The 57,671-nt window shown below is 44.6% G+C and carries 56 protein-coding genes (2 of these 56 cut by a window edge); 19 read left to right on the top strand and 37 right to left on the bottom strand.

Going from position 1 to position 57,671, the window contains the following annotated elements; translation table 11 throughout:
- The 4 genes in view from SWH54_11960 to SWH54_11975 are tightly spaced (at most 57 nt apart) and all read left to right on the top strand, a layout consistent with a single transcriptional unit that may run on beyond the window.
- Window positions 1-305, top strand: the final stretch of a protein-coding gene (locus SWH54_11960) for an ABC transporter permease (GenBank protein MDY6791971.1). It extends 670 nt beyond the left edge of the window; the window shows 305 of its 975 coding nt (coding positions 671-975); its start codon lies off the left edge, out of view; the stop codon is at window positions 303-305.
- A complete protein-coding gene (locus SWH54_11965; protein ID MDY6791972.1) occupies window positions 302-1,219 on the top strand; it encodes an ABC transporter permease in 918 nt (305 codons plus the stop codon). The genes SWH54_11960 and SWH54_11965 overlap by 4 nt, the downstream gene beginning before the upstream one ends.
- 1 nt (window position 1,220) lies before the next feature.
- On the top strand, window positions 1,221-2,189 hold the full coding sequence (locus SWH54_11970; GenBank protein ID MDY6791973.1) for an ABC transporter ATP-binding protein: 969 nt from the start codon (window positions 1,221-1,223) through the stop codon (window positions 2,187-2,189).
- A gap of 57 nt (window positions 2,190-2,246) precedes the next feature.
- Window positions 2,247-3,266 (top strand): oligopeptide/dipeptide ABC transporter ATP-binding protein, encoded by a 1,020-nt coding sequence (locus SWH54_11975; GenBank protein MDY6791974.1) that lies wholly within the window; start codon window positions 2,247-2,249, stop codon window positions 3,264-3,266.
- Between the two features lie 594 nt (window positions 3,267-3,860).
- On the opposite strand, the gene SWH54_11980 is transcribed toward SWH54_11975, so the two are convergent.
- From SWH54_11980 to SWH54_12055, 16 genes are all read right to left on the bottom strand, one after another.
- Entirely contained in the window at window positions 3,861-5,180 is a 1,320-nt protein-coding gene (locus tag SWH54_11980) for a YihY/virulence factor BrkB family protein (GenBank protein MDY6791975.1), read from the bottom strand.
- 132 nt (window positions 5,181-5,312) lie between these two features.
- Window positions 5,313-5,951 (bottom strand): hypothetical protein, encoded by a 639-nt coding sequence (locus tag SWH54_11985; protein MDY6791976.1) that lies wholly within the window; start codon window positions 5,949-5,951, stop codon window positions 5,313-5,315.
- 102 nt (window positions 5,952-6,053) lie between these two features.
- Entirely contained in the window at window positions 6,054-6,887 is an 834-nt protein-coding gene (locus SWH54_11990; GenBank protein ID MDY6791977.1) for a rhodanese-like domain-containing protein, read from the bottom strand.
- Between the two features lie 55 nt (window positions 6,888-6,942).
- Entirely contained in the window at window positions 6,943-8,610 is a 1,668-nt protein-coding gene (locus SWH54_11995) for a SagB/ThcOx family dehydrogenase (GenBank protein MDY6791978.1), read from the bottom strand.
- Between the two features lie 229 nt (window positions 8,611-8,839).
- On the bottom strand, window positions 8,840-9,406 hold the full coding sequence (locus SWH54_12000) for a flavin reductase family protein (protein ID MDY6791979.1): 567 nt from the start codon (window positions 9,404-9,406) through the stop codon (window positions 8,840-8,842).
- On the bottom strand, window positions 9,399-9,554 hold the full coding sequence (locus SWH54_12005) for a hypothetical protein (protein MDY6791980.1): 156 nt from the start codon (window positions 9,552-9,554) through the stop codon (window positions 9,399-9,401). Before SWH54_12005 ends, SWH54_12000 begins: the two co-directional genes overlap by 8 nt.
- Window positions 9,555-9,560: 6 nt before the next feature.
- Entirely contained in the window at window positions 9,561-10,679 is a 1,119-nt protein-coding gene (locus SWH54_12010) for an alanine--glyoxylate aminotransferase family protein (protein MDY6791981.1), read from the bottom strand.
- 101 nt (window positions 10,680-10,780) lie between these two features.
- The gene (locus SWH54_12015) at window positions 10,781-11,266 is read right to left on the bottom strand and encodes a DUF3124 domain-containing protein (protein MDY6791982.1); all 486 of its coding nucleotides are present in this window, start codon (window positions 11,264-11,266) and stop codon (window positions 10,781-10,783) included.
- Window positions 11,267-11,299: 33 nt separating this feature from the next.
- Window positions 11,300-11,728: a DUF1353 domain-containing protein gene (locus SWH54_12020; GenBank protein MDY6791983.1), complete on the bottom strand. Its 429-nt coding sequence runs from the start codon at window positions 11,726-11,728 to the stop codon at window positions 11,300-11,302.
- Between the two features lie 338 nt (window positions 11,729-12,066).
- Window positions 12,067-12,300, bottom strand: coding sequence for a DsrE family protein (locus tag SWH54_12025; GenBank protein ID MDY6791984.1), 234 nt, complete (start codon window positions 12,298-12,300; stop codon window positions 12,067-12,069).
- A gap of 80 nt (window positions 12,301-12,380) precedes the next feature.
- A complete protein-coding gene (locus SWH54_12030; protein ID MDY6791985.1) occupies window positions 12,381-12,908 on the bottom strand; it encodes a flavodoxin family protein in 528 nt (175 codons plus the stop codon).
- A 311-nt stretch (window positions 12,909-13,219) separates the two neighbouring features.
- Window positions 13,220-14,659 (bottom strand): RtcB family protein, encoded by a 1,440-nt coding sequence (locus tag SWH54_12035; GenBank protein ID MDY6791986.1) that lies wholly within the window; start codon window positions 14,657-14,659, stop codon window positions 13,220-13,222.
- A 131-nt stretch (window positions 14,660-14,790) separates the two neighbouring features.
- Window positions 14,791-15,231, bottom strand: coding sequence for an archease (locus SWH54_12040; protein ID MDY6791987.1), 441 nt, complete (start codon window positions 15,229-15,231; stop codon window positions 14,791-14,793).
- A 173-nt stretch (window positions 15,232-15,404) separates the two neighbouring features.
- Window positions 15,405-17,336, bottom strand: a complete 1,932-nt coding sequence (locus SWH54_12045; GenBank protein ID MDY6791988.1) for a molybdopterin biosynthesis protein — start codon at window positions 17,334-17,336, stop codon at window positions 15,405-15,407.
- Window positions 17,337-17,417: 81 nt separating this feature from the next.
- Window positions 17,418-18,647 carry a molybdopterin molybdotransferase MoeA gene (locus tag SWH54_12050; GenBank protein MDY6791989.1) on the bottom strand — a complete coding sequence of 410 codons (1,230 nt, stop codon included), beginning with the start codon at window positions 18,645-18,647 and terminating at the stop codon, window positions 17,418-17,420.
- Between the two features lie 315 nt (window positions 18,648-18,962).
- Window positions 18,963-19,511 carry an isochorismatase family protein gene (locus SWH54_12055; GenBank protein ID MDY6791990.1) on the bottom strand — a complete coding sequence of 183 codons (549 nt, stop codon included), beginning with the start codon at window positions 19,509-19,511 and terminating at the stop codon, window positions 18,963-18,965.
- A gap of 209 nt (window positions 19,512-19,720) precedes the next feature.
- Here SWH54_12055 and SWH54_12060 point away from each other — a divergent pair, with 209 nt between their 5' ends.
- From SWH54_12060 to SWH54_12120, 13 genes are all read left to right on the top strand, one after another.
- Window positions 19,721-21,214 carry a DEAD/DEAH box helicase gene (locus SWH54_12060; GenBank protein ID MDY6791991.1) on the top strand — a complete coding sequence of 498 codons (1,494 nt, stop codon included), beginning with the start codon at window positions 19,721-19,723 and terminating at the stop codon, window positions 21,212-21,214.
- A gap of 11 nt (window positions 21,215-21,225) precedes the next feature.
- The gene (locus SWH54_12065; GenBank protein ID MDY6791992.1) at window positions 21,226-22,092 is read left to right on the top strand and encodes a class I SAM-dependent methyltransferase; all 867 of its coding nucleotides are present in this window, start codon (window positions 21,226-21,228) and stop codon (window positions 22,090-22,092) included.
- A 376-nt stretch (window positions 22,093-22,468) separates the two neighbouring features.
- Window positions 22,469-23,482 carry an AmmeMemoRadiSam system radical SAM enzyme gene (gene amrS / locus SWH54_12070; GenBank protein ID MDY6791993.1) on the top strand — a complete coding sequence of 338 codons (1,014 nt, stop codon included), beginning with the start codon at window positions 22,469-22,471 and terminating at the stop codon, window positions 23,480-23,482.
- Window positions 23,483-23,526: 44 nt separating this feature from the next.
- Window positions 23,527-24,432: a prenyltransferase gene (locus SWH54_12075; protein ID MDY6791994.1), complete on the top strand. Its 906-nt coding sequence runs from the start codon at window positions 23,527-23,529 to the stop codon at window positions 24,430-24,432.
- Window positions 24,433-24,504: 72 nt separating this feature from the next.
- Entirely contained in the window at window positions 24,505-25,107 is a 603-nt protein-coding gene (locus tag SWH54_12080; GenBank protein ID MDY6791995.1) for an isoprenylcysteine carboxylmethyltransferase family protein, read from the top strand.
- 15 nt (window positions 25,108-25,122) lie between these two features.
- Entirely contained in the window at window positions 25,123-25,806 is a 684-nt protein-coding gene (locus SWH54_12085) for an RIO1 family regulatory kinase/ATPase (GenBank protein MDY6791996.1), read from the top strand.
- Window positions 25,807-25,950: 144 nt separating this feature from the next.
- Window positions 25,951-26,892 (top strand): FlgO family outer membrane protein, encoded by a 942-nt coding sequence (locus SWH54_12090; protein ID MDY6791997.1) that lies wholly within the window; start codon window positions 25,951-25,953, stop codon window positions 26,890-26,892.
- Between the two features lie 389 nt (window positions 26,893-27,281).
- On the top strand, window positions 27,282-28,367 hold the full coding sequence (locus SWH54_12095; GenBank protein MDY6791998.1) for a branched-chain amino acid ABC transporter substrate-binding protein: 1,086 nt from the start codon (window positions 27,282-27,284) through the stop codon (window positions 28,365-28,367).
- A 136-nt stretch (window positions 28,368-28,503) separates the two neighbouring features.
- Window positions 28,504-29,406, top strand: coding sequence for a branched-chain amino acid ABC transporter permease LivH (locus SWH54_12100; protein MDY6791999.1), 903 nt, complete (start codon window positions 28,504-28,506; stop codon window positions 29,404-29,406).
- A gap of 2 nt (window positions 29,407-29,408) precedes the next feature.
- A complete protein-coding gene (locus SWH54_12105; protein MDY6792000.1) occupies window positions 29,409-30,629 on the top strand; it encodes a branched-chain amino acid ABC transporter permease in 1,221 nt (406 codons plus the stop codon).
- Window positions 30,630-30,635: 6 nt separating this feature from the next.
- A complete protein-coding gene (locus SWH54_12110; GenBank protein ID MDY6792001.1) occupies window positions 30,636-31,424 on the top strand; it encodes an ABC transporter ATP-binding protein in 789 nt (262 codons plus the stop codon).
- Window positions 31,417-32,124, top strand: coding sequence for an ABC transporter ATP-binding protein (locus SWH54_12115; protein MDY6792002.1), 708 nt, complete (start codon window positions 31,417-31,419; stop codon window positions 32,122-32,124). Before SWH54_12110 ends, SWH54_12115 begins: the two co-directional genes overlap by 8 nt.
- Before the next feature lie 572 nt (window positions 32,125-32,696).
- On the top strand, window positions 32,697-33,461 hold the full coding sequence (locus SWH54_12120) for a TIGR04219 family outer membrane beta-barrel protein (protein MDY6792003.1): 765 nt from the start codon (window positions 32,697-32,699) through the stop codon (window positions 33,459-33,461).
- Window positions 33,462-33,565: 104 nt separating this feature from the next.
- On the opposite strand, the gene SWH54_12125 is transcribed toward SWH54_12120, so the two are convergent.
- The 15 genes from SWH54_12125 to gspG form a co-directional block, all read right to left on the bottom strand.
- Window positions 33,566-34,354, bottom strand: a complete 789-nt coding sequence (locus SWH54_12125; protein ID MDY6792004.1) for an OmpA family protein — start codon at window positions 34,352-34,354, stop codon at window positions 33,566-33,568.
- A complete protein-coding gene (locus SWH54_12130) occupies window positions 34,347-35,123 on the bottom strand; it encodes a MotA/TolQ/ExbB proton channel family protein (GenBank protein MDY6792005.1) in 777 nt (258 codons plus the stop codon). The genes SWH54_12125 and SWH54_12130 overlap by 8 nt, the downstream gene beginning before the upstream one ends.
- Window positions 35,124-35,321: 198 nt before the next feature.
- Window positions 35,322-36,482, bottom strand: a complete 1,161-nt coding sequence (locus SWH54_12135) for a response regulator (protein MDY6792006.1) — start codon at window positions 36,480-36,482, stop codon at window positions 35,322-35,324.
- A 344-nt stretch (window positions 36,483-36,826) separates the two neighbouring features.
- Complete coding sequence (locus tag SWH54_12140; protein ID MDY6792007.1) at window positions 36,827-37,306, bottom strand: PilZ domain-containing protein; 480 nt, start codon at window positions 37,304-37,306, stop codon at window positions 36,827-36,829.
- A gap of 33 nt (window positions 37,307-37,339) precedes the next feature.
- Window positions 37,340-39,100, bottom strand: a complete 1,761-nt coding sequence (gene gspE / locus SWH54_12145; GenBank protein MDY6792008.1) for a type II secretion system ATPase GspE — start codon at window positions 39,098-39,100, stop codon at window positions 37,340-37,342.
- Entirely contained in the window at window positions 39,097-41,076 is a 1,980-nt protein-coding gene (gene gspD / locus SWH54_12150; GenBank protein ID MDY6792009.1) for a type II secretion system secretin GspD, read from the bottom strand. The genes gspE and gspD overlap by 4 nt, the downstream gene beginning before the upstream one ends.
- 128 nt (window positions 41,077-41,204) lie before the next feature.
- A complete protein-coding gene (gspC, locus tag SWH54_12155) occupies window positions 41,205-42,050 on the bottom strand; it encodes a type II secretion system protein GspC (GenBank protein MDY6792010.1) in 846 nt (281 codons plus the stop codon).
- Window positions 42,051-42,134: 84 nt separating this feature from the next.
- Window positions 42,135-43,013 (bottom strand): type II secretion system protein GspN, encoded by an 879-nt coding sequence (gene gspN, locus SWH54_12160; GenBank protein ID MDY6792011.1) that lies wholly within the window; start codon window positions 43,011-43,013, stop codon window positions 42,135-42,137.
- 260 nt (window positions 43,014-43,273) lie between these two features.
- Window positions 43,274-43,813: a type II secretion system protein GspM gene (gene gspM / locus SWH54_12165; GenBank protein MDY6792012.1), complete on the bottom strand. Its 540-nt coding sequence runs from the start codon at window positions 43,811-43,813 to the stop codon at window positions 43,274-43,276.
- Complete coding sequence (gene pilM, locus SWH54_12170) at window positions 43,810-45,261, bottom strand: pilus assembly protein PilM (protein ID MDY6792013.1); 1,452 nt, start codon at window positions 45,259-45,261, stop codon at window positions 43,810-43,812. Before pilM ends, gspM begins: the two co-directional genes overlap by 4 nt.
- Window positions 45,262-45,297: 36 nt before the next feature.
- A complete protein-coding gene (locus SWH54_12175; GenBank protein ID MDY6792014.1) occupies window positions 45,298-46,389 on the bottom strand; it encodes a type II secretion system protein GspK in 1,092 nt (363 codons plus the stop codon).
- The gene (locus SWH54_12180) at window positions 46,373-47,086 is read right to left on the bottom strand and encodes a type II secretion system protein GspJ (protein MDY6792015.1); all 714 of its coding nucleotides are present in this window, start codon (window positions 47,084-47,086) and stop codon (window positions 46,373-46,375) included. The genes SWH54_12175 and SWH54_12180 overlap by 17 nt, the downstream gene beginning before the upstream one ends.
- Window positions 47,049-47,462 carry a prepilin-type N-terminal cleavage/methylation domain-containing protein gene (locus SWH54_12185; protein MDY6792016.1) on the bottom strand — a complete coding sequence of 138 codons (414 nt, stop codon included), beginning with the start codon at window positions 47,460-47,462 and terminating at the stop codon, window positions 47,049-47,051. The genes SWH54_12180 and SWH54_12185 overlap by 38 nt, the downstream gene beginning before the upstream one ends.
- Complete coding sequence (locus SWH54_12190) at window positions 47,459-47,968, bottom strand: prepilin-type N-terminal cleavage/methylation domain-containing protein (protein ID MDY6792017.1); 510 nt, start codon at window positions 47,966-47,968, stop codon at window positions 47,459-47,461. Before SWH54_12190 ends, SWH54_12185 begins: the two co-directional genes overlap by 4 nt.
- A 156-nt stretch (window positions 47,969-48,124) precedes the next feature.
- Window positions 48,125-48,583 carry a type II secretion system major pseudopilin GspG gene (gene gspG, locus SWH54_12195; protein ID MDY6792018.1) on the bottom strand — a complete coding sequence of 153 codons (459 nt, stop codon included), beginning with the start codon at window positions 48,581-48,583 and terminating at the stop codon, window positions 48,125-48,127.
- A gap of 497 nt (window positions 48,584-49,080) precedes the next feature.
- Here gspG and SWH54_12200 point away from each other — a divergent pair, with 497 nt between their 5' ends.
- Both SWH54_12200 and SWH54_12205 read left to right on the top strand, forming a co-directional pair.
- The gene (locus tag SWH54_12200) at window positions 49,081-50,811 is read left to right on the top strand and encodes an AAA family ATPase (protein ID MDY6792019.1); all 1,731 of its coding nucleotides are present in this window, start codon (window positions 49,081-49,083) and stop codon (window positions 50,809-50,811) included.
- A gap of 124 nt (window positions 50,812-50,935) precedes the next feature.
- Complete coding sequence (locus tag SWH54_12205; protein ID MDY6792020.1) at window positions 50,936-51,607, top strand: hypothetical protein; 672 nt, start codon at window positions 50,936-50,938, stop codon at window positions 51,605-51,607.
- 117 nt (window positions 51,608-51,724) lie between these two features.
- On the opposite strand, the gene gspF is transcribed toward SWH54_12205, so the two are convergent.
- The 6 genes from gspF to SWH54_12235 form a co-directional block, all read right to left on the bottom strand.
- Window positions 51,725-52,951, bottom strand: coding sequence for a type II secretion system inner membrane protein GspF (gene gspF, locus SWH54_12210; GenBank protein MDY6792021.1), 1,227 nt, complete (start codon window positions 52,949-52,951; stop codon window positions 51,725-51,727).
- Window positions 52,952-53,139: 188 nt separating this feature from the next.
- Window positions 53,140-54,231 carry a TIGR04283 family arsenosugar biosynthesis glycosyltransferase gene (locus SWH54_12215; GenBank protein MDY6792022.1) on the bottom strand — a complete coding sequence of 364 codons (1,092 nt, stop codon included), beginning with the start codon at window positions 54,229-54,231 and terminating at the stop codon, window positions 53,140-53,142.
- 38 nt (window positions 54,232-54,269) lie between these two features.
- Window positions 54,270-56,039 carry a Na(+)/H(+) antiporter subunit D gene (locus SWH54_12220; protein ID MDY6792023.1) on the bottom strand — a complete coding sequence of 590 codons (1,770 nt, stop codon included), beginning with the start codon at window positions 56,037-56,039 and terminating at the stop codon, window positions 54,270-54,272.
- Entirely contained in the window at window positions 56,032-56,274 is a 243-nt protein-coding gene (locus SWH54_12225; protein MDY6792024.1) for a hypothetical protein, read from the bottom strand. The genes SWH54_12220 and SWH54_12225 overlap by 8 nt, the downstream gene beginning before the upstream one ends.
- Window positions 56,275-56,328: 54 nt before the next feature.
- Window positions 56,329-56,463, bottom strand: a complete 135-nt coding sequence (locus SWH54_12230; protein ID MDY6792025.1) for a hypothetical protein — start codon at window positions 56,461-56,463, stop codon at window positions 56,329-56,331.
- Between the two features lie 3 nt (window positions 56,464-56,466).
- Window positions 56,467-57,671: the 3' portion of a monovalent cation/H+ antiporter subunit D family protein gene (locus SWH54_12235; protein MDY6792026.1), read on the bottom strand. It continues 274 nt past the right edge of the window; 1,205 of the gene's 1,479 nt are visible here — the last part of the coding sequence; its start codon lies off the right edge, out of view; its stop codon occupies window positions 56,467-56,469.

Below are 57,671 nucleotides of genomic sequence, written 5' to 3' on the forward strand. Positions count from 1 at the left end.
GGGCCAAAGGATTGAACCGTTACCGGGTGTGGCTGCTACATGCTTTCAAGAATACCCTTCTTCCGGTGGTGACGGTTTTTGGTGTTGAAATCGGAATCCTGTTCGCTTTTACCCTGCTGACGGAAACGGTTTTTCAATGGCAGGGGATGGGATTTATGTTTCTTGAAGCGGTTGAGCGGGCGGACACCGCCCTCATCGTTGCATACCTGGTGATTATCGGTTTGATGTTCGTGGTAATCAATACAATTGTGGATGTGATATACGGATTTGTAAATCCAATGGTCAGAATAGCAGGAACAAAATGAAAACATGGCAAAGATTTAAAGACTCATATTTTTTCTACAGCTTTAAACGCGATCCGGTCGCGTTCACCAGTTTTTCCATATTTTTTTTCCTGGTCCTGATCAGTTTTATGGCTCCCATAATCGCACCGTACAGTCCGTATGACACCTCCACCATCGATATTATGGATATCGAAATTCCACCGCAGTGGATGGAAGAAGGGGATGAAAGATTTTTATTAGGTACCGATAACATGGGCCGGGATTTATTCAGTACCATGCTATATGGTCTGCGTACCTCAGTGATTATTGGAATCGGGGCCGTACTGTTTCAAGCTCTACTTGGTATCATGGTGGGATTGACCGCCGGTTATCTCGGTGGACGGGTAGATGCTTTTTTAATGAGAATTGCGGATATACAATTTGCAATACCTTATCTTATGGTCGCTATCATCACCAGTGCCATATTTCAAATCGCGTTCGGGGTTGGGCGTTTTGAAGAGCTGGCACTACCTCTGTTGGTTGTTATCATTGGCATTTCAGAATGGCCCAAATACGCCAGGACAGTAAGGGCTTCCGTTTTAGGAGAAAAGAATAAGGAGTATGTGGAGGCGTCTAGGGTGATCGGGCTTAACCGCAGACTGATAGTGTATCGGCACATTCTGCCCAATACTTTGACACCGGTGCTTGTTATTTCGACCATCCAAGTGGCACAGGCAGTTATGAGCGAGGCCGCACTTTCCTTTTTGGGATTGGGAATGCCGATTACCAAACCCTCTCTGGGTTCGTTGATCAATGCCGGCTTTGAATATGTGTTCAGTGGTTCCTGGTGGATTACACTTTTTCCGGGTATTCTTCTGGTGACGTTTACCTTGGTAATCATTCTTTTTGGGGATTGGCTGCGGGATGTGTTAAACCCCAAACTGTACAAGGGATAAAATGGGTCATTTATTGCAAGTCACAGATTTGGAAGTTAAATTTGCCTTGAGATTTGGTGATCTTACCGCCATTGACGGTATCAGCTTTACTCTGGACAAGAAAGAGAAGCTAGGTCTTGTGGGAGAAAGCGGCGCGGGCAAGTCGGTCACCGGCTTTTCAATTATCAATCTGATCAGCAAACCTGGGTATATATCCGGTGGTTCGGTGATGCTGGAAGGGCAGAAATTAAATGATCTGACAGATGAAGAGATGCGTAAAATACGGGGCGATAAAATCAGTATGATTTTTCAGGATCCCATGATGACATTAAATCCCGTATTGACCATCTGTACCCAGATGACGGAAACCGTCCATGCCCATCGCAATGTCACTAAAAATGAAGCCATTGATATTGCGTTGGATAAATTAAAAAAGGTATATATCCCTTCCCCGGAAAAACGATTGTTTCAATATCCCCATGAATGTTCCGGCGGAATGAGACAGCGAATCGTTGTGGCCATCGCACTGTTGACAAATCCGGCATTGATTATCGCTGATGAACCCACCACCGCGCTGGACGTAACCATTCAGGCAGGGATTACGGATCTTTTGTCCGAATTGTGTGAAACAGAGGATATGGGGTTGATACTTATTACCCACGATCTGGCGGTTGTTTCGCAGGTTACTGAAAAAATTGCGGTCATGTACGCAGGTAAGATCATTGAAACCGGTCTAACAGAGGATATTATCAAAAATCCCAGACATCCTTATACCAAGGGACTCATAGGCTCTTTGCCGGGAGGGCAGAAAACGGGAAAACGCCTGACGCAAATACGGGGCATGATGCCGACACTGACCGATATTCCAAAAGGATGTGCGTTCCATCCCAGGTGTGATCTTGCGGAACAGATCTGCCGTGAAACCACACCTTTGCTTAAGAGTGTGGATGGTGAAAAGCGTTTGGTTGCCTGCCATATGGCAGGTGTTTAATTTCACTTAATTTATGTTGTCTGTCCGAGAAAATTTTAAAGATAACGCCAAAAGAGTATGATGGAAAAAAATAACGGACTGCTTACAATCAAAAACCTGATCAAACATTTTGATATTTCCGGAGGCCTGCTTGAACAGCTTAGATTTTCCAAAGGAAAGATTTCGCGGAAGCGAACCGTGGTTAAGGCTGTCAATGATGTCAGTTTTTCAATTAAAGCGGGAGAAACCTTGAGTGTGGTTGGAGAAAGCGGATGCGGGAAGTCCACCCTTGCCCGAACAATACTGGGGTTATACCCGCCAAACAGCGGCGAAGTTTACTATCGCGGAGATCGAATCGACCATCTTTCTTCCAAGGAGATGCTACCCTATCGGGCAAAAATGCAGATGATATTTCAGGATCCCTATGCTTCACTGAATCCCAGAATGACGGTGCAGAGAACATTGGAAGAACCGGTCTTATTTCATAATAGATCGATTTCCAATAATGAAGTCCAAAAAAAAGTCGAGGATGTCATGGAGCAGGTCGGTGTGGACCCGCAATGGGTGGACAGGTACCCCCATGAATTTTCCGGCGGTCAGAGACAGAGGATCAGTATTGCCAGGGCATTGATGGTGGACCCTGAGTTTGTTGTCGCGGACGAACCGGTGTCTGCCCTGGATGTTTCCATCCAGGCACAGATTTTAAACCTGATGATGGATGCCCAGGAAAAACGGGGTTTGACTTACCTGTTTATCACCCACGACCTGTCCGTTGTAAAGCATATCAGCACAAGGGTTGCGGTGATGTATCTGGGGACCCTATGCGAACTGGCTACAGTGAGAGAACTGTTTGAATCAAAGCGGCACCCATATACAAAAGCGCTTTTAAGCGCGATACCGATACTGGGAGAGAAAAAACCAAAACATATCAAATTAAAAGGCGAAGTACCCACCCCCATAAACCTGCCCCCGGGCTGCATTTTTCATGGTCGGTGCGAATATGTAAATGAGCGCTGTAAAATAGAAATACCGAAAATCAGAAAACTCGATTCAGGAGCATTGGTCGCATGCCACGGCGTGGAAGAAGGAAGGTTGTAACTTATACATCAGGATCTTTGCAGATAAGTGCAGACTTCGAAACACCCCTTTTTGTCTAATACCTCAAGCTGTATGTCAGTTATCTCATCCCACCAAATCTGGAACACAATATGATAACGGTTAACTTTTCGACTCCATATGTAATTTCTGCTTATACTGTTTCTCAAAAATATATTCCGTTTTAAACGATTTCTAATACACTCAAACAGTTTCCTCATTTAAAACGGAACATATTTTTGAGAATTATTATAAATGAGGGATCGGGGAATTTTTCGATTTCTGCTCTGTCTGCCTGGGGAATAGCCCAATCTCCCGCGCAATGCTTAACAATTTTATCGAAAGATTTTTGTACGGCAGCTATCTCGCTGAAATTAGATTTGAACCAGCCCCAATAGACAGATTCCCACGGCGGCTATGATCGTCTCTGCCTGTATGGGTTTAACGCAAAGGATAGGGGGCGGCTACGAGGTACTGTATTCATATGTTTATGATTGCACGGGCGATTGGGCTATTCCCTAGGCGGATCGCTGACAATCAATAAAGGGCCAACTGTTCATATAGAAGTCTTAGGGGAAAAACTCCACGACTCTTCAATTAAATATCTTTTAACAGTCTGTTTGCAGGAGAATGATCAATTGCATCCGCAAGCTCTCTTAAAGCTTCCGACAGCGCTTTCAGTTCTTTGGTGTGCGCCACAGGGATATGGCTGACACCTCTTTGATCAAGAGCATCAATGATATATTTTATGGTCAACAGGTTAATATCAAGAGCGGGCTGGTAGGTGAACTCTTCATATTCCCCTGTTTTCATATCGGAAATTATCTTGCATGCAACGAGTTCATCAAGTATTCGATGCACCATACGAATGGGAATTTCCAGCGTTTGTGAAATCTGTGCGGCAGTTGAAGGATTGTCACCTCTGGCAAATTTATTTATTAACAAATGGGCGATCTGCAGAGAAAGCAGCTTTTTGAAATGCGGACTTATGTTAAGATAATCAGGTTCAAATTCGTACATTTCCACATTTTGGTGGGCAAAAGAGACCTCGGCGCCAATAAGAATAATGGCCCAGCTCGCTTGAAGCCATATCAACAGAAGCGGCAAAGCCACCAGACTGGCATAGACCGGGTTGTTTTTGGCAATGGCGACCTGTAAATAGATATATCCCACCTGGGCAAGCTGGTAGATAGTACCTGCCACCATACCAGCCAGCAATCCGGATCTGAATTTAACCTTCGTGTTTGGCATCAACACATAAATAAAAGTAAACAGTGTCCAAAGCAGGAAATAGGGTAATAATTTTAAACTGGAGAAGATAAACGGGCTGAATATCTTTATCAGGTCAATTTTTTCAGTGATCGCAGCGATCTGGGTGGTGAGGAAAACAGGGAGGCTGCTGGACATCAACACCAGAATCGGGGTGATAAGCATAAATGCAAGATAATTGCTAATTTTTCTTTTTAAAGCGCGGGACTTTCTTATTCCCCAGATATCATTAAATGATCGTTCAATATGCCCCAGCACCTTGAGAACAGACCAAAACAAAACCACCACACCAAAACCGGCAATCATGCCGCCTTTGGTGTTTTCAATCAGCCTTCCCGCATAGTCAATAATCTGTATCAGCACCTGTTCCTGTCCGGGAAATTTATTAAAGAGCTGTTTTTCCAACAGGGTTTCTAATCCGAAGCCTTTGGCTATCCCTAGGGCCAGTGCAGCCACAGGGCCTATGGAAAGAAGAGAGTAAAAGGTCAAAGCGGAGGCTCTCAGCAGACATTTATCTTGATGAAATTTCCGTATGGTCAGCAGGAAAGTCCGCAGCAGCCTGATAATCAAGGCTTTTATAAAAGGAAGGTCTTTGAGTCGAATCCTCCAGATATCGGTTTTAATAAAACTGAAAATTTTAAAAACCATGTTTTAAATTGCTAAAATTTGAGAGGAGAGAAGCCCAGTTTATGTTTAATCCGCATTGTCACGGCCTTATATTTTTCTATATTCTTTTAACTTTTCTGTCAAATTTTTTAAATCGTTTAAGGGTGGCTCAGATCAACGTTCCAAAGCTTTAATGATGTCAGGTGAATTAAATAATTCTTCCAGCTTTTTCTTAAACGCTTGCGGCACTTTTTTTCTGGTCCCCTTAAGTATATTAAAGCCTCCGGAGCCAAGGTTTTCGTCACCTGAACTTGTCATTTCTGCAAGCAGTTTACCCTTTGTATCAAATACGGTAAGGATCATTAAGTATTCCAGACGAACGTTGTTATAAGTATCGCTTTTCCATTGCTTTATCTGGAAATGAATCAGTTTTTTTGCTCCGGTATCCGTCAGTTTATTTCTTACCTGGGCGATGGGTTCTGTGGGATTTACCACCAAAGGAATGGGGTTAAATCCTTTTCTCCCCAGTGCGCCGGTAATAACATCACCCATTTCATCGGCCAATGGACGTCTGCTGTCCGTAACCATGTATAATGGATTTCCAAAAGCGCCTCTGATGACACCAACCACCTGAGGTTTGGTCTTCCCGGAGATAACATAGCTGCGCTGGTCCTGAGATGCCACCGCCACCGAGCCTTTGCCTGCTGGATATAATTCCGGTTTTACCCTGGCAAGGTTGTAAGTATATTTAACACAACCAGTTGCTACAAACATGGCGGCCAGTACAAATGCAAATTTTATCCTGTTTTTCATTTTTCTCCCTTTAGCTGTTGGTTTTTTTAAAGAACGGCGTCTGATTTTCTTAATGAACAAAGTCTCCCCTTTTTTCGCAGGGCAGAAAATCGTACAATCAGTTCAGTCGATCCTTCGGCAGTGTTCGACCGCACGGCTCAGCATACGCATATGGCCTTTTTCCGCCTGGGCAATATCCAGAAAAGTGCTTCTTGCCGGCGGGGCTGTCGTCCGTTCTGCCATAACCCGGTAAAGGTCAAAGGCGGCCAACTCGATCGATAGCGCGATTTCAATGATGTTGAGGCACAGATCTCCGGACATGTTGGAAAAACGGTTCGCCAGTTCATCAAAGGTTTGGCCGCCTTCGAGGATATCCCCTTTCAGGCCGGCATATAGAGTTTCAAATGGCGCTGTTTTTCCATCGGCCTCGGCCAGGTGGCTGTATACCATGCGGGCATGAATTTCTTCGGCCTTTGAAAGCGTGACAAGCGTGGGCCTCAGGGCCTCCGGGGCAACACCTTCCAGAAAAGAGGTATAAAACCGGAAGGCACCCTTTTCAAGGCCGATGGCCGTTAATAGAAGAGTCGGAAGATCCGCCGCAGCATCAAACACTTCCACCCGGGGAAAATCGGTCAGGGTTTTCCCGTTCCATGCCAGCATACCGCCTTTCAGGTGGGCCACCGTTTTACGGGTCACTTCCCCCTCAATGGCCAGAGCGGCAGCATAAGCGGACCGGGCGCCACTACGGCAGTAAAAAATCAAGTCCTGATCTTCAGGAAGTTCATAGAGGCGTCCTTCCAGTTGTGGCAGAGGCATCAGCCGGGCTCCGGGAATGTGGGCTACTTCATATTCGTCCGGCTGACGAACATCTATCAGCCGATAGCTCGATTCGGTGTGCCTGTCGATAAAGCGCTTGAGCATCTCAGGAGTCAAATTTTCAAAATCGACGGATTCCATAGGTCCACCTTGGTATATTTCGCTTTAATTGCGCTAAGCTTTACAGCATCAGTTTTTACTTTGATGGTATCGATTCACCGCTACCCGCCTTCAGGGAATCCTTTCGGTCCAGGTGAAAATAGGGCGGATGAGTTTCCAGGCGCTGATCCAATACCGGCACCCCTACGGTGAAATGATAAAGGCTCTGGTACTCATCAGTCCGCAATCCGAACAGACGATGTACCTCGTCGTCGAAAAAGCAGCCGATACCGGTGCCGCGAACGCCGTGACTCTCAGCTTCCAGATAAAGGACCTGTCCGATCATACCACATTCCCAAAAAAGCTGTCGATACCGGTAAGCCGCCTTGGCAATCGTCGCTTTAAAACGGGATACCATCCCTAAAGAAAAGGCGCTCAGCCCGGCAATTTCCTGATGGCAACTTATAGTAATGGCCTCTGCCCGAAAGTCTCCCTGTTGCAACAGATACAGTGGTAACACCTTATGTATCGGTGTCCATAGAAAATCAGGTCGGCAAAGACTCCGAAGAGGCTCCAAATCACCGCTGGTTCGTTCCAGAAAATACATTCCGGGTTCAAGACCGATGACCTGATGAATAAAAATAAACAGGTTGACAGCCGGAGCATAAAAATCCAGATCAAAAGGAGCAGTTCCGCTGCGAGGCAGGGTCCTGTCCAACATGCTGAAAAATTGATCCTTACGAAGCCGTGCTTCCGGTCGAAAGGCCGTCGCACTCCTGCGTTTTCGAATGATACTTTCCGCTGGCAAAGCTGATTCGGATTGATCCAGGAACGCCCTGTCACGCACAGGTCGAGGCACATCCCTGGTGGCTGGTTTTTCTAGCATAGTGGCTGTTTCATATATGATTTCCCAGCGAACCGTCGAACGGCTGAGACGATTGGGCCTGCCGGAAAATGACTGAAGGGTGAAATCGTTCACCAAATCCTCCGGCAGGCTTCGGGATTGGATAGCGGTACCGGCCGGATGGACCCAGCACAAAAGGTCGGGATGTTCCTTTTCATTGGACGGCCAGTCCACTCGGTCCAGACCCATTATGGTTTCTACCTCAACGTCGGAAAGGTCCGCCAGGCAGGTGATCTTCCAACCGAGCAGGTTGGCGGCAAATCTAGCTGCGGCCAGGGCATGCCCGACATCCAGGTTGCAGTAACGGTAGGCCCTTTCACCGTATTTCCATGCCTCCCGCCAAAAAATGCTGGTCAGGCCAAAGCCGAATCCTGGTGGCCCCAGATAGGTCTGTATCTTTTCTGTGAGCGTCGCCGGCAATGTCGCCCGGCATTCCAGGGCATGACGCAGCACATTGTAGTGATACACACCCGCCGGAATTCCGATCATATCCGGCAGGATCAAATGGGCTTCGGTGGGATGGAGGTTGCCGCTGGACGGATTCATACGAAGGGACCAGCGTTCACTCCCAATCGATTTCCAGGCCGACAACCCCAGACAGAGCTCTAGAAATCGGCCGACAGTCGACTTATCGATTGTGCTGGATTTAAGGCTATCAGGCCTGTACAATCCACCATAACTGTTGTCTGAATTGCGGTCTATCAGAGGCAGCGGGATCAGCACCAGATCGGAATAGCTGCGAAAAGGGTCGGGCTGGTTCTGCCAGTCCATAGCACCAGCCGAGCGAGCATACCGGTTTAAATGATGTTTGGTCTCCGTATGGTAGCGGATGGCCGCCTGCATTGCCCTGTTTTTTCCCATAAACGGGCTTCCTTCTCTGTTTTCTTTCTAAAGTAAACGACCGGCACGACTATTTACTGTGTTTAGGGTCAGGACAGATTTTCAAAACACAGTTGATAGAGCAATAATTATCGCTGAGTGTTTCTCCATTCTTCCGTCTCCAGTGTTGCCGTATCGCCCACCTGCCCGTATAAAGTGCTGAGGAGGGCAGATCAGGTGGAATGAGGTTTATGCAAAATTTCTGTTAACATCACTTTTTCTTTAATTTTTTACCTATACTCCATGCTTTCCCCATTTTTTCGCCCACAGACCAATATTGATTGTCAGGCATGGTTAGGGTGAAAGGATTTATTTTTTTTATATCCAGCTTATTGTCGGTCATATATTTTTCTTCGGTAAAAACTTCTTTCGGCTCACCGATGTAAAGCGTATTGAACGGTAGTTTCACCGTATCATATACCGAGCATGACATACAAACCGGGCATTCTTCAATTAATGGGACCTTATCTAACTCTCCATAAAACACATTAAAAAGTTTGGATTTATCGGTTTTGCTGCCTGAAACCAATCCGCAATAATCCGTTTTCAGCATAAGGGATACATTCGGAATGTTAATGCTGAATCCTTTGTTTTGGTCAATGCCTTTATTGGTGTGATGAGGCCCCAGTGCCACCGCAAATAAAGGTGGTTTGAAATTCACTCTTGAGGCCCAACCCACCGCCATAAAATTTGCTTTGTCCTTGATAACAGATCCCACCAGTACCATTGGCATTGGGTATAAAAATGCGGCACCATTATCGATGCTGATTTTATTCATAGCTGCTACCTCCTTGTTGTTGAATTTGCTGCAAATGGTCTTTTACAGTCTTTCGAACAGGAATAGATGTCATGCCCAGGCTTCTTTCTCCGCAACCGTCTTTGAATATGGATATGGATGCTGCCCAGGGCTGTTGGTTATGCTCCATTCTTTCTCAGTGAGTCTGCCCCAGTTGTGCCCCGAGTGCGGTCAGCAGGCGCTCGACGTTTTCGGGGCGGGCGGTGTGTCCCATGAGTCCGATTCGCCAAATCTGTCCGGTCAACGGACCGAGACCGGCGCCGATTTCGATCTGATGATCTTTCAGCAACCCCATGCGGATGTCGGCTTCGTCCACACCGTCCGGTATCTTGACCGCGTTCAGCATGGGCAGGCGGATTTTCTCCTTTACCAGGAACGAAATTCCGAGTTCGGTGAGTCCGGCCTTGAGCTGTTGGTGCGCGGCTTGATGCCGGGCAAATACGCTGTCCAGCCCTTCTTCCAGCACACATTGGAGCGCCGCATACAGGGCATACAGCATATTGATAGGAGCCGTGTGGTGGTAGGCGCGTTTTGCACCCTGCCAGTAGTTTACGATCATGCTGAGATCCAGATACCAGTTCGGTACTTTTGTTTTCCGGTTCATCAGCTTGTCCACCGCTTTCTGTGACAAACTGACCGGTGATAACCCCGGCGGACAGGACAGGCATTTCTGCGTGCCGCTGTAAACCGCGTCAATACCCCACTCGTCAACCTTAACAGGTATACCGCCTAAACTGGTCACCGTGTCAACAAGGATGATCGCATTGGTGTCCTTCACCAGGGCACCAATCTGATCAACGGGATTGCAAACACCGGTCGATGTTTCCGCATGCACAACTGCAACGATGTCATATTTTGCGCCATTCAGCTTGGTTTTGACCGCATCCACATCAACAGATGTGCCCCATTCGAACTCGAGCGTATCGACCTCCGCACCCAGCCGGGTGGCCACATCCTGCATGCGCATACCGAACACGCCGTTGATCAAGACCAATAGCTTGTCCCCGGGTTCAATCAGGTTCACAAAACAGGTTTCCATTCCGGCAGAACCGGTACCGGACATGGGAATGGTAATATCGTTTTCCGTTTGAAATACCTGCTTTAGCATCACCTTGATCTCGTCCATAACTTTTATAAAGGCAGGGTCCAGGTGCCCTATGGTGGCTGTGGCCAACGCTTCATAAACCTGCGGTGGTACGCAGGATGGTCCAGGTCCCATTAACAGGGTGTCTTTAATTTTGTTCAGCTTATTCATGTCTTTTTTCCCTTCGAGTTTGCATGTTTTTTATAAAGACATTATATACCGGTATGGATCAAGTATTGCCTGTCCTTAATGTCGGTGTTGGATCACTACTATTACTTAGTGTTAATAATTACCCGGCCACGAGAGGTAAAAGAAACGCCTTGCTGGGACTGTGTCCCGATCATTATTGATTCAACAATAGGCGGATTAACCAATTTGTCGGATTTCCATTCAACTATAAAATTGGCACCGGACCCGCCCGTTTTGTCTCTTTCCGGTATGATATGGTGCATTGAGTCCAGGGGGTCTAGAACCAATGGCTGATCCAAGCATTTTTTTACCAGCTTTCCCTGCGTTTCGTAGTAGTCGACCAAGGTAATTTTGATTTTATGCTTTGGATCAATGTTTCTCACGCTTATAGTCACCGTCAATAAGAAAGGCCTTTCACGGACGCCACTGTAAATATGTGAATAAGCAGGCACATAAATAGTTTGTCCGTCTGATAAACCGCTTTTCCCTTCCGCATGCAAAGACAGAGGCGAAAAAAAACAAATGGATAACAGAAGAATCAAATAAGCCAAAGAGTAATTCTTTTTCATGGTGACACTCCTATTTTATGCGATTATATTTTCTTATATCCTTGCAGGTCGAACTGTGCTTTCATTCTGTGATCCGGTTGAAACCCCTATCTGCTGCTTTACAGGCATCACCTCGCCGTCCCACTTGCGAACGATCTTCTTTCCGCGCCAGACCAAACATCCGAATAAACGAACGGCAAACCAGTAGAGGTAACGTAACATAAACTCGGATTCCGCCATAAGTCGGAGAAAACAGCCGTCCGCCTCCGCCCTGGTGATCGGTGTTTTGCTATAAAGGAATTGATACAGGGCATCGTGAACCATGGACGCGAAGTAGGTTTTTGGCTTTCCTGTCGGCCCATACACGGCACCGTCGGGCGTCCCCAGGAGAATGTCGAGGAAACATATCTTGGGGCTGCAGCCGTTCCATGCATAACCACGGGTGACGGTCAGCATTCCGTCGACCTCGATGATGAGCCGCACCTTCCCGTTTTCATCGTGAAAGACAAGGTCTTCGCCGACCATGAGGCCGGATTCCCAGGTGAAGTTGCGGTCGAGGCGATATCGCCACCGAACGGTATCTTTGCATAGCATTGGCCAGTCCCCCGCACATTGGCACCATCTCAGGCAGGATGGGGGAAAGAAAAATTTCCCCTTACCCGATTATATAACGGTATGAAGCCAAATACAAAAAAACAAGGTTTTTAAAAATTAAAAACCTTGGCTTCGGCAGCCAGATCTATCAAATGGGGTCCACCATCCAAGATCATGTTTGCAAAAAATTTAGACTCGTCAACCTGACGATTCTTGGCACAGGGGATTCAGACGCCAATCGGAACTTCATTCTCTACCAGGTAGGGCAAATAATCATCCGGGCAATCATCTGTTTTGGTTTTTTGGGTAAAATCTCTTTCATTATTGGCCCACAGTACACCTCCATCTATCATAAAGACATTGACAGTGTGTTCTTTTGAATGGGCGATCTTGGCAAATTGAAAACACCTGGTGGCAGCCTCATTGTCATCTCGGCTTAAAACAAATAAAAAATTAGCCATATGGTTTACCTCCTTTCTTTTTTATTAAATTTAAAACCATATAATGGTTGAACCCAATGTGCAACATACTGAATTTCCATTTATGAATCCACACGAGACAAAATGTCTCTGACAAATTGCCTTGCGTTTTCTTCATCCTCTGCGTTTGGATGTCTATCACATTCAGCCATCTTTTCTGTCCATTCATCGTCAGGGATATTTTGAGCCTTTTGAACCATATCATGAATTTCAGGTGTCAGGCGACCCTGACAATCAAAGCAGCCCAAATAAGCAATCCCTTTCTTTTTGCATATATCGTTAAATTGCTGAATGCCCGATTCAAATCCCTCTTTACTATAGGCGGAAGACGCATGGGTGATAAAGCCGGCAATCTTATAGTCAGGATTATCAGGAAGTGATTCGAGCAAATCTTTTACCGGTGCAGCGAGACCACGGACATGGATCGGCGCACCTATAAACAAAAGGTTGTAATCATTGAGACGCGCTGCGTCAATTTTGTTAACTGCCGTTAAATTTGTTTCATTTGATTGAGCCGATTCTGCTTGAATGGCCTCTGCAATTTGACGGGTATTAGCGGTTTGGCTGAAATAGGTCACTAAAATTTTCATTCTGATTCATCCTTATCTGATGATTAACTGAAGTGAATCACGGTTCTAATGTAACCCATTTGTGAGGAAACGAAATACTGAAACGAACGCCCCAGTTGAGCGGAAGTGGCTGGCACAGAAATTGATTACAAGTTGGCAATTTCTGTACTGATCAATTTCCGACTCCAACGTCTTGTTCGCGTGGCGCGCAGCGGAAGCGGGGACAAGACGTTGGAAAGAGTTACTCTGCCCATCTCGCGCCCTTATTGAAAATTCTTCGTGCCATTAGCTGGATAGGAATAAGAATAGTTTAGTTTAAATACAGGAGGCCGTCAACCTTTTACCACTGCGATGGGTCTTAACTTGGCCACCTTTTTGGAAATCCCTGCGCCGTGAACCACTTCAACCACCTGAGAAATATCCTTGTAGGCATCCGGCATTTCTTCTGCCAGTGTTGATCGACCGGTCCACCTGACAAGGATTCCCTTATCTTCCAGCTCACGCTGGATGGCCCTTCCTTTGCTTGCCTTTTTCGCCGCCGTTCTACTCAACACTCTCCCGGCACCGTGGCAGGTCGAGCCGAATGTATTATCCATGGCTTTTTGTGTGCCGGCAAGCACATAGGACGATGTCCCCATATCACCGGGAATCAGTATGGGCTGACCCACCTCGCGATAATCATCGCAAACGGCAGGATGTCCGGGTGGAAAAGATCGGGTGGCGCCTTTTCGGTGTACGCAGACAAAGCGGTTTTCTCCATCTATGACATGCTCTTCTTTTTTGGCGATGTTGTGGCACACGTCATAAACCAGATTCATGTCCAGATCCCGTGGGCTGATGCCGAAAACTTTTAAAAACACATCGCGGGAGCGATGCAGCAGAATCTGCCGGTTGGCCCAGGCATAGTTGGCTCCGCAAGCCATGGCATCGTAGTAACGCCTTCCCGGTTCAGATTGGATCATGGCGCAGGAAAGCTGCCGATCAGGAAGTTGAAAGCCCAATTTATTTGCTTGTTTGGTCATAGAGGCAAGAAAATCATCACAAATCTGGTATCCCAGGCCGCGGGAACCGGTGTGAAGCATCAATGTGACCTGTTTTTCAAAGAGTCCGAATACGTTCGCTGTGTTTGGATCATAAATCGTTTCGACCACACCCACTTCAATAAAATGGTTTCCCGACCCCAGTGTTCCCAGCTGCTTTCGCCCCCTTTCTATAGCCCTGTCGCTGATGACATCCGGATCCGCATTGGGCATACACCCGTTATCTTCCGTGTGTTCAACGTCTATATCGTTGCCGAAACCCTGGTTTACCGCCCACCGGCTGCCCTGTTTGAGTACCTTTTTTTCTTCTTTGGTGGAAAGCTTGATGGAGCCGGTGGATCCGACACCTGAAGGGATGTTTTGATAAAGGGCATTGACCAGACCTTTCAGCCTTGGTCTCACTTCTTTTTCCACAAGAGCGGTGGTGGCCAGGCGGACGCCGCAGTTGATGTCGTATCCGACTCCTCCGGGTGATATGATACCGGTTTCCCAGTCAAAGGCAGCCACACCGCCGATGGGAAAACCATACCCCCAGTGCATGTCCGGCATGGCCATGGATGCCTTTAAAATGCCGGGTAGCATGGCAACGTTTGCCACCTGCTTTAAGGGCTCGTTTTGTTTTTCGCCCCTGAGCATCTGCTCACTGGCATAAATAATACCGGGCACTCGCATTTCACCGGTTTGGGGAACTTCCCAGCGGTATTGATCGATTTTTCTTAATTCGATGGTCATTATTAACCGATAGAAAGGATTCAAGGATTCAGAGATTCAATGGGTCGAGTGATTCAACTCGAGCTTTTATAGTCATAAATTCTTGCCAAATTAAATGAAATGTACTGCTTTCCTGCAGTGACTTTTTTTTCTTATGCATCAAATATTATTTTTGACTCCCATCCGGTTTCCGCCCGGCTGACCTGAATTTGATGGTACGTCACCGCTTTTATTTCATTTCTTATGCAGTGGACGGCTGGTTCAAAGGAGTCAAATTTGATGTTTGCTGTCAGTTCATATTTAGCAATAGATAGAATATCGATGGCCGCAACCAGTTTTTGTTTTCCGTTCCAGATATACAGCAATTCCCTGAGCCAGTTAACCATAAGATCAGGGTGGTCACTTCCTTTAACCGTTAAGATGCATTTTTCTTCAATTTTCAGGTCGTTGATATCAGTAATCAGGTCAAACATCGCCAAAGCGGCGTTGGTAAACAGATCCTTTAAATCTGATCCAAAAACATGGATGCCGAAATCGGCAGTATGATCGATCAGCCGGTATTTCATTGAGCTATAAGTGCATGGTAAAGCCATATCGGCAATTTGTTGTTGATTTCACTCAACGAGTTGATTTTACGTTGAGACATCCTGTTGCGAGTTACGGGTTGCGTGTTGTGAGTTGGAAGAATCGGAAATAATCCTGTTTTATTACCCGTAACGCGGAACTCGCAACCCGCAACTATTTTATAAGTTGTCTTTCAATGCAATTATAAACCAACTACTATACCCGTCTTTTCCGTGCTGTATCCACCCAGTGCTTCAACACGTTTTTTAAAATCCGCGTTATTTATGGTTTCAAGGAGAATTTGGATATTTTCCGATTCAAAATGGTTTTCAGGAATAACCAGGTCATACTGCTCGGTAACGACCGGTATAAAGTCGAGTTTCAGTGCTTTTGCTGCAGCGTAGATTCCCAATCCAACATCAACCGTGCCGCTTAATACCGCCACTGCCACCGACATATGAGTAAACTCTTCGTCCTGGTATCCTGTTATGGCTGAAGGATCAATGCCAAGCTGCTTAAGTTTGTAATCAAGCAGTATCCGGGTACCTGAGCCGGACTGCCTGTTTATGAAGCTGATATCATCACGGCCCAGATCTTCGATTCCTTTTATCCCTTTTGGATTTTTCGGTTGAATAATCAGACCCTGATCCCTTATCACCAGGTTGACCAGTTTAACTTTTGTTTCCGGAAGATACCTTTTTATATATGATATATTGTAGGATCCGTCTTCCGTATCGAGAAGATGTGATCCTGCCAGGTGGCACACCCCTCTTTTAATGGCCATCAAACCGCCCATACTGCCGACGTGGCTGGAAGAAAGAGTCAGATTGCCGTGCCGTGCCTTCAGCTGGTCTGCCAGAACATCAAGGGTATTGTCATGGCTTCCCACCACCACAATGGTATTATTAACCGAAGAGAGCGGGCGCAAAAGCTCGGCATAGACAGGCTCGTTATCTTTTAACCCTTCAATATGATTGGGTATTCTGATAATGCCGTCAGCTTCGGTTATGGAAGTGATGCATCCGGCGCCTCTGGGTAGAGGGGTTGCGGCAATTCTTCCACTAACTTCACCCAGCTTCACCCGCAAGAACTCTTCCACTCCAAGTTTTGATGCGATTTTTCTGGTCGGTTCCACCTGAACGGTCGTTCTTTCCATATCCGGCTGGCCCAGCATGGCATAAATAAAAGGCCTGACAAACTGTTCAAAGGCAATAATGGCGGATACAGGATATCCCGGTATTCCAAATACGGGTTTATTACCAATGTCCCCGATAATAACCGGTTTTCCCGGCATCATTGTCACGCCATGCACCAATACTTCGCCCAGGTCGACAATGACTCCTTTGGCATAATCCTCAGATCCGGCTGACGATCCCCCGACTATCAGTATCATTTGAAAATCATCTTCGGTCGCATTTAAAACAGCATCTTTTATTTTTTGATCATCATCCATTACCCTGTCATGACGGATGAACTTACCTCCGCACGATTCGATCAGACCGCCAAGAACATAGGAGTTTGATTCAAGCACTTCACCCGGTTTCAGCAGATCAAGATCAAAACCATGCCAGTCAACCAGCTCCGAACCGGTGGGTATGATAAGTACGTTCGGCTTTTTTCTCACCATAACGGAAAAGATGCCTCCGGACAGAAGAGCACCCACGCAGTAAGGTGTAATCACATGATTCTGGGGGAATAATAGTTCGGTTGCCACAATATCTTCTCCCATTTTGCGAACATTCTGCCAGGGAAATGCAGGGGCTTCAATCACCACACGGGTTTCGTCCTGAATCATTATATATTCGATCATAATCACCGCATTGGTATTTTCCGGCATAACATGTCCGGTATTGACATAAAACGCATCTTTACCGATTTTAAGTTCTTTCGGCCTTGTTTCGTGAGCGCCAAAAGTTTTTTCCGCTTTTACCGCGATACCGTCCATTGCAGCGGCGTGAAAATTGGGAGAAGAAAGCCGGGCAGAGACAGGCTCGGCAATTACGCGGCCCACCGCTTCCGGGACGGAAACCATTTCCGTGCCGGTCAGGCCGAAGACAGGAAATCGATTAAAAAGAATTTCCCGAGCTTCTTTAAGCGGTTTCATTTTCAGATATACGTTCCGTTTTTTGGCCATAGTCATTTCCTTGTTTTTGATGGGTTTTTGCAGGGTCTATACGATAATTTGGCTATAATTTTTGATACTTGGGCACTATTTTTATAAAGGGATAACCTCCACCTTACTGCCTTTATCCAGGCCTTCCGTATTCTTTCCCACCTTAATCAATCCGTTTGCCTTTACCATGGTGTGGATCAAACCGGACTTGCCGAGTATCGGTTCCGCCCACCAAACACCATCTTTGTCAAGCATACGCACGCGGATATAATCGACTCGTCCCTGGGCGGATGCTATATTTCTGCTTAGGTTAGCGGTGATGTTCGGCTTTCTATCCTTAAACGATGTGCTGCCAGCGATATGTCTGATAAAAGGCCGCACCACTGTTTGAAAAACAACCATGGCGGAGGTGACATGCCCGGGAAGTCCCCAGAAAGCCTTACTTTGGGTCCTCGCCAGGATTGTGGGTTTCCCGGGACTTATGGATATTCCATGTACAAGTATGCTGGAATCAGGCAGATTGGACAGCACTTCTATGGTATAATCGCGCATACCCACTGAACTGCCCCCTGAAATCAGCACCATGTCTGATTTTGATAAAGCCTCTGTGCATGTGTGGTAAAGAGCGTTATAATCATCGCGAACAATTCCGAAAGTAATCGGGATACCTCCTGCTTCCTGAACCTGTCCGGACAGTGTATAAGTATTGATATCACGAATCTGTCCAGGTCCCGGAACGCTATCAATCGGCACCACTTCGTCTCCGGTGGATATGATGCCGATGATCGGTTTTTTATAAACCAAGGTGGAATCTTTTCCCAGGGCCGCTAAAAGACCGATTTCTTGAGGTCTTAATTCTTCACCATGTGTAAGAACAGCCTGTTGGCGCTCAATATCCTCTCCTGCTTCAACCACATGTTGTCCGGGAGCCACACTTTTATAAATTTCGATGGTCGTATCATCTAAAGCTTCTGCGTGTTCAATCATGACCACACTGTCGCAACCATCCGGCAGCATGCCTCCGGTGGATATTCTGGCAGCTTCGCCGGTACGGATTGAAAAATCAGGGGATTCGCCCATGGAAACAGACCCTTTTACGGTAAGATATGCGGGATTCCCTTCCGTTGCTCCGAATGTGGACGAAGCCTTGACCGCGTATCCGTCCATGGTGGAACGGGAAAAAGCCGGCAGGTCAATATCCGAAATGATATTATCGGCAAGTATCCTTCCGGTCATATCAGACAAATAAACAGGTTCGGTTTCTACTGCCGGAAAGTCGGTAATGTAGTTAAATACTTTATCTAAATCTGTTACTTTAAAGAATTCTTTCATAATTTTTCTTTTTCACCACGGATTGTCACGAAAATTCACTGATGAAAATGATAAATTTAAAAAGCTTTTGCTTTTTAAACTGCAGATCCGCAAAGCGTGTAAAAATTTGTTTGCTTTCCTCTGAGCTCTCCTAAAGGAAAAAATTTTATCCCTGTAATCCCTTTGTCTATGGCTTGACGAGGCGTTACATGCAGAGTGAAGCCTGAAGCAGGCGGAAAGAAAGCTTATATACCATACATTATCGAAATAGCCAATTCGTCTTCAAAGAGCCTGTGCCTTGTTTATCTGTGATCTTCCGTGTCTTTCCGTGGTAATTTATTTCACCAGTGGCAGTGCAGCTCTGAATTCATCGGTACCGGCTTTTTGGAGTAGTTCATACATGAGCATCTCTGTTGATGTGATGGTTGCACCGCTTCGTTGCATTCTGTCTAAAGCAATCTTCCAATTATGAGGGGCGCGTGAAGCAACCGCATCGCTTACCACCTGAATGCTGTATTCTGCAGGTGCATCCAAGGATGTCTGGGTGACACAGATATGAGACTCTATTCCGGTGAGGATTAATGTTTTTCGATTAAACCGGCTGATATGATCGGCAAATTCTTGTAATCCGAAACAGCTGAAGGTAATCTTGGAAATCGGCTGGATTTCCTTAATTTCTGATCGTATGTCTTCAATGGTCTCTCCGAGGTTCTGCTGCTCGGTTAGGACAATGGGGAGCTGAAGTATTTTTGCCAGCTTAACCAGCTTGACCACATTTTCTATTGCTTTATCGGCCCCGGTGAGAACCGGAACCAGTTTTTTTTGCATGTCTATTACAATTAAAATACAATCTTCTTTGTTTACCAACGAGGAACTTGGCTGCATGTTCATACCCCCTTTATTGACGGACTTTTAAGAAGCCCACATAAACATTTTTTGTTAAATAGCATAATAGCGGTTCTGCTTCAAGTGTTTAGACTGTTTATCTTTGGTTAAAAACGATGTGTACTTGCAAAATCATAAAAAAAGGATATAACTGAATAAATACAGATAATGATCATATCTAACCTTGCGGATAAATCGAAGAGGAAAACATGCCGGACGAGCCTGAATCACAGATATACGCCCAACGGGCAGGAAAGCCTAAATTTTTAACCCGTGTTCGTTTTGATGAATTTAACCTGCCACAAGAGATCGTATCCGGTCTAAAGAATGCAGGATTTGCTTTTTGTACCCCCATTCAGGCGCAAACCCTTCCCGTATCACTGACCGGTAGAGATGTCGCCGGGCAGGCGCAAACCGGCACAGGTAAGACAGCCGCTTTTCTGGTCACTGTCTTCAGCCGGCTATTTTCTTTGCATGAGCATCGATCCGATACGCCGTCTGCACTTATTGTCGCACCCACCCGGGAGCTTGCCATGCAGATCTATGAGGAGGCCATGGTCATCGGCCGACATACAGGGTTGAGAATCGCCCAGGTGGTGGGAGGAGTTGACTACCAGAAGCAGGCCGGAATACTTCGCCGGGGTGTGGATGTGATCATATGCACTCCCGGCAGGATCATCGACTATTTCAAGCAGGGTATCTTTAAAACCAAAGGCATTAAGTTACTGGTTATTGACGAAGCGGATCGTCTTCTTGACCTTGGTTTTGCCAAAGACATGCGCTATTTACTTAGCAAGTTGCCTCATTATGAAAAAAGGCAATCCATGCTTTTTTCCGCCACCCTTTCCTACCGTGTCATGGAGTTGACTTACGAATATATGAACCTGCCTGAATTCATCTCTATCACACCGGAAGAGGTGACCGTAGAAGGGGTGGAACAATTTTTGTTTCATGCCGGCAGTGAAGAAAAATTGCAGCTTCTTTTGGGTTTGTTGAAAAGGGAAAATTGGATACGCCTTCTTATCTTTGTGAACACAAAAACAGGAGTCAACTGGCTGACAGCAAAGCTTAAGGGTAACGGGTGGCCTGCTGAAGGCATCACGGGGGATCTTCCCCAGCGCAAAAGATTCAGCATGATGGAGCGGTTCAAGGATGGTCGTATAAAAATTCTGGTGGCAACGGATGTGGCATCCAGAGGCATACATGTCGAGGATATAAGCCATGTCATCAATTACGATCTTCCCCAGGACTCAGAAAATTATATTCATAGAATTGGCCGGACAGCCAGGGCAGGAAAAGCCGGTCGGGCATTGTCGATTGCCTGCGAAAGATATGTCTTTCACCTTGAGCCCCTTGAGGAAATGCTGGGCTATAAGATTCCGGTTGTCTGGCCTGAAAATGACTGGTTCATAGCGGACAGGGCAGGCCCGGTTTTAATGCCCACGCGTGATCGAAGGAGAAGATCCACACCGGCAAAAAAGCGTCGTACTCGACCCAAAACCGCTAAAAAAGTAAAAAAAAGAAGCTCATACCCTGGTGCTTTTTTCGGTTTTGGTCCGCCTCCAGAGAATAAAAACAGACCCGCACCACCTGCCCGTAAAAGCCGAGATGGCGATAGAAAGAAAAGAAGTGGTAAAATTGCCAAGAAAAGGGTAACCCAAAAGGGCAGCAATTTTGAATCTGATGATGAACGAAGCGGATAGCCGGGACCAGGGTGGCCCCTGTTCCCGACTGGTTTGCAAAGGATTCGATCACCCGGCAGGTATTTCAGAAAACAAACACAAAAGCTGTTTTCTCCTTGATAAAGGCTGTTTTTTTATCTAAATTGTGTGCCATGGGCTATGTATTCGATTTTAATGATGCCAAAGATTACGACCAATGGTTTAACAATACCCAGAACAGGTTTGCCGCTGATCTTGAGAGCCGGCTTATGGTCGAGATGCTCAGCCCCATGCGAGGAGAGGCACTGCTCGATATTGGCTGCGGAACCGGAGCAAGCCTTTTGCCGTTCATGGAAAAGGGCCTTAATGTAACCGGGCTGGATCCATCTCCGTATATGCTTGATATTACGCTTAAAAATTTGGGGAATCGTGTGGACCTTTATCGTGGGTTTGCCGAAGATCTTCCCTTTGATGATAATTCTTTTAACTATGCATGCCTGGTGACCACCCTTGAATTTGTTGATGATCCCCGAAAAGCCATAGAGGAAGCCTGCAGGGTGGCCAAAGACAGAATATTTATCGGGGTGCTCAACAGATACGCCATTAAAGGAATCGAGCGTCGGGTCAGGGGAATATTTACCAAAACCATTTTTAACCATGCAAAATTCTTTAGTGTCTGGGAAATAAAGCAAATCATCAAAGCGAGTTTGGGACCCGTTCCTGTATCCTGGAGGACGGTATGCCAACTTCCGGTGAAATCGGTAAAATTCACCCATAGAGTAGAACAATCCAGGTTTATTCAAAGATTTCCCTTTGGTGCTTTTGCAGGTATTGTGGTTTCACTTGTCCCCCGTTTCAGGACCAGGCCCCTTGCGATGAAATATCGGCGGAAACATACAGTCAGTACTGCGCCGGGATAAGAAAGGTCTAAACCGTTTACCGTTGTCGGTTTACAGTTTACGGGTTTCTTTATGAACTAGGCAACGACTACAGCATGTTGGATATTGACCTCAATTCTTGAATTCATTTTTTTAAATCTGGATCTTTACAAGAGAATCCCATAATTCGCTTAGGCTTTTTTCTTTTTCTAACATGATCAGTATTATAACCGGTAAACAATGGCGGTTTATAGTAATTCTCGTAGAATATATTTATTAGAAACAAACATACGGTTTTCAAATTTAGCTCGGTTTGACCGGAGAATCGCCTATGGGCCCGTTACAATACTTAACAATACTATCTGGAAATGAACGTACGGCAGCTATCTCGCTGTAAAGATATCAAGAGGGAGCATACATGAAAGCCTATCTTTTCGACACATTAAAGGATAATAAGGTTCAATGTAACCTTTGCAATCATCGCTGTATCATAAAGGAAGGAAAGCGGGGGATTTGTGGTGTCCGGGAAAACCGGGAAGGAACATTGGAAACGCTTGTGTATGGAAAGCTGATTGCCCGGCATATCGATCCCATTGAAAAAAAACCTCTTTTTCATCTTCTACCGGGCAGCCTGTCTTACTCCGTCGCAACGGTGGGCTGCAATTTCAAATGTCTTTTCTGCCAGAATGCAGATATTGCACAAATGCCGTCGGACAACCAAGGTATGATCATGGGAGATTCCAGCACTCCCGAAGATGTGGTTCATGCAGCGGTAAAAGGAGGATGTAAAAACATCGCTTATACTTATACCGAACCCACCGTATTTTTTGAATTTGCCCATGATACGGCAAAACTGGCAAATAAAAGGGGAATCTATAATGTTTTTGTCACCAATGGATACATGACATCAGAAGCCCTTAAAAAGATAAGTCCATATCTGGATGCAGCCAATGTGGACTTAAAGGCGTTTAACGATGACTTTTATAAAAAATATTGTTCAGCTAAATTAGAGCATGTCAAAAAAACACTGCAGACGATGAAAATCCTCGGTATTTTTGTTGAAATTACCACTCTGCTTATTCCCGGACTGAACGATGACAAAACTGAGCTGAAAGACTTGGCATCATTCATTGCAAAGTCATTAGGCCCGGGAACCCCTTGGCATATCAGCCGTTTTCATCCCACCTATAAACTGACCGACCGACCTCCGACACCGGTTAAAACGTTGGTGATGGCACGTGAAATCGGCATAAATGCAGGATTGAAATATGTTTATACCGGTAATGTACCCGGGGAAAATGGTGAAAAAACGTATTGTTATCATTGCAGCAGGATTCTCATCGACCGGTGGGGTTATACAATCAATAACAATTTAATTGAAAACGGCCGGTGCCCCCATTGCGGTGCAATCATAGACGGGATTGGCATGTAAAGGCTTTCAAAAGTGCCGTTTTACAAAGATCTCAGGGAATAACTATGGACAGGACAAAAAGTGCAGCGATATGGGGCCCTATGCGGTTGCCGTTTCTTGTTTTAACCCCGGCATGTGTTCTGCTGGGTGTTGCCACAACGGTATGGTCGGGAAGCGAATTAAATCTGTTTCATCTGATAGTCGTTCTTATCGGTGCAGTGGCAACGCACATTGGTGTAAATGCTTTAAATGAATATGATGATTTTAAAAGCGGCCTTGATTTCAAAACAGATCCAACCCCGTTCAGCGGTGGAAGCAAAGCCCTTCCTAATAATCCCCATAAGGCCCATTTAGGCCTTATCACAGGATTGATAGCCCTAGCGATTGCTCTCCTTACAGGAATATACTTTATCTACATACGGGGGTTTTGGCTTTTGCCTTTGGGTGTTTTTGGCCTGATTATTGTGGTCGTTTATACCAGATGGATCACCAAAAATCCGTTTTTATGTTTATTTGCTCCCGGACTTGGGTTTGGCCCGTTAATGGTAATAGGTACTGACTTTGTGCTTACAGGTTCATATTCGTCAACCGCTTTTGTCGCGTCCATGGTTCCTTTCTTTCTGGTCAACGATCTGTTACTGTTAAACCAGTTTCCGGACGTCACTGCAGATAAGGGTGTGGGGAGAAAGCATTTTCCCATCATAATCGGAAGAAAGGCCAGTGTAAAAATTTACGGTTTTTTTCTGGCAGGCGCCTATATAACCATTGTTTTAGGATATATGGCCGGAATGCTTCCCGTGGAGGCATTTCTGGCCTTTTTATCCATTTTCCTGGCAATTCCAACGGTAAAAGGAGTCGCCCAACATGCCAATGATATCCCCAAACTGATTCCTTATATGGGTAAAAGTGTAATCATCATTATCGCAACACCGGTACTGCTAGCGGTTGGTTTGTTTGTCGGTGGGCAATAAACATCCTTGACACATGAGATACCCTCAGTTAGATAAAGCCGTAACTTTTATGCCTGTTTGACAACAGGCCAAATGAATTCAAAACAAAACGAGAGCGTTTCTATGACGAAAGATATGGGACAGAAAAAATTTATCCATGATATAAAACACCGCAGGCACCGCTTCCGCCAGTTTCTTGGCATCGCTTTGACCATACTGTTTTCCGCGGCAGGGCAGCCTAAAACCAGCTGGTTTGTTGTTGGTGCGCTGCTGATTTTTACCGGAATTTCTGTGCGGTTGTGGGCGTCGGGACATGTAAAAAAAGATAAGGTCCTTGCCACTGACGGACCTTATGCCTTTGTGAGGCACCCGCTGTATGTAGGGAACATACTGCTTGGATTCGGATTCTCCCTGGCCTCCGGGCTATGGTGGTCTTTTCCCCTGCTGATTGTTTTTTTAATCGGTTTTTATCCCCCGGCCATTCGCAAGGAAGATGAAAAACTTCATCAACTATTTAAACAAGACTGGGAAAAATGGTGCCGGGATACAAAGGCGCTAATCCCACGCTTTACTCCGCTTCATAAAGAGCAGCATGGGGGCTGGTCATTTTGGCAAAGCCTGCGGCAAAACGGTGAGCCTATTATTGCACTTTTTTTACTTTGTTGTCTTTATTATCTTTTTCTCAAACTGATATAAACCGTGGTGACGCCGATGCAAAACCATATCAGCGGCATCAACGAAGACGAACTGCTTCGGTGGATTGAAACCAGCATAAGAACCGGATCGAATATTTTAAGCCACGGTTACCAGGGGCATATCTACCTTTATCAGGGTGAAAGCCGACGACTGATAATCAAGGCCCCTATGGGCTGGGGGGTAGGAAAATTCATCCGGCGGATCATGCTGCGTAATGAATTTCGGATTTATTCTAGGCTTTCCGGTGTTGGCGGAATCCCCCGCTGCTTTGGTTTTTTAAAGAAAAAATACTTGGCGCTCCAGTTGATAGACGGGGTGTCCATTAAGAATGCAAAAATTGCCAATCGAGAACAATTCTATAAAACCCTCCTCGACCTGATCAAAAACCTGCATGCCGCAGGCGTCGCCCACGGTGATCTTAAAAAAAAGGACAATCTCCTTGTGGTTGACCAGCAAACTCCCTGTGTGATCGACTTTGGTGTGGCGGTGATCAAAAAAAAGGGATTTGCCCCGCTAAATCATTTTATTTATAATATGTTAGTTAAGTTCGATTTTAATGCCTGGGCGAAGTTGAAGTATAACGGCAAACTGGAAAGCATTTCAGATAAAGACAGAGAATATTATCACAGGACTCTCGTTGAAACCGTATCTCACAAAATCAAGCGGATTTACCGAAATTGCAAACGGAGATTATTTTGACGATCTCAAAACCGCTGACGGATTAGAAAAAAGCCTTCGTTTATTTGGTACTGCATTGCCGGGTATAAAACATTTGACTCAAACCACAGCATTTTGATATACTTAAATAAAATTGATCGCCCCTTAATAAGGAAAGGAGACAAAGTGAAAAATATAAAGACCTATGCTTTAATTTCACTGTTTTTATTCAGTCTGGCCGGTTGTGCTTCCCGCCCTGTGACTGTGGACCAGCCGATACCTGATACAATCAAAAAAAGAACCCCCCGGTATGCGTCTTTGGACGACGCGCTGGATTATACCGGCAAAGCGCTGAGCAATGAATTGCAGGAAATTGCCAAAAGAGATGTTGACAAGGCCGGTAAGGCGACCGTCATTATCATCGCCGATTTTGCCACCGTTGAAGGAAAGATCACTCGTTTTAGCCGATATATCGCAGATAAATTAACCCCCTATTTTGCACGGTCTAAAAATTTTTCAGTTTTAGAAAGAGCGTTGATTGACAAAGTCATTGAAGAGCATAAATTCCAGGCGTCTCCCTTTGTGGATGAAGACTCAACTCAGGAATTCGGGAAACTTCTAGGGGCTGAAACCATAGTTGCCGGAACCATATCAGAGCTTGGCAATGCGTTTTATATCAATACCAAAGCGGTTGATGTCACCAAAGGAAATATATTGGCTTCCCTTGACGTTGAAATTAGAAGAAACGCCCGAATGGTTGACCTTTACCATTCAGATCTGCCTCACTTAAATAAAAAGAAAGTGATCACCAAAGTTTTTCGGGCTCAGGGAATCGGTATCCCGTCCTCAAAACATAAAAACAGGTCTGTGGCGAGAGCCCTTGCATTTCGAGCCGCCAAGGGAGACGCCATGCGAAATCTTCTTGAGCAGATACAGTCCACCCAAATCACCTCCGATACCAAGATTAAAGACATGATGGCGGAAAACGACACCGTCCGTATTCAGTTAAATTCAAGCCTGCGGGGAGCCCGCGTGGTCAATAAAAAACAAATGCCGGACGGTTCGGTTGAAGTGGAAATGGAAGTGGAGCTGACCGAAGATTTTATCAATGCAGTTTATGGCGAGTAACAAAATGATTTGAGGTGTTTCCCAAAAGCCAATTCTGCTGGCGTTGCAAAAAAAAGTCTAAGGGCTTCCTTCCTGGGTGGCACAACGCCTATCTATGAACGCTGAAGAGAAAGTAATCTTTTTGCACTCCCGCAAACCCCATCTAATATATTGCGTAAAAACAAATAGTTAAACATTTAGTTGCCGCTGCATTTTGGGCCAGGCACAATAATTTCTTTGCCTATCCCACAAAAAAATAAATTCTGTCTTGACTACCACCCCACATCCTATTATATAATCCACGTTTTAGTTGCACAGTTGGATGGGTTGTATATCATTAAAACCATAAAAGAGGGGGAGTTATTATGAGAAATCGTTTTAGAAAGCTTTTAATTCCGGCAATCATTGGAATGTTCCTGGTGCTGACCATGTCCGGCAGCGGACTTGCTGCAAGTGCAATCAAGCTCGGAGTTGCTGGCCCGCACAGCGGTGATCTGGCGTCTTATGGTATCCCGACCATTAAGGCGGCAGAGCTGGTGGTCAAGGATATAAATGCAAAGGGCGGCGTTCTCGGCAAAAAGGTGAAGCTTTTGGTGGAAGATGATGTCTGTAAACCGGAGATAGCCACCAACACGGCGACCAAGCTGATATCCCTAAAGGCGGATATCGTGCTGGGACATATCTGCAGTGGCGCTACCAAAGCCGCTCTTGGAATCTATAAGGATTCCAAGCTGATCGCCATGTCTCCTTCTGCCACAAACCCTGCCCTGACCCAGAGCGGCGATTATCCCAATTTTTATCGGACCATCGCTTCAGACGATGCCCAGGCAAAACTGGAAGTCGATTTTGCCCTTGACGTTTTAAAGCTGAGCAAAATTGCGGTGCTTCATGACAAGGGTGACTATGGTAAAGGTCTGGCAGAATTTGCCAAGGCTTTCCTGGAAAAAGACAAACGAGCCAAAGTCGTGCTGTACGAAGGGATTACACCGGGTGCAGTTGATTATTCAGCGGTTGTGCAGAAAATCAAACGTAAAAAAGCCGAGGCGGTTATATTCGGCGGTTATCATCCTGAAGCATCAAAGATAGTGAGCCAGATGCGCAAAAAAAGAATGAAAACCATTTTTATTTCCGATGACGGCGTAAAGGATGATACCTTTATCAAGGTGGCCGGCAAGTATGCTGAAGGAGTCTATGCGACCGGCCCCAAGGATGTGTCAAAAAATCCGATGGCTATTGCCGCCAATGAGGCCCATAAAAAGGCATACGGGAAAGATCCGGGTGCTTTCTTTTTAAATGCCTATTCGGCTGCACTGGCATTGCTCAATGCCATCGAAAAGGCGGGTTCTACGGATTATAATGCCGTTTCAAAAGCCCTTACCACCGAGTATGTCCAAACCCCCCTTGGCAAGATAAGCTTTGACAAAAGAGGGGATGCCATCGGTGTCGGTTTTTCCATGTACCAGGTGCAAAAAGGCGTCTATGTTGAAGTAAAATAAAACAAATCATATAAAGGGCAGGTTTTTTAACCTGCCCTTTTAATTTAAACATCAGATTTGTTAAAGCAAAGCGCTGTTTGCCTTGGCCCTTTAGTCTTGCTTTGTGCCTTAAAAATGGAGATTGTTGCTTTTTATTATGGATTATTTCCTAGAGCTTTTTCTTGGAGGACTGACCCGCGGGAGCATTTACGCCCTGATCGCCCTGGGCTATACCATGGTTTACGGGATTATTCAGCTGATTAATTTTGCCCATGGTGAAATATACATGATCGGGGCATTTACCGCCCTGATTGTGGCCGGTGTCCTGACCATGCTGGGGTGGAATCATATTGCCATTATTGTCATCGCGGCATTTATTGCGGTGATTTATTCATCGGCCTATGGTTATACGGTGGAAAAAATCGCCTATAAACCGCTGCGTTATGCCCCGAGGCTGTCCGCCCTGATCAGTGCCATCGGTATGTCGCTTTTTCTGCAAAACTATGTTCTGTTGGCACAGACCTCCGATTTTCTTCCATTTCCCAGCTTGATTCCCGACTTTGAGTTTTTAGAACCCTATGCGCACATTATCAGATCCACGGAGATAGTCATTGTGGCTACAACCACGGTTGTCATGATTCTGCTGACCTTTCTTATTAAATTTACCAAGATCGGCAAGGCCATGCGCGCCACTGCCCAGGACAGAAACATGGCCATGCTGGTTGGGGTGGATGTTAATCGGGTCATTTCCGTCACTTTTATCGTCGGGTCTGCCACCGCCGCACTGGGTGGGGTGCTGATTGCCTCTCATATCGGTCAGATCAACTTTTATATTGGCTTTATAGCCGGTATAAAGGCATTTGTTGCCGCAGTACTCGGCGGAATCGGCAGTATCCCCGGAGCAGTTTTGGGAAGCCTGGTTCTTGGGTGGACCGAAAGTTTTTTTACCGGCTATGTTTCCAGCGATTACGAAGATGTTTTTGCCTTTTTGTTTCTGGTTTTTATTCTGATATTCAAGCCGTCAGGTATTATGGGGCGTTCTGAGCAGGAGAAGGTATAGAATTGATTAAAATCGATGAAATAAAAAAATCTTTTTTTGTCTCGCTCTGGTTTATGTTTTTGACCTTTCCCATCATGGTGATCCGGGTCAATACCATTGAAAAAGTGATCCAATGGCGCTGGGAAAGGATGTTTTTTATCGGAGTCGGAACTTTTATTCTTTCCTTTGTCTGGCGTTATCTCATAAAGCGAAAAGAGCTGGGGATAAAAAAGGCGGAAGCCGGTGATGTGGGGAAAGCACCATTAAGCCAGCGGATTTTTGAAGAACGGCGGGTCTATATACCCGCTCTGATCGCGGTGGCTGTTTTTATTATCGCCTTTCCCTTTGTTTTTTCCATGTACCAGACCAATATCATGCTGACCGCACTTATTTATATCATGTGCGGGCTGGGCCTTAACATCGTTGTGGGCCTGGCCGGTCTTCTCGATCTTGGATACGTTGCTTTTTACGCGGTGGGAGCCTATGGCTATGCATTATTGAACTATCATTTTGGCGTCAGTTTCTGGTTTGCACTTCCCATTGGTGCAAGTATCGGCTTTTTCTTTGGAATACTGTTAGGCTATCCGGTGCTTCGTTTGCGGGGAGACTACCTGGCCATTGTTACCCTGGGTTTTGGAGAAATCATACGGCTTATTTTGGAGAACTGGAATGAATTTTCTTTTGGGCCCAGTGGTATTGCCAATATTCCGCGGCCGGGATTTTTCGGTATCCAGTTTTCTCTTCACCATGCCACCATTTATATCTATTTTATCATGATTGCCCTGGTTATTTTTACCATTTTTGTGGTGAGCAGGCTGCAAAATTCCAGAATAGGAAGGGCTTGGATTGCTTTGCGTGAAGACGAAGTGGCTTGCCAGGCCATGGGAATTGACAAAACCAAGACCAAGTTGACCGCATTTGCTTTGGGGGCCACATGGGCCGGAATGGCCGGCGTCCTTTTTGCCGCCAAGACCACCTTTATCAATCCGGCCAGTTTCACTTTGTGGGAGTCGATCTTTTTCCTGTGTGTGGTGGTGTTGGGAGGAATGGGATCGGTTACCGGGGTTATTTTCGGTGCACTTATATTGGTTCTTTTACCTGAATACCTCAGGGTATTTGCCGAATACCGTATTCTTTTATTTGGAGCTGTTCTGGTGGTCATGATGGTTTTTCGTCCCGGCGGCATTATCACCAACGTGCGCAGAACATATAAGTTTGAAGGTTTAGCTAAGAATAATAAATAATAAAATATGGAACCGATACTGGAAGTTAATAATCTGACCATGCAATTCGGGGGGCTGCGGGCACTGGAAGATCTCGACCTTGATGTGAAAGAGGGAGAAATCGTTGCCTTGATCGGCCCCAACGGCGCGGGGAAAACCACTTTTTTTAACTGTATTACCGGAATTCATCAGCCGACCAAAGGGGATATGTTTATTTCACCACCCGGGAAAGAACGAAAAAGTATCAATGGATTAAAGCCGAACCGTGTTACCGAAAGGGGTATGGCGCGAACATTTCAGAATATTCGTCTGTTTCCCAATATGACCGTTCTGGAAAATGTAATGATCGGGCGGCATTGCAGAATGTCCGCGGGTATTTTAGGTGCCGTATTCAGAGGCGGATCAACTGTCAGGGAAGAAAAGAAAGTGGTGGAAGACAGTTATGCCATGCTGGAAAAGATAGGACTGACTAAATATGTCAATGAGCTTGCCATGAACCTTCCCTATGGCGCCCAGCGGCGCCTTGAAATCGCACGGGCCATGGCTACCGAGCCTTTTTTACTCCTTCTTGACGAGCCGGCTGCCGGTATGAATGTTAAGGAAACCCGGGAGCTTGATGAGTTGATTTTGCAGATTCGCGACCAAGAAAAAGTATCCATACTTCTGATTGAACATGATATGAAACTGGTGATGAGTTTGTCTGATCGTATTTTTGTGGTCGATTACGGAAAGAAAATTGCCCAGGGAACGCCGGATGAGATCCAACACAATCCTGCGGTGATTAAGGCCTATCTTGGAGAAGATATCGATGCTTAAGCTTAAGAACGTACAGACTTTTTATGGAAACATCCAGGCGTTGAAAGATGTGACCATTGAGATATCCGAAGGAGAAATCATTACCTTAATCGGCGCAAACGGGGCAGGAAAAACCACCACACTGATGTCGGTTTGCGGTGTGGTCCCTCCGAGATCAGGTGAAATTTATTTCCTGGGCCAACCGATACATCATACTCCGCCCAACCAGATCGTTTCCCTCGGGGTCTGTCAGGTTCCTGAGGGTCGACGTATTTTCCCCTATTTGACCGTTTTGGAAAACCTGGATATGGGGGCATTTCTACGAACAGATAAGACCGGCATCAAAAAAGATTTAGAATATGTGTTCGAGCTTTTCCCTATTCTGGCCGAACGACGGCATCAGGCAGGCGGAACGCTCAGCGGCGGGGAACAACAAATGCTTGCGGTTTCCAGAGCGATCATGTCCAAACCAAGGTTGCTTTTACTGGACGAACCTTCATTGGGTCTTGCACCACTGGTGGTTAAACAGATTTTCAGTATTATCAAAAAGATCAATAGCGAAAACAAGACCACCATTTTTCTGGTTGAACAAAATGCCAATCTAGCCCTCAAAGTGGCCCACAGGGGGTATGTCATGGAAACCGGTCGAATCACTCTGTCCGATTCAGCGTCAAATCTTCTGTCCAATGAACAGGTTAAAAAAGCCTATCTGGGGCAGTAGGTCCCGGCACCTGCAAGACAGTGGTTTAAAAGTGCTGTTTTGTAAAGGTCTCTAAAATTTAAAAGCACGAAATCTGTCCATTTTGCAAGATTGGGCGAAACCAATCCGAATATCCAGCGTCCTGATTTCTTACACTTATACTGTTTCTCATAAATTTTCATGCCCGACTGGGCACAACGAAGCATGAAACCAAAGGCTCGACCGGGGAATCGCCTATTTGCCCGGTACAAAACTTAACCAATGAGATCGGTATCGTACACGCCCCCTATCTTCTCAGTTAAATCGATACAGGCAGAGACGATCAACGCCGCCGTGGTATTCTGTCCTTTGGGGCTGGTTCAAATCTAATTGAAGTCTGCCTCAGGCAGACCGTACGTTTATTTATAGATCAGATTATTAAATTTTGTACTGGGCAAATAGGCGATTCCCCGGTCGAGTCAAGCTACGTTTGAAAAACGAATGTTTATTTCTAATGAGTATGTGCCGAAATATGGAATTGCAGTATATGTGGTTGTAGAAAAAACCATTTACCTGACAGAACGCCTTTTAACTACCACTATAAGGAGGTCCCTATGAAAAAAATGATACCCATTATTTTGTGTCTGCTGCTGATCGTTCCGACTGCCTCTTATGCACTGGGTCTTGAATTCGCGGTTGGTGCCTGGAAGCAGTCTCCTGAGGGTTTTATGTCATATGAGCAGCTCACCATCGACGATGAGCTGGATCTGGAAAGAGATTGCAATTATGACGATGAAACCCGTTTCAGCGGAAGAATGAAGATCGATATGCCCCTGGCTCTACCGAATATATATCTTATGGCCTCTCCCATCGAGTTTGACGGTACGGGCTCGAAAACGGTTAGTTTTAAATTCGGTGATGATACATTCAATGCAACTGATCCATTTTATTCCAAGCTCACCCTTGACCATTATGATGTGGGTTTTTACTATGGGATTCCCGCCATTGAAACCCTATCCGCTGAAACGCTTAATCTGGATCTGGGGCTTAATATCAGGATTTATGATTTTGAAGCCCAAATTAGGCAGGATACAGCAGGCCTGGAGGAATCAGAAGACTTTACCCTTCCTGTTCCCATGGTTTACCTTGCATTGCAGGTAAAACCGGTGGATAAACTTTCCATTGAAGCAGAGGCCAGAGGAATTTCATACAGCGGAAACCAGCTGTACAGCCTCATCGGTAGGGTGAAGCTTAATATTTTTGGACCGCTGTTTACCGCTGCAGGGTATCGATATGACAAACTGAAAATTGACGAAGAAGACGTTGAAGTGGATGTTGATTTTAGCGGGCCGTTTGTTGAAGCCGGGTTTAAGTTTTGATGGCGTGGTAAAAATTACCGCCATTTCGCTGATTCGGTTTTTCAGGAACTTGACATACTATAGCTATCGGCTTGTTCCTGAAAAACCACCGCGCCGCATTTTATTTACTTTTCCATCCGGGGTTTACGAGGAGACTGGGCTTTGAGGATAATCTCCACTCGCCGGTTTTTACTCCTTCCCTCTGCTGTATCATTGGGTTCCCGTGGACGATATTCGCCATACCCCATGGCTGAAATGCGCGAGGGTTTTATATACGTTTTGTGCAACAGAAATTCTGCCACAGAAGCAGCGCGGGCAATGGACAATTCAAGGTTTGACTTATAGATCCAGTTGCTTCTCAGCGGGACATTGTCGGTATGACCGGTAACGGTTATGTTGCCTTTTGTTTTTTGCAAAACCGACCCTATCTTTCGTAACAACGGCTTCATCTGCTGTTTAATATCTGCTTTGCCGGAATCAAAGGTTGTTTCGCCCATCAGCCGGACACTTATTTCTTTATCACCGACTTCCACCTGAATCAAATTTTTCATGCCCTGTGAAAGGGTCTCTACGGCTTTCTTAAGCTCTTCTCCAATGGTTTTCTTTTCCTGGGTGACAATAAACTCTTCACGCTGCTGGATGGCAATGAGCTCCTGGTCAAAATCCTTGGCGATTATCTTCATTCCTTTGGCAGGCTCCATGGTTTTGACCTTGCGCTGAACCCCAAAGGCATTTCTCAGGGACCCGGCCACCTGCTTGTATATGGCTCTATCCATTTCAGAAAAAGAGAGTAAAAGAACAAAAAAGCACAGAAGCAGGCTCATCAGGTCTCCGAAAGTAACCACCCAAGCAGGTGCGCCTTCACTGACTTCCATTTCGAGTTGTTTAATTTTTGCATTTAACTCGTTATTCATGTTTTGCCTTTGTTGTTTCGGCTTTATTCCGATCCTTGGGTGAGAGGTAGATTCTTAGCGACTGATCGAGTACCATGGGAGAAATTCCCTGGGCGATTCCAAGGGCTGCCTCACGAATGATACTTTTGTTGTCCTGCTCCTGCTGACTTCTAAAAGCGAGTTTTTCTGCGATGGGGAGGCAAACAAGGTTGGCGATAAGAGCGCCATAAAGTGTGGTGAGCAGTGCAACAGCCATGGCAGGACCGATGCTGCTGGGATCAGCCATGGAGGCCAGCATCTGCACCAGGCCGATTAACGTTCCGATCATTCCAAAGGCCGGTGCCGATGAGCCCATGCCCTTAAAAACACGCTGGCCGACAGAATGACGCTGCACCGTCAGACGGATATCCTTATTAAGCATATCCTCAATAAGGCCCTCATCAATACCGTCAGACAAATATTGAACGGCCTTGGCAGTGAATTCGTCTTCTGTTTTTTCATTTTCAAGAGCGATCAGCCCTTCTTTTTTAGCAATTTTTGCCAGGGCAACCAGTCGGGTAACCGTCTCATCAGGGGGTTCCATTTTAACTAAAAAGGCCTTCATGGCCACTTTTATGGTATTAATCACATCTCCCATGGAAAATTTAATAAAACATGTGGCCAAAGTACCTCCAATAACAATCAGAAATCCGGGAATGTTGATGAATATCATGGCACTGCCGCCGATAATGACGGCAGAAAGCACTAAAGCAGATCCTCCTACAAGCCCAATGATGGTTGCAATATCCATTCTATACCCTCATATTTGGTTATTTCACAAAAAATATTTTCATAAAACTTATCAAATTAGTAAAAAGTCATTTTTCACCACTGATCTCGCAGAGATTGCAGAGAATAAATTTTTTCTTAAATAAGGATCTCTGTGTGCTCCGTGTACTCGATGGTAAATTCGGTTTTTTACGAGTTCATCTAACTCACGTTTTCAGTTTTAGAATTTATAAACGCATACCGTATCTGCAATGCAATCCAGCTTGCGATAGTTGATCAACTTTTCGATCCCATGGTTGGTTAGCTTAGTGAGGCCGGGCAACACAAGGGCCCCGCTTTTCATGCGGACACTACTTGTTAGCACCATCCCTTCCTTAAGATCATCCAATGAAATTTTTAAAAAATCTTTTTCTTCTTCCTGTTTAATATTTTCCAGATTTATTTCCAGCAGGTAATCTACCAGGTCGCTGTCGAGTTGATACCCCCGTTGCTGTTGCAGTCTGTCCGGGATATCGTTCAGAGGAATTTTCCACTTTTTAACCAGACTGTCGTAGTTGGAGGCAGCAGAGATAATCCTGGACAATAATGGTATTTGTTCTCCTTTCAATCCGTCCGGATAGCCGCGACCGTTTACCTGTTCATGGTGGCTTCTTACCAGTATGGAAACAGGCTTTAGCAATTCGATTTCCTGTAAAATGATTTCTCCCTGGACCGGGTGAGACATATAAAGTTTTTTTTCATCTCCATTCATTTCAGTTCTTTTCTTTGATACTATGTCCTTGGGTAAACCGACCATACCGATATCGTGGAGCAGTCCGGCAGCCTCTAGAACAGGCAAATCGTCCTGGGGAACATCAGGGTGAAGTTTGGCAAGTCTTACGCACAGTTTGGCAACCCGTTTGCAATGTCCTCCCAGTTGTTCGTCTACCACTTCAATTAAATTGGTAAACATTTGAATGGTCTGATAATAGTTTCTTTCTATTTCAGTGTGCTGGTCATGAAGTTTTTTTTCCAGGCTGATAAGTCTTTCGCCGATTTTGATGCGCGCTCTAAATTCTTTATTGTTGACCGGTTTGGTAATGTAGTCATCGGCTCCGACCTCAAGACCCTGAATAATATCCTGTTGCGTATTCCTGGCACTGACCAGAATAATATATATGTAGTTGTTGAACTCGCTGTCGCGAATTTTTCGGCACAGCTCCAGCCCATTCATTTTGGGCATCATCCAGTCTGTCACCACCATGTCCACACTGGTGGACAAAAGCGTTTTCCAGGCAGCGCTTCCGTTTTCCGTCACATAGACCGTATGCCCCCAATCTTGGAGAATTTTTTCTAAAAACTGTCTTGCAGGTGCCTGATCCTCTACAACCAGTATGTGCATGAGTTATCACCATGAGTAATGGAAAGGTCATCAATGCCTGTTTGAAATTCGGGTTTTTTGTTTGATAGCTAATATATCGGCAACAAGAAGGAAAAACTTAAGAAATTTGTTGCAAAAAGAGAAAACCTTTCATCACCGGAAACGTGAAATAGGAAAGCGGAAATTGGGAACAGATAAAACGAGGCGATGCGTTGGATATCGATAAGTTGGCAGACCGGTTGTCAGGTACTATCTGGCGCGACTTTGATCACCGGTTCTATAGTTAAACTCGACCTGATGTTGAATATTTTGGGGAAAATTACTATAATATTGACGTTTGGTTAACGCTTAGATATTTCGCCATATCAGAACAGATAAAATCCAATCGCCTTGTCACTCGGGTCGGAGGGGTGAACGGATACAAACTCAATTCCAAATTCAAGGCCAAAGTCTTTTTTAATGATACATTCTTTTTTAATAAGAGATCGGTTTTTATCGTCCAGGTGAAATTCCACCATAATCTTGTCACCAACTATAAATTCTCTCTTTGTATTAAGTTTTATTCTTAAACCGGTGCGGGATACATCGGTGACGACCATGGTCCCCTTGTCTTTCGGGATGTCGGAAACAATATGAATGAAGGTTCCGGGAAAATTGGATTTTTTCCTGAATTGTTTTCTTTTTTCTATCAAAGCATAATAGATATTCCCGCAGGCGCACTTTACCTTTACCCTTTCTGCTTTTTCCAGATTTTCATATTTTGCAACTTCAACCGTTCTCGGTTTATTGCATTTAGGGCATTCAAAGGTAATGGTATTATCACTGCTGATAAAAGCTTTTTGCATTTTTCCCTTACTCCTTGAAATAAAGTTAAAGGATTACTGCTGCGTCACTCTCAACACCTCCTCAATGGTAGTCATGCCTGATAATATTTTTAACACCCCATCTTGACGCAGCGAAACCATTCCGCTTTTTAACGCAGCACTTTTTATCAGGTTTGAGTCAAATGTTTTCAGTATAAGGTTTTTAAGCTGATCACTTAAAACCATGATTTCAAAAAGGCCGATCCTGCCCTTGTAACCTGTATTTAGACATTCTTTACATCCGTTTGCTTTACAAATATGACCCCTTTGGGTTTGATCCGCATTAATTCCGATTCTGCTGAGAGCGATACTTTCCGGGAGATAGCTCTTTTTGCAACTACTGCACAGGACACGGGCCAGTCTTTGGGCGACCACAGCAAGGACCGAAGATGAGATTAAAAAAGGCTCCACACCCATATCGACTAAACGGGTAATGGCGCTGGCCGCATCATTGGTATGAAGTGTGGAAAAGACAAGATGCCCGGTGAGGGCAGACTGGACAGCGATCTCTGCGGTTTCTCGATCCCGAATTTCACCGATGAGAATCACATCGGGGTCCTGCCTTACAATGGATCTCAGCCCCTGGGCAAAGGTCAGATCAATCTTGGGGTTGACCTGAATCTGACTAACACCCTTAAGCTGGTATTCAACCGGGTCTTCAACAGTGATTATATTTATTTCCGGTGTGTTGATGGATGATAAAATGGCATAAAGGGATGTGGTCTTGCCGCTTCCGGTAGGGCCGGTGACCAGAATGATTCCGTTGGGAGATTTAACCAGGTTTTCCAGAAGTTTAAGCTTTTTTGGCAGCAGACCAAGATTGGAAAGGGTAAATAATTTAGCTGTCTTATTCAGCAGTCTGAGCACCACACGTTCCCCAAATGAAATAGGAATGGTGGAAACTCGAACATCGATATCCTGGTCTCCCATTTTTACTTCCAGGCGGCCGTCTTGAGGAAGCCGTTTTTCGGCAATATTCATCTCAGCCATCACCTTAATTCTCGATATCAATGGGGCCTGGATCCATTTTGGAGGAGTGAGCAGGTCGTACAGAATGCCGTCCACACGGTATCGCACCTTAAAACTGTCCTGATAGGGTTCGATATGAATATCACTTGCGCGGGCTTTGATTGATTGGGAAAGGATGTGGTTTACCAGCTTTATAATCGGCGCAGAACTGGTGTCATCCAAAAGATCTGCGGTATCCTCAATTTCACTGATAATAGAACTGCCGTTTTCTTCCATATCCTGGACGAGTTGTTCGGCGGAATCTCTGTTCAAGTCATAAGCCAGATTTATGGCGGAAAGTATGGCAGTTTTGGTTGAAAGAACGATATCGTAATCGTTCAGTCCGAGAATGTTCACCAGGTCATCAAGAGGTTGAAAGGATGTGGGATCGTTAATGGCAATGATACATTGCGTTTTGAAATGACTTTTTTTTTCAGCTTTTCTTTGATTCGGAATAATCGCATTTTCAAGATCTGCTTGTCGGGAACTGTTGGCAAGGGGAACCATGGTAAATTTTTTTAGAAACTGGATCGGGACGTTTGCGGTCACATCATTTCCAATAGTTTCCAAGGAAAGCTCAGGCCAAAAAGGAATATTATATTGAATGCTTAAGGCTTCAAGGAGTTGTGATTCAGTAATTATTTTTTTCCTTAAGAGTATTTCTCCGGTGTTTTCGCCTTTTTCCTTTTTAATCTGCTGCGTTTCATCCAAAATCTGCTGGGAAATGCCGAAACGATCGCTCAGTATTTGTGACAGGTGTGTGATCATCGCCCATCCGGTTCCCGGGAAGTGGAAGTACTTTTTTTTGTGTTTGTTTTATACATTTTAATACTTCCTTTTTCGACTTCACTAATTTTTTCTTTCTTCTGATTATACAACTTTTGGGCATCGGCTCTATTATTTATCACATGAGGAGTCAGGAACACGAAAAGATTGGTCTTTTCTCTCCCTTTTTTCCTCGATTTAAAAAGCCAGCCCAGCAGGGGAATATCTCCGAGTATGGGAACTTTGTACTCGGTTTTAGAAAAGCTGTCGTCAATAAGCCCGCCGATGACCACCGTGGAGTTGTCATCCACAATTACGGTGGTATCTATGGTTCGTTTTAATGTGGTCGGTCGAAAGTCGGTGGTTGATTCCAGCCTGGCAACTTCCTGGGAAATGGCAAGGCGAACCATCCCATCCTGGCTGATTTGGGGGGTAATCTTCAACGATGTGCCGACATCGCGGTATTCATAGGAACTATATGTCTCCGTCCCACCCTCTGCAGTCGATCTTGTCTGGAAGGGGATATTCTTTCCCACATAGATCTTGGCTTCCTCATTATCCGTCGTGAGAAGCTGGGGCGTTGAGATAATTTGAACATCCTTATCTTTTTTATAGACTTCTATGATGGCTGCAATAGTGGGAAAGTCAATACCTGAAATATTAATGGCTTCACCGAAGACCCCGAGGGAAAACCCGCTGGGCAGTGCTCCGGTCGCAGCCAGCCCTGCTAAAGAGGTGGCTTCATCCCCGCTGAATCCGCCTCCGGCAGCTCCGTCTTTGTCGTCGTGGTGTGCCTCCCCAAAACCCCTCCATTCGGTGCCGAGTTTAAAATCCTTGTTTGTATTGACTTCCATGATGAGGCATTCAATGAAAACCATTGCCCGGGGAATGTCGAGTTTTTTTATGATTCCTTCCAGTATTTGGTAATCTTCGTTGTCTGCCATGATGATCAGGCTGTTGGTTGCTTTATCCGCCGTAATGGTTGCCTGGCCTGAAAGAAGTGGGGCTTTTCCTCCTTTTGCAGCCGTTTTGCTCTTGCCGGATGTCTGTGCCTGAAGAACTGTAGCCAGTTCTTCAGCGGTGGCATGTTCCAGATAATACACACGGATTTTTCCCTTGTCTTTGGGGGTCGGTTTGTCGAGCATACTGATCAGGCTCCTGACTCTTAAACTGTCCACCTCACTGGCAAGCAGAACCACTGTATTGGTCCGATCATCAGCAATGAGCGTGATGGTTCTTTCCGATGCGCCTTTTCTGGCCGCTTTTTTCGGCTGAAAAACAGAACTTAAAATCTTAACCAGTTTTTCCGCGTCGGCAAATTCAAGGGGAATAACGGAAATTTCATGGCCGATTCCGGCCACATCGATTGCTTTTAGAATTCGAATCAAACGTATGATATTTGAATGGAAATCTGTGACAATCAGCATGTTTGTCGGTGAATAGGCCAGAACGACGCTGCTCTTTGAAACCAGTGGGGTAAACAGCTTCTTTATTTCAGACGCATTGGCATATTTTAACGTGATGATTTGAGTGATAATCTTATCTTCCGGTGAAGCCGCACTTTCTTTTAGCAAGGTTTTAATATTCTTGGTCCGCGCTTGCGGTGACGGAATGATTTTGATTACTTTACCGGCTGCGACAGTGGCATAACCATGGACTTCCAGCACAGACTCAAAGACTTTATAGGCCTCTTTTACCGAAATTTTGGAAGGAGAAATCACCGTTACCTTTCCCTTGACCTTGTTATCCACCACAAAATTTTTCCCGGTCAGTTCACTGATGAACTTGATAAAAACGTTTATATCCACGCTGTTAAAGTCAATGGAGATAAAACGTTTGGGGTCTACTTTTCCTTTTAGTTCTCCGGAGCCTGTAGTGTTTTTGCCTGTCTGGGCAAATGACAGGCAGGCAACCGAGACAGGTAAAATAAGAATAAGTAAAAAGATAATCACTTTTGATATGTAGACGTATGATTTCATTTTTTTACCCGTACTTTCGGTTTATGGGCGGCATAATTAAAAGCAATGATAAAAACACCTGGAAAAGAAATAGGAAATAAAAATTCATTCTGATTTTGCATGAACCGATTATAATCAATTTGTTAAAATTATTCAATATTATATTCTATGGTTCTATTTCGGCCCCTTCTTTTGATGTCTATGGCCATATTGGAAGACGATTTTAGATTTTCGTATAATTTCAAAGCATCGTCCACCGATACAAGACTGCTTCCATTCACACCGGTTATGATATCTCCGCTTCTAAGCCCCATCCTCCGGAAAATAGATCCCCGCTGTATGCTGGATAGCATAAGGCCGGCGGCCCGTCCGTTTTCAGTATGGGGTCTGATTTTCACCTGTTTCATTAGTTCATTTACATTTTCAACCGATCTTTCTATCTGCGAACGCTTTAAGGTGATGTTTTGTCGGCGTGATTTTCTTATCACGCGGGGAGGTCTTCTGGCAACTGCACGGCCCCGCATTTCCTCTATTTCCAGAACTTCATCCTGGCCGTTTACACTCAATATGACTTTTTCTCTAAAAATCATCTTAACCGTTGCGTTTTGGACGGCATCTCCCATTTTGTAAAGATTTTGCTGTCTGGACTTGGCTTCCTCAATCACTGCATAGGTCTGCCCCCCCAGACCCGAAACAGTCCCCCAAAGTTTCAGCTTCAGCTCTGTTTGTTTCAGTGTTGCTATTTTAATCGAAGCCGGTTTTGAGTCCGCATTTTTATTGGTGTTAAAAAGATTTCGCTTAACTATCGGCTGATAATAACTCAACGGCTGGCTGGGTTCATCTTCCCCGCCTGATATCTGCCTGCCGCCTATTACCTGGGGAGGAGGAACAGGATCCAGCCGGTAGCTGGTCACTTGGTAAAACCCGCTGATGCTGAAGTAAACGGCAATGGTTATTAACACGATGTTCGATATCGTAAAGTATCTGCTTGTCATGGTTATCACAGCAATTATTTTGTGTCTGTTTATACCCCATGGGGAGAAAAAGGTTCCCCAATCTCCGTTCAGCGAACACTTACATTATTTCACAGTATATTCAGGGTGATCAATAGTACCGCCAACCTTGAAAGAAAAGGAACGGCTGCCCGACATTTTTTCAGGGAATAGACTCGCCAGAAGATTTTCTTTCATGCTTTCGAAAAAAAAAGGTTTGAGTTCAATCTTTCCTTTCAGGTTTAGCACACTTGAGCCAAAGCTCTTTTTTACAACGGCAGAGCCGGAAATGTTTGCGTTTATTTGGTGTCCTTCAATGATGCAGCTTTTTAGCTGCAATCTTTTGTTTACGGTGGTTAAATCGGCTTCAATTTTGTTGAAAGTAAAGGTTCCATGGTTGAAGACAGGTTTATTAAATTTTATGTTGCAGTCTGATATGCCTAGCGTTGCTTCCATGATCCTGTCGGAACCTTTATTATTACTGTAAGTCACCTTTCCGTCAAGTATTCCGGAAATTTTATATATTTCTTTGTTGCTGCCGGCCGGAATTTGTACGGCAGGTATATCTTTTAGCTGAATTCCTGTCAGGTCCGCATCAATTTTAATATGTCCGGCATTGTCACCAATATTTCCCCTTCCTTTGATTATGCCGTCACCGGCAACGCCTTTAAATGAAAAAGCTTTTTTTGAGCTCAAAAGCGACAAAAATCCCGGTACTATTTTTATCGTTTCAGCATCCAACAGCAAACTGCGAATATAGTAAAAGCTTACATTGTTCAGTCGGACGCCCGGAGGAAAAGCCGGGCTTATGGTATTGATGGAAATGGACACATCCGGATGAATACCGCTCAGTTGATGCTCAATATATGTTTTAACGGTATCCGAAGGAAAGAGAATATAAAGAAAAAAAATAAGCGCGGCAATAATATAAGATATGTACAATAATATTTTCTTTGTTTTATTCATGATCTTATTTAGTTAGCAACATTATATGGATGGTTTATTGTCAATTTCAGCCATATGCTTTTTTACGTTGAAAGAAAATGTTACGGATTACGAGTTGCGTGTTGTTGGCAGGAAAGTTATACCCCGCAACCCGTAAACCCGGAACATATACAAAATAACCAAACAAACAAGTTCTAAAAATCCGCATAATGGTTAGCGTTGAATTTCATTGTGGGGATAATGACTTTCAGCTATTTACCATGAGCTGCAGCCTCAGTGAATCATATTTCGGCAGTTTCGATCTGCAGTATGGCATTTATGTATCTTTCTTTACCACCTGTTTTTACGATCGAAATTCTCGTTATGCTCACCACATTTCTGGACGTTTCAACCCCATGCAAATAAGAGGTAAGCTGTTTTAAGGTGATACCTTGAAGCTTCATTTCAACTTTTGAAACCTTAAATCCGTTTTTTCCCATGTCAGATGTCGAAGGTTTCATATAGGAGATATGATTTTTAATCCCCGATTTATCAGCAAGTCTGTCGAGAAAGGAAAAAAGCGTGAAATCTTTTTTCCTTGCCTCAAAGCGTTTTTTGGATAACCTGGCCGTTTCCCTGATTGTACCATATTCGGATTGAAGCAGACGCATCTCTTCAAGCGTTTTCCTTTGAGCCTGAAGCGTTCTGGTCAGACGATCTCTTTTATTGATAAGCGGAAAAATAATAAACTGTATAACAATAAAGAGCGCGATTAAAACCGATGCCGCATAAACCGCATACTTTTCACGCTGATTTAAATTTTTAAGTTTATCCAGATTCATAAAACAACCTTGAGTTTGAAACGGATACGGGTCCCTGATTTTTCTTTGCTGGTAGAGGTAATAATCACTTTTTGAAAAAGCTTCGATTCCTCGAGTCGACTCTTTATTTCATCTGCAGAGTTAAAAGTATCTGTAATCCCTGACACCATAACGTTTTCAGGGCTGATGACCAGCCTGGTAAAATCGACATCCAGCTTGTCCGGAATTCTTTTGCTAATTTCATTTAACACATCAATACTGCGAATGTATTTGGTTGTTTCCGACGGAAAGAAGGTACTTTTTTTCGCCTCATTTATTTTTACCTTCATCTGTTGCAATGGATCGACTATTTTGGTGACTTCCGGAAAAGTGGTTTTAAAAATATCGGTGATCTGGTGGTTTAGATGGCTTATTTTATTATTAATGAAATAAAAGTTGAGTATGAAATTTAACAAAGCAAGCGCCAATACCACTCCGGCCAGAGCACCTGTTTTTACCAGGCTGGTTTTGTGTCTGGCTAAAAATTCGTTAACCACAAAACTGTCTTTATGGAAATTAAGCCTGTCGTTTCCTTTGTCTTCATTAAGTGCAAGCGCCAGTGCATTGTCAAGCTTGGCAAAGTTGAAAGAACTCGCAGCGTAATTTTCAATTCCACTATCGATTTCCCGAAAAAGCTCTATTCGATGGACGGGAACATTGAGCAGATCTGACAGCTGTTTTTCAAAATTAAGCTGAATGCAGCCCGGGCCGGTTGCTCGGATTTCCTCCGGCATAAAGTCGGTATTAAAAAGCTCTGAAAATGCATCTGTGGTTCGCTGGATGTTGATGCCAATTGATTTTATGGCAGAAGAAGTATTTGCAGGAACCGGAAAGCTGCGAATAAGGGATATCCGATTCGATGCAACGGCAAATAAAGTGGCTTTATCGACTTCAATGTCTGCAAAAAGCCAATTTTCAGGAGTATGGGCAGACTTCGCCAGGCAAAGAGTCGGGTAATAACCGCCGATCGTTATGATTTCAGGTTCGATCCTGAACGATGCCAGCGTGTCGATGTATTCCTCCAGAATGACTTTTTTAATGCCGGCAGCGATAAGATCGGTATGACCGGCATTTTCTGAAATAGTTATGGTGTGAAAATCGATTGCCATATCCTCCACCGCAAACGGGAGTGTCGGCTCCAACTCATAAGGAAGAATCTGAATAATTTTTTTCTTATTGGTAAAGGGAACTCGGATATTTCTAAACAATGCCTGATTGGCCGGAAAAGAAGCCACACATGTACAGCCGGTTGCGTCGATCTTTTCGACAATTTTTTTAACAGCACCAGCCAGAGTGTCTTTGGACTCTTTTTGTTCAGATAGCGAAACAATATCATAAGCCTCTATCTGAACAGATTTGCTGCCTTTGTTTAAAAGAACATAAGATACCGCGTGGTGACGTATATCAAGTCCGAGAGTTTTCCGGTTCATCCGTTTACCTCTAAACTATAATCCATGAGCCGTCAGCTATGAGCTGTATCTGCTTAAGACCTTGCATTTCCACTTTTTATCTTTTTTATCCTGTTCACGTCTGATCACAGATGTAATGCTGTATTTCATATCGCGCAGGGTTGCGGTCGACTCAATGCGAAAAATATTGCTTGAAGTGGTTATTAGATCAGCATTGATTTTAAGATCACCGCAACCAGGCACTTTTTTGTACCAGGTGGAACTTGAAAGGTCGTGAATATATTCCTCTCCTTCGGTTTCCCTTCGATATTCGTCAATCAGGGAAGCAAGGTCTTCGTATCCTTCAGGCATAAGCGCAATTAACACAGGCAGCTCGGCGGTATTGATATTTATCTTACCTTTAAAGGTAAATGTATTGTCTCCGGAGCTTTCAATGCCGTAAACAGTCATATAGGCAGAAATTCCGGGTGTTTCTTCTGTGCCGTAATAAAATTCCGGCAAAATACCTTTTACCAGCAACAGATCACTCATGTCGCTGAACAATCCATTTTTGCAAGGGTATCCCGGATCAAGGTCCTGGTAATATCCCGATTCAGCCCCATTTAACCCGGTAATGGCATCATCATCGTCGGAATCAAGCCAGTCTTTGGCAGAAGAGATTATCGCAGTGGGATTACTTTCAGTTTCAAAAAGGTCGGGCAAGATAAAAAGGCGCAGAAACCTGTCCCATAAAATCCGCTGAGATTCATTGAATATCCGGCTGTCAGGGAATGTCACCAGGGCGTTTGCCTGTATTCTGCTGAGTTCATCACTGATTTTTACGCTAACATTTCCGTCTTCAAAAGAGGTGCTCAACAGGAGAGCGTTAATTTTATCAGGGTTTGCCCAATCTTCCTGGATAGAATCGATTTCTGAATCCATCCTGTCTTTTACCAGCATCGCCATGGCCACATTTATGCCGGAAGATGCCATGGTTGACAGGGTGTGTCTGTCTCTGGCTGCGGCTGCCGAAAATACCGATACGCGTGCCCTTCTGTTTAATTCCAGTGAAGTTGCCACCAACACCGTTATAACGGAAAGGGTGACAAGAAGGGCCATTCCTTTGTTATTTCCGGTAAAACGTACCATTATTTTAAGATTTGCGTTCAATTTTATCCCTGAATACAGGCAGTTTTATCATGGTTTCAAAGGGCAAAAATTTTGCCTCATGACCTATTTCGAGTGTGATCTTGATGGCCGTGGGGGTTGAATAACCGACATCCGCTGAATCAGAATCCCACCTGTCATATTCACTGCCCTGTTGGTCATAATATTTAAAAACCAGTGATTTGACACTTTCACACAACACCGGATCGCTTTTTTTTTCTTCAAACGGTTCATAGGGGTACAACGTGTCCCCCCGTCTCAGCACATAGTTTGTTTCATCCGACTTTTGAACATAATAGGCAATCCGGGCAATTCCTTCTTGAATGCTTTTTTCAAGGGATACGTGGGCGCGGGAGGCAAACATAAGTCGGGAAAAACTTTCACCCCCTGCATCTGCTGTATCCCCTTTAACTTTGAAAGGGTCTTCATCGTCATCGATATCCACAGGAGTGTATTCCGGAGGCAGGCATATATGCAAAGATCCAAGATCATCATCTATTCGGCTTAGACAGCTTTTTGCCATTTCATATACAGCCATATCTTCTTCAACAGCTTTAGCATTAGAAAAAACAAGATTGTGTGATCCGAATATGGTGGTTATAATAATGGCAAAGATAGAAATAGCAATGAGGATCTCAAGCAGAGTAAAGCCGGTTTCCGTGTTAGCGGAAAAATTTGTATAATCTGATGCGGTAAACATCCTCGTCCTCATTTAAGGATATGGTGACTTCGATTTGTCTTAAGTCTTTCGTAATCTCCCCCAGCGCCTCAGATTCAACCTCTTTAACAGAAACTCGCCATTTATAACCGGAAAATTCTGTTGTAAAATCACCGGAATCATCACCAAGTTCATCAACCGGTTTGGTTTCAATTTCCGTCAAAACCTTTTTTGCCAGCATGGGAGCGGTGGTCTGAAACCTTGAAATGAAATTCATACCGATGGTCTGTGCATGCATTCGATATACACTTACAAGTACAATGGCGATGATTGATGTCGCCACCATAATTTCAAGGAGGGTAAATCCGCTGTTTGATCTGTATGTTTTTGTGTAAACTTTTTTTAAAAAAATAGTCATGAATTTTCAAAATCTACATATTTTTGATACAGTTTTACCTTGGGAAGAAACGGCTCAATTAAGAAAGAGATCTTTTGCTCATCGTCCCCTTGAATGTGGATGAGCGCCTTGTCCGAGTGACCTGTTCTGTAAAAGCAAATATCCGCCTGTCCTCCAGATACGATTCCCCTTTGCGGGAATTCCACATTAATTATTTTTACATCTTGCGGAATTTGAAATCCTTTTTCATGTGCCCGGTGAAGATCCTCCTCCGTCATTGTTTCATCTGACACCCACACTTTTTTTGAATCCATATTGACGTGCAGAATGCACAGCTTTTGTCTAGATGTAGAATACTCTTTTAAAACCCTCACTTTTCCTATAATCCACCTGGAGGTATTATTTACATTATCTGTCAGTACTGCGTTTCGCAACCGGGGAACAGCAAAAAAAAGCATAATACTGATTAAAGAGATTACAACGGTAATCTCAATGAGAGTAAATCCGCTGTTTTGTTCAGGTTTCATTATTTCTGCTTTACGGCCATTTGAAAAAAAGGTTTTACAATCACCGCTATGTAGGCGTTCACAGGTGCTGCAGATGTGGGTGATCAGGGCAATCAGCTATAGTCTACTATGCTGATTGTCCTGATCGCGCGCAGGTGCGGTACCTGTGAATGCCTACTATTCTTCTATCTCCCAGCTGTTGATATCCTTATTAAACTCCTCGCCTCCGGATACGCCGTCTGCGCCGTAGGAAATAATGTCATAATCTCCGTGAACTCCCGGCGAAAGGTATACAAATTCGTTTCCCCAAGGATCTTTGGGAACCTTTCCTTTTTCAAGATAGCCCCCTTTGCGCCACTTTTTGGGCAAATTCCCGGTCTGGGGCTCGTCAACCAGCGCCTGCAATCCCTGTTCGGTGGATGGATAGATGCCGTTGTCCAGTTTATATAGCTTTATAGCTGTTTCCAGGCTTTCCATCTGAACCCTTGCCTTTACCTGTTTGGCCTCATCCGGCCTGCCCATTAACCTGGGCGCAATAAAACTAACCAAGATTCCCAGAATCACAATCACTACCATCAGTTCAATCAGCGTAAATCCATGGTTTGTTTTAAGTTCATGAAAAATATGGTTTTTCATTATACCTCCTAATTTAAGCAAGTATCGTACCAGTTTAACATCTGATTTATATGATATTATTATTAAAAATGCAAATCAATAAAAATGAGGAGCAGGTTGAGAGGTGTGGGCTCGATATATCGGAATGAAGGAGGGCTAAAATTACTATAAAATCAGATATCGCGGGTAATGGTGAATCGTCAACCGGCAATTTTTGCTGTTTTTTATCTCAATTTGACACAAGGAAGATATGCATTTATAATAATCAGTTAAATTATTGGCAGATTTAGCACTAACGTGTTAAAATAAATTGGACGGTTTGGTAAGAATTTTCATTCCTGCGATGTGCAGCATTTCGTAATCATTCAACGTACCATTAGTACGCCTCATGGTTACAAAATTTACGCGTTTTGAATTTGAGCTTTTTGCGAAACTTCCTAAATCGTATTTTTGCCAGTGATAATTTTTTGAGTTAGCGAAACAAAAAATATCCATGCGAAACAGCAGGAGCTAGATATATGTATAATAACTTCTTTGGGTTCAGGGAGGGACCGTTTCAGCTGGTGCCGAATCCTGAATACCTTTTTTTGAGCAGAAGCCATGAAGAAACCATGGCCAATCTGAATTATGCCATTTACCAAGGTGAAGGGTTTGTGGAGATTACCGGTGAAGTGGGGACAGGGAAGACCACACTTTGCCGGGCGTTTCTGGAGAAAATAGAAAAGGAGACGGAAGCGGCTTATATCTTTAACCCGAAACTTGATCCAATACAGCTATTAAAGGCCATTAACGATGAGTTTGGAATTGGTTCGGACAAAAATACCATCAAAGAACTGATCGACACTTTAAATGCCTTTCTGATGAAACAAAAGGCTTCAGGGAAAAATGTCGTTCTGATCGTTGACGAAGCACAGAATCTTTCCAATGAGGTCCTGGAACAGCTCCGACTGTTATCCAATCTGGAAACAAATAAAAGCAAGCTTCTGCAAATTATCATGGTGGGACAGCCCGAACTGAAAGACATGCTTGACTCCCATGAACTCAGACAGCTTGGGCAGAGGATAAACGTAAGCTCTCATCTCCTTCCTTTAACCGCAAAAGAGACCATAGAATACATACAGCACCGAATCCATATTGCTTCCCGGAAGCCCGGAACCAAATTTACCAGGCTGGCCTTCTATTTTATCTATAAGTTTTCAAGGGGTATTCCAAGATTAATTAATATTTTATGTGACCGGTCTCTTTTGACCGCATACAGCCTTGATCAGCACCAGATTACGGCAGGTATTGTTCGATCTTCAATAAAGGAACTCACCGGCAGGGGGTTTGTCAAACATTATTCGTTTTGGGAAGGGAAAAATGCACTGCTGGTGATCCTCCTGTTATGCATCGCGCTGGTAGTGGTTACTTTTTACCGCCCAGGCACTGACGATATAAGCGTATCGACGGTAAAACAGGAAAAGCGAATTTTAGAAAAATCAGACGAAAACGCGGTTCGGAAAAAAATATTGCATCCTGTGGCTTCCAAAGAAAAACAGCCCGTTATTCCGGGAAAATCTTTTTTAGATCGACCACCTGATTCCAAGGCCTCTGGTTCAAAACAGATAGACAATCTGGGGGCATATCTTAAATCCGCGCAAACCCGTTCATCAAGAAGCATGGCGCTGAAAGCCGCCTTTTCATTGTGGAATACATCAACGGCAATCAAACCGCACCTGGATGAGCTGGAAGACGATTTGGCTTTTTTCAAGCTTGCAGCCAAAGAAAAATCGCTTTTGATCCATCGGATTAAGGGTAACTTAAAAGGAGTAAAAAAATTAAACCTTCCGGCTATCCTTGAATTATCTGCTCCTGACATCTCATTACCCAGGTATCTTGCCATACAAAAAATGGACGATGGCCTGGTTACATTCAAAGTTAAAGACAGTCTGATCGTGGTGAAACCTGATGAAATTAAAAAATACTGGTCCGGCAGGGCGTATATATTATGGAAGAATCTTTTTTCTTACCAAGGAACCATTCCACTTACTTCTCCAAAAGATTCCATTATCGCACTAAAAATGCATCTGCACGATATGGGATATGATCAGATTAAAATAAATTCGGTTTACGACGACCAGACAAAGGCAGCGGTAAAAAATATTCAAAAAAAGTATGGCTTAAAGGCGGATGGCCTGGTGGGTCCTTTAACCAAAATCGTCCTTTATAATGAAAAAAAATCATTAAACATACCAAACATTACCAATTGAAGCCTGGCGGTTTGGAAGATTACAGGCCGGGTGGTTTATACCGCTTAACGATAGCTCAATCCGTAAAATTTGGGCGAGCGAAATATGGAATTTAATTTTCGCGAGTCATATAGGAGCTTTAACATTGAGTTCCATACTAAAAGCGTTAAGAAAACTTGAAGAAGAAACACCCACCCATGGTGACAGCCAGCCATATCCGGTAGATGTTAAAAAGACGGTTGAAAATGGAGTAATAAAAAAGCAACGGTACTTTAAGTTTTTTTTAATCGTCTTTTCAGCCATTTTTATCATTTCGGTAAGCCTGTTTTTACTATCCAGGCAAACTGCTCCAACAAAAAAAAATGTTCCGAATTCCATTCCGATTGTACGTAAAGGCATACCGGACAGGCCAAAGACGGAGAATGTAAAGATTGCCTCTGTTCCTGATTCAAAATCGCGTAAGCGGCGTGCAAAGCCTTCCAGCGGAATAAAAAAAGCAAAAAACCTGCCCGGTTATAGCAAAATGAAGACCTCTGCCTCAAGAGCGGTGAGGAAAAAAAAACCTTACCGGAGCAACCACACCAAACCAAAGCCCGCAAAATCGTCTCTTCCCTTTAAATCAGCTGCAGGCAGCGGTCTGAAACTTCAAGCAATTGCCTGGAGCAGTGATCCCAAGCAGAGCATTGCGGTGGTGAACGGCCGTATACTTCGTGAAGGAAGCAGTGTCGAAGGCACTTTGATCATCAAAATTGATAAGAATGATGTATCTTTTCAAAAAGGAGGTGAGCAGTGGAGGCAAAAATTCGGACCGCAATAGCCAAGAGCAGTCCTTCGGCCTCTTAGAGCATTCACCTGCGGCGGATGTTAGGCCTAAAGCGTAGTGTGTTTTAAGAGAAGAGATCCTCAAAGGCAGTTCTCATCAAGCAAAGCACTTCTACATCACAAGCTGATTCATTTCAAAAATTGGCAGACATATGGAAAGGACGATAAAACCGACAATCACCCCCATGACAAGGATCATAATCGGTTCCAACATGGTTGTCATTCGCATCACGCTTGCTTCCACCTCGTTTTCAAATACGTCTGCCACTTTATTCAGCATTTCTTCCAACTGGCCGCTTTGCTCTCCCACCTGTATCATCTGAATGGAAAGATGGGGAAAGATATTTTTTGCCGCCAGTGCCGTGGCCAGGGCCTGGCCCTTACCTACTTCTTCGGTAGCTTGTTGAACATTATCTGAAATCAATATATTTTGTGCTGTATTTTTGGCAATCTCTAAGGCAGGGAGCATGGAAACACCGTTTTCAAGAAGCGAACCCAGGGTCCTGGTAAATCTGGCTATGGACAGCTTTTTGGTTAAAAGGCTGAGACCCGGCATAAAAAGCAGGGTTTTATCAAACAGGTAGCGTCCCTTTTTGGTTTTTTTAGCCCGGTGGATGGCCAACACTGCTGCCGATATAATGATAAGAAATCCCCACCAGTAGGATTTAAAACTATTGCTTATGGCGATTAAAAAACGGGTCGGTGCGGGAAGCACCTGGTTCATATCGGCAAAAATAGAAGTGATGCTGGGAACGATATAGACCAACAGGAAGAACAAAACAGCTGATCCGATAAAAAGCATTAAGACCGGATACACAAGTGCGGAAAGAATTTTGCTACGTAACGCCTGCTGCTTTTCAGTAATTTCCGCCAGACGCTCTAAAACAATTTCAAGGGTGCCGGAAGTTTCACCTGCCCGAACCATGTTAATATAAAGGGGGGGGAATATTCCCGGATAAAGTGAAAGGGCTCTTGCAAAGCTGTTTCCTTCAACGATGGAATCCTTTATACGGGCCAAATATTTTTGTAATGCGTGAGATTTGGTGCTTGGAATCAATGCGTCAATAGCGGATACCAGTGGAAATCCTGCACCCACCAGGGTTGAGAGTTGCCTGGTCATCATGGAAACCTCAGATGCTCTGGCACGTCTAAAAGGCCGCCAGGTACGATAGGCTCCGGACTCCTTTTTGGTCGGCGCGTCATCCACCTTCATTACCGAGACAGGAAAAATTCCACCTGAGCGAAGCTTTTGGCGCGCGGCCATCGCGCTGTCCGAATCTATAATACCGGAAGTGGTTTTTCCTTTTTTATCCAAAGCCTTATATTCAAATACGGGCATTTTCTTTAATATCTCATTGGGTTGAAAAAATTGATCTGTTTTTAATAGCATATCAAAAAATTATAAAAAATCAAGTTGTTAACAAAAAGGAATTAGAGGATGGAATCTACAACTAACCAATTAACGGGATCAAATTATTTAACCGTGAAATTTTACTGGTTGTCATAAATACGTTCAGTTTTTAAGGATCACAAAATGCTTTGTTTTTTACAGGATAGAAATGATCTGTCCGGCCGGAAGGTGTCTACCAGGAAAAAATAAGGGGTCAGCACAACCATATACCAGAAAAATGAAATGAGTGTGTTGAGGGCGTCACAGACAGAGTTGTTGGTAACCGGCCAAAAATAGTTGTCGTGGAATCTGAGAAATGGGTAATCTTTGTTTTTTTCAGCGGTGCGGCACAATACATCGAAAAAATAAAACATCTGCCAGGAGTTCTGACGGATATAACGCCCAATGTAAAACCAGGCACGGATGCTTGCAGAAAATCCAAGGTCATACACAAACATCTTGATAGCCGCTTCAAAATAGGGCTTTAACAACAGATATCCGGTTTCACTCTGGCTGGCGTAAATGGCTTTCGCTCTTTGAAAAAATTCCATGCGCCCGGTACTGTACAGCGCCATGAGCATGCCCATCAGTATATACCGGCGATGGAAGCCTTCGGTTTCAAAACGGCGGCCGGAAGTATATAATAGCCCGGGCAGGGTAATCCAGATCCCCCGGATTCTTATTTTCTCGGCCAGTTTCTGGTCCTCCAGGAAATGCTGACTTTCGTCAAAACCACCCAGGCTTTCAAAAAAAGAACGTCTTAATAGAAGTCCTTGATCGCCGTTGGTGGTATTTATTCTGTTGAAATGTGTTTTGCCTTCAGCATATCTGAATGACATGTTGTTGATTTGGGTCGTGCGGATGAATTTAAGGGGGAAATGTCCGGCCACTCTGTCATGATCGGCATGAGTAATTGCTGTGCCCCAGTGTTCGAGAGCATTGGCCAACAGAAGTGGGTCTTTGATTCTCGTATCCGCGTGCAAAAAAAGAAGATTGTTCCCGGTAGATTTTCTGAATCCCGCGTTGAGCTGACTGGCCCTCCCGCCAGGTGCCTTCACAATGACGGGCCCAAAGGGACGGCAGCGTTCTATGGTTTCATCCGTAGAGCCGCCGTCAGAAATGATAATTTGCAGGTTCACATTTTTTTGTGCCTTCAGGTCAGCCAGCAAAAGCGGCAGGTAGCCCTGTTCATTCAGGGCGGGGATTATGACCGAAAGGTTAAGGCCCATGGCTTATTGCTTATCCCTGCACGAGGATAGAGGGTTGTTTATAATCCGACAAAAAAGATCACTGCCAACAGCATCAGGAAAAAGACCGACAGAAGAACAGAAATTCCTGCCGGCATAAGATTGACAGTCTCCGGTTTGGCATCCTCATTATACCCCTCAGGGGATATGGCCTCTTTACCGACCGTTTGATTATAAAAATCAATCAGGCTGATCAGAGGTTTTCTGCTGACTGCACCCAGTTTTTCCGGAAGGAACTTTATAAACAGAAAGTCGCATATGTGAGCAATTTTCAGGGAAATACCGGTGATAACAGTTACAACCAATCTGGAGCCTTTGCGGTAAAACCAGTCGGTATCCAGGTTGATTGCTCTTAGTTCGGCAGGATAATACCCTGAAAGGATCAGCAGGGTAAAAGCCAGGGCACCGAACATCAGCAGTTGAAGCTGGCCCACGATGTGTGCACCTGTGTAAGGGACATAATCTACCGGGTTGGGCAAAATATCGTATAAGGGCTGGGGAAATAAGCCGATAAAAACACATAAAAAGGCGGCCATCCCCATGGCAATCATCATGTTCAGCGGAGGTTCTTTGGCCCGGATACCGGAGTCGTGGCCGAAAAAGGTAAAGAAGGGGACTTTGATCCCGGCGTGATGAAATACACCGGCCGAAGCAAATTGCAGGATGAGCCAGACAACGGTCAGTTTATGATGCCCTGCGGCGCTGATGATCATGGATTTGCTGATAAAACCACTGAACATGGGAAAGGCGGAAATAGACGCTGCACCAATCATACAGAACAAACAGGTGATCGGCATGGTTTTGTACAAACCTCCAAGATCGGTGCACCTTATCTTGCCGGTCACATGGAGAACCGCACCTGCGGACATGAACAGCAAGGCTTTGTAAAGGATGTGACAGAACGCATGGGAAACGGTTCCGTTAATGGCCAGTGCGGTTCCTATTCCGACACCGCACATCATAAAGCCGACCTGGTTGATCAGGCTGTAAGCCAGTACCCGGCGTATGTCATTTTCCAAAACCGCATAGAATATGGGTATGGCGGTCATTAAGGCACCCAGCCAGATCAGGAGCTCTGCTCCCGGGAAAATACGCGCCATTACATATACGGCGCTTTTGGTGGTAAAAGCGCTTAAAAAAACCGCTCCTGTGACTGTGGCTTCAGGATAGGCATCCTGCAACCAGGGGTGCAGGGGAGGAATTGCCGCATTGACCGCGATACCCAAAAATATCAGATAGGCTTCAAGCCCTTTAAGCTCCATGTAGGCAAACTCAGTGGTTCCTGTTTTGCTGACATAGATGATGATTCCAGCCAAAAGAAAGAGGCCTCCGACCACGTGAACCAGTATGTATCGAAATGCAGCGGCGTGTGATTTTGCAGTCCGGCGGGCAAGGATTAAAAATGTAGATGCCACGGCCATTATTTCCCAGAAGATATAAAGCGAAAAAAAATCACCGGCAAAGGTGACCCCCAGAGCCCCTCCGGCATATATCAGACCTGCCACATGCTGGACATCATCTTCTACTTTGATTGCAAAAAGGATGGCTATAAACGATATGATGGAGAAAATATAGCCGAATACCAGGCTCAGGCGATCAATGCGGCCAAAAATTAAGTCGTAATCAAGCAGGCGGACCACCCAGTGCTTTCCTTCAGGAATGGACACCAGTATGTAAAATGCAAGCACCGGAAGAAGGAGCATGTAGGCCGACTTGATTTTACCTTTTAAAATCGGGATAAATAAAGCACCGATTATAAATATGGCTGCAGGAGGAATCGAATTAATCATAGTAATTTTCTTTTCTTTTGACTATTTTGCGCAATATTTTTGCGATAAATATTAAAGCCACACAAGAGACAAACCCATAAACGGCAAAAAATTCAGGCGCAGCTTCCCAGGGGAAATCGCCATGTTTATGAACGAAGAAATCAGCAATTAACAGGATGGCAAGGGATGCATAAAAAATATATAAAAGTTTATTCACATTTTCGGGTTTATCGAAAATCTTTAATTCTTTTTTCATTTGACCTTCATCTCCATTATTCGGTTAAGCCGGAAAAATAAAACGTAAACAGTGCTAAAAACTTCTCCAGAAAATAATACCCAGCCATAACACAGCGATTATGATGGCGGCATGAAATATTGTTACATATACCGGAATGGGCTCGTGTGAGAGCTCCATCTTCTCTTCGGGTGCTTTTTCTTCACTCATCGCCTATTCTCCTACCAGTCCTATGGCTGCCATTTTTGCCAACTTTATAAAAAAACCAGGATAAATAAATAGCAGCAAAGATACAAATGCGGTAAATACCGGCGGGGCGATTGCCATCCAAGGGGCTTCCTGGATTTTTACCGGCCCTTGGTCATCACCATCGGTAAAAAAGGCATGATAGGCGATGGGCAGAAAGTAGGCCGCATTTAGCAAAGAACTGGTTAGAATCACAACCAGTATGGGAATCTGGTGACTATCAATGCATCCCAGTGCCAGATACCATTTGCTTAAAAATCCGCCAAAAGGGGGCATGCCGATGACACTTAAAGAGCCGAAAAAGAATGCAGCCATAGTAACCGGCATTTTTTTCCCCAACCCTTTCATTTCGCTGATATTTTTTATTCCGGTATTGACCAGAATCGCTCCGGCACAGAAAAAGAGGGTGATTTTACCAAAGGCGTGCATGACAATGTGAAGCATTCCTCCGGATATGCCTGAGACGCTGATCAAACCTCCGGCCAGAACGATATAAGACAACTGGCCCACCGTGGAGTAAGCCAGTCTGGCCTTTAAGTTATCCTGCTTGAGTGCAAAAAGCGAAGCCACAATAATGGTGATGGAGGCAAAATAGAGCAAAAAGACATCTAAAGAGAGACTGTTAAGCAGGTCTGTTCCAAATATATATAAGCAAACTCGCAATACGGAAAACACGCCGACTTTAACCACCGCAACTGCATGCAGCAATGCGCTGACAGGTGTTGGAGCAACCATGGCAGATGGCAACCATGCATGTATGGGCATGATGGCCGCCTTTCCGATTCCGGCAATAAACAGAAGAAACATCACTGTAAGAACAGTAGTTGAGGCTGCGCCGGTCAATATTCCCTGATTTAAAAAGTCCAGTGTGCCGGTGAGGTGGTAAGTTAATATGACTGCCGGGAGAAAAAAGGCAATGGATCCCCCCATGAGATAGGTCAAATATTTTCTGCCCGAAGCACGCGACTGTGCGTCCTGGTGATGGGTGACCAGAGAATAGGTGGAAAGGGACAGCATTTCGTAAAACAGGTAAAGAGTAAGGAGGTTGGCGGAAAATGCAACCCCCACAGCCGATGAAAGAGCCAAGGCAAAATAGCTGAAATAACGGGTTTGGGAATGCTCTTTCAGAGGTCGCATATACCCGATGGAATAGACGGTGGTTACAATCCACA

This window comes from Thermodesulfobacteriota bacterium (assembly GCA_034189135.1).
In the GTDB taxonomy this organism is placed as follows: Bacteria; Desulfobacterota; Desulfobacteria; order Desulfobacterales; family JAUWMJ01; genus JAUWMJ01.

Excerpts from the sequence above, each read along its gene's own strand:
- SWH54_11965 (MDY6791972.1), top strand. The coding sequence starts at position 302 with ATGAAAACATGGCAAAGATTTAAAGACTCATATTTTTTCTACAGCTTT.
- SWH54_11970 (MDY6791973.1), top strand. The coding sequence starts at position 1,221 with ATGGGTCATTTATTGCAAGTCACAGATTTGGAAGTTAAATTTGCCTTG.
- SWH54_11975 (MDY6791974.1), top strand. The coding sequence starts at position 2,247 with ATGATGGAAAAAAATAACGGACTGCTTACAATCAAAAACCTGATCAAA.
- SWH54_11980 (MDY6791975.1), bottom strand. The coding sequence starts at position 5,180 with ATGGTTTTTAAAATTTTCAGTTTTATTAAAACCGATATCTGGAGGATT.
- SWH54_11985 (MDY6791976.1), bottom strand. The coding sequence starts at position 5,951 with ATGAAAAACAGGATAAAATTTGCATTTGTACTGGCCGCCATGTTTGTA.
- SWH54_11990 (MDY6791977.1), bottom strand. The coding sequence starts at position 6,887 with ATGGAATCCGTCGATTTTGAAAATTTGACTCCTGAGATGCTCAAGCGC.
- SWH54_11995 (MDY6791978.1), bottom strand. The coding sequence starts at position 8,610 with ATGGGAAAAAACAGGGCAATGCAGGCGGCCATCCGCTACCATACGGAG.
- SWH54_12000 (MDY6791979.1), bottom strand. The coding sequence starts at position 9,406 with ATGAATAAAATCAGCATCGATAATGGTGCCGCATTTTTATACCCAATG.
- SWH54_12005 (MDY6791980.1), bottom strand. The coding sequence starts at position 9,554 with ATGGAGCATAACCAACAGCCCTGGGCAGCATCCATATCCATATTCAAA.
- SWH54_12010 (MDY6791981.1), bottom strand. The coding sequence starts at position 10,679 with ATGAATAAGCTGAACAAAATTAAAGACACCCTGTTAATGGGACCTGGA.
- SWH54_12015 (MDY6791982.1), bottom strand. The coding sequence starts at position 11,266 with ATGAAAAAGAATTACTCTTTGGCTTATTTGATTCTTCTGTTATCCATT.
- SWH54_12025 (MDY6791984.1), bottom strand. The coding sequence starts at position 12,300 with ATGGCTAATTTTTTATTTGTTTTAAGCCGAGATGACAATGAGGCTGCC.
- SWH54_12030 (MDY6791985.1), bottom strand. The coding sequence starts at position 12,908 with ATGAAAATTTTAGTGACCTATTTCAGCCAAACCGCTAATACCCGTCAA.
- SWH54_12035 (MDY6791986.1), bottom strand. The coding sequence starts at position 14,659 with ATGACCATCGAATTAAGAAAAATCGATCAATACCGCTGGGAAGTTCCC.
- SWH54_12040 (MDY6791987.1), bottom strand. The coding sequence starts at position 15,231 with ATGGCTTTACCATGCACTTATAGCTCAATGAAATACCGGCTGATCGAT.
- SWH54_12045 (MDY6791988.1), bottom strand. The coding sequence starts at position 17,336 with ATGGCCAAAAAACGGAACGTATATCTGAAAATGAAACCGCTTAAAGAA.
- SWH54_12050 (MDY6791989.1), bottom strand. The coding sequence starts at position 18,647 with ATGAAAGAATTCTTTAAAGTAACAGATTTAGATAAAGTATTTAACTAC.
- SWH54_12055 (MDY6791990.1), bottom strand. The coding sequence starts at position 19,511 with ATGCAGCCAAGTTCCTCGTTGGTAAACAAAGAAGATTGTATTTTAATT.
- SWH54_12060 (MDY6791991.1), top strand. The coding sequence starts at position 19,721 with ATGCCGGACGAGCCTGAATCACAGATATACGCCCAACGGGCAGGAAAG.
- amrS (MDY6791993.1), top strand. The coding sequence starts at position 22,469 with ATGAAAGCCTATCTTTTCGACACATTAAAGGATAATAAGGTTCAATGT.
- SWH54_12075 (MDY6791994.1), top strand. The coding sequence starts at position 23,527 with ATGGACAGGACAAAAAGTGCAGCGATATGGGGCCCTATGCGGTTGCCG.
- SWH54_12080 (MDY6791995.1), top strand. The coding sequence starts at position 24,505 with ATGAATTCAAAACAAAACGAGAGCGTTTCTATGACGAAAGATATGGGA.
- SWH54_12085 (MDY6791996.1), top strand. The coding sequence starts at position 25,123 with ATGCAAAACCATATCAGCGGCATCAACGAAGACGAACTGCTTCGGTGG.
- SWH54_12095 (MDY6791998.1), top strand. The coding sequence starts at position 27,282 with ATGTTCCTGGTGCTGACCATGTCCGGCAGCGGACTTGCTGCAAGTGCA.
- SWH54_12100 (MDY6791999.1), top strand. The coding sequence starts at position 28,504 with ATGGATTATTTCCTAGAGCTTTTTCTTGGAGGACTGACCCGCGGGAGC.
- SWH54_12110 (MDY6792001.1), top strand. The coding sequence starts at position 30,636 with ATGGAACCGATACTGGAAGTTAATAATCTGACCATGCAATTCGGGGGG.
- SWH54_12115 (MDY6792002.1), top strand. The coding sequence starts at position 31,417 with ATGCTTAAGCTTAAGAACGTACAGACTTTTTATGGAAACATCCAGGCG.
- SWH54_12120 (MDY6792003.1), top strand. The coding sequence starts at position 32,697 with ATGAAAAAAATGATACCCATTATTTTGTGTCTGCTGCTGATCGTTCCG.
- SWH54_12125 (MDY6792004.1), bottom strand. The coding sequence starts at position 34,354 with ATGAATAACGAGTTAAATGCAAAAATTAAACAACTCGAAATGGAAGTC.
- SWH54_12130 (MDY6792005.1), bottom strand. The coding sequence starts at position 35,123 with ATGGATATTGCAACCATCATTGGGCTTGTAGGAGGATCTGCTTTAGTG.
- SWH54_12135 (MDY6792006.1), bottom strand. The coding sequence starts at position 36,482 with ATGCACATACTGGTTGTAGAGGATCAGGCACCTGCAAGACAGTTTTTA.
- SWH54_12140 (MDY6792007.1), bottom strand. The coding sequence starts at position 37,306 with ATGCAAAAAGCTTTTATCAGCAGTGATAATACCATTACCTTTGAATGC.
- gspE (MDY6792008.1), bottom strand. The coding sequence starts at position 39,100 with ATGATCACACACCTGTCACAAATACTGAGCGATCGTTTCGGCATTTCC.
- gspD (MDY6792009.1), bottom strand. The coding sequence starts at position 41,076 with ATGAAATCATACGTCTACATATCAAAAGTGATTATCTTTTTACTTATT.
- gspC (MDY6792010.1), bottom strand. The coding sequence starts at position 42,050 with ATGACAAGCAGATACTTTACGATATCGAACATCGTGTTAATAACCATT.
- gspN (MDY6792011.1), bottom strand. The coding sequence starts at position 43,013 with ATGAATAAAACAAAGAAAATATTATTGTACATATCTTATATTATTGCC.
- gspM (MDY6792012.1), bottom strand. The coding sequence starts at position 43,813 with ATGAATCTGGATAAACTTAAAAATTTAAATCAGCGTGAAAAGTATGCG.
- pilM (MDY6792013.1), bottom strand. The coding sequence starts at position 45,261 with ATGAACCGGAAAACTCTCGGACTTGATATACGTCACCACGCGGTATCT.
- SWH54_12180 (MDY6792015.1), bottom strand. The coding sequence starts at position 47,086 with ATGTTTACCGCATCAGATTATACAAATTTTTCCGCTAACACGGAAACC.
- SWH54_12185 (MDY6792016.1), bottom strand. The coding sequence starts at position 47,462 with ATGACTATTTTTTTAAAAAAAGTTTACACAAAAACATACAGATCAAAC.
- SWH54_12190 (MDY6792017.1), bottom strand. The coding sequence starts at position 47,968 with ATGAAACCTGAACAAAACAGCGGATTTACTCTCATTGAGATTACCGTT.
- gspG (MDY6792018.1), bottom strand. The coding sequence starts at position 48,583 with ATGAAAAACCATATTTTTCATGAACTTAAAACAAACCATGGATTTACG.
- SWH54_12200 (MDY6792019.1), top strand. The coding sequence starts at position 49,081 with ATGTATAATAACTTCTTTGGGTTCAGGGAGGGACCGTTTCAGCTGGTG.
- gspF (MDY6792021.1), bottom strand. The coding sequence starts at position 52,951 with ATGCCCGTATTTGAATATAAGGCTTTGGATAAAAAAGGAAAAACCACT.
- SWH54_12215 (MDY6792022.1), bottom strand. The coding sequence starts at position 54,231 with ATGGGCCTTAACCTTTCGGTCATAATCCCCGCCCTGAATGAACAGGGC.
- SWH54_12220 (MDY6792023.1), bottom strand. The coding sequence starts at position 56,039 with ATGATTAATTCGATTCCTCCTGCAGCCATATTTATAATCGGTGCTTTA.
- SWH54_12225 (MDY6792024.1), bottom strand. The coding sequence starts at position 56,274 with ATGAAAAAAGAATTAAAGATTTTCGATAAACCCGAAAATGTGAATAAA.
- SWH54_12230 (MDY6792025.1), bottom strand. The coding sequence starts at position 56,463 with ATGAGTGAAGAAAAAGCACCCGAAGAGAAGATGGAGCTCTCACACGAG.